At 71.8% G+C, this 53975-nt stretch carries 59 protein-coding genes (1 of these 59 only partly in view); 31 read left to right on the top strand and 28 right to left on the bottom strand.

The window, feature by feature from the left end; all coding sequences use genetic code 11:
- A protein-coding gene (locus FHP08_RS14850) for an O-acetylhomoserine aminocarboxypropyltransferase/cysteine synthase family protein (RefSeq protein ID WP_147705275.1) crosses the window boundary here: on the bottom strand, nucleotides 1–382 show its beginning. Its footprint begins 944 nt before the window's first position; the window shows 382 of its 1326 coding nt (coding positions 1–382); its start codon is at nucleotides 380–382; the stop codon falls past the left edge of the window.
- A gap of 16 nt (nucleotides 383–398) precedes the next feature.
- Entirely contained in the window at nucleotides 399–869 is a 471-nt protein-coding gene (locus FHP08_RS14845) for a CoA-binding protein (protein ID WP_147705274.1), read from the bottom strand.
- A gap of 74 nt (nucleotides 870–943) precedes the next feature.
- Between FHP08_RS14845 and FHP08_RS14840 the strand changes: the two genes are divergently transcribed.
- Nucleotides 944–1708: a PhaM family polyhydroxyalkanoate granule multifunctional regulatory protein gene (locus FHP08_RS14840; protein WP_147705273.1), complete on the top strand. Its 765-nt coding sequence runs from the start codon at nucleotides 944–946 to the stop codon at nucleotides 1706–1708.
- Nucleotides 1709–1712: 4 nt separating this feature from the next.
- Nucleotides 1713–2918, top strand: a complete 1206-nt coding sequence (locus tag FHP08_RS14835) for an FIST signal transduction protein (RefSeq protein WP_147705272.1) — start codon at nucleotides 1713–1715, stop codon at nucleotides 2916–2918.
- A 69-nt stretch (nucleotides 2919–2987) separates the two neighbouring features.
- Here the strand turns inward: FHP08_RS14835 and FHP08_RS14830 are convergent, their stop codons facing one another.
- The 3 genes from FHP08_RS14830 to FHP08_RS14820 all read right to left on the bottom strand — a co-directional run bounded on the left by FHP08_RS14830 (nucleotide 2988) and on the right by FHP08_RS14820 (nucleotide 5716).
- Entirely contained in the window at nucleotides 2988–4553 is a 1566-nt protein-coding gene (locus FHP08_RS14830) for a cryptochrome/photolyase family protein (protein ID WP_222707909.1), read from the bottom strand.
- A complete protein-coding gene (locus FHP08_RS18790; protein WP_323808905.1) occupies nucleotides 4537–4620 on the bottom strand; it encodes a DUF2256 domain-containing protein in 84 nt (27 codons plus the stop codon). The genes FHP08_RS14830 and FHP08_RS18790 overlap by 17 nt, the downstream gene beginning before the upstream one ends.
- Nucleotides 4621–4735: 115 nt before the next feature.
- Complete coding sequence (locus tag FHP08_RS14820; protein WP_225879154.1) at nucleotides 4736–5716, bottom strand: MerR family transcriptional regulator; 981 nt, start codon at nucleotides 5714–5716, stop codon at nucleotides 4736–4738.
- Nucleotides 5717–5926: 210 nt separating this feature from the next.
- Between FHP08_RS14820 and folE2 the strand changes: the two genes are divergently transcribed.
- The 14 genes from folE2 to FHP08_RS14750 all read left to right on the top strand — a co-directional run bounded on the left by folE2 (nucleotide 5927) and on the right by FHP08_RS14750 (nucleotide 18782).
- A complete protein-coding gene (gene folE2 / locus FHP08_RS14815; protein ID WP_147705270.1) occupies nucleotides 5927–6727 on the top strand; it encodes a GTP cyclohydrolase FolE2 in 801 nt (266 codons plus the stop codon).
- Nucleotides 6728–6737: 10 nt separating this feature from the next.
- Entirely contained in the window at nucleotides 6738–8054 is a 1317-nt protein-coding gene (locus FHP08_RS14810; protein ID WP_147705269.1) for an NAD(P)/FAD-dependent oxidoreductase, read from the top strand.
- The gene (locus FHP08_RS14805) at nucleotides 8054–8839 is read left to right on the top strand and encodes a DUF1365 domain-containing protein (RefSeq protein WP_147705268.1); all 786 of its coding nucleotides are present in this window, start codon (nucleotides 8054–8056) and stop codon (nucleotides 8837–8839) included. The genes FHP08_RS14810 and FHP08_RS14805 overlap by 1 nt, the downstream gene beginning before the upstream one ends.
- Entirely contained in the window at nucleotides 8836–10152 is a 1317-nt protein-coding gene (locus FHP08_RS14800; RefSeq protein WP_147705267.1) for an SAM-dependent methyltransferase, read from the top strand. The genes FHP08_RS14805 and FHP08_RS14800 overlap by 4 nt, the downstream gene beginning before the upstream one ends.
- Entirely contained in the window at nucleotides 10149–10766 is a 618-nt protein-coding gene (locus tag FHP08_RS14795; RefSeq protein WP_187272318.1) for a chalcone isomerase family protein, read from the top strand. Before FHP08_RS14800 ends, FHP08_RS14795 begins: the two co-directional genes overlap by 4 nt.
- Nucleotides 10763–12070 (top strand): MFS transporter, encoded by a 1308-nt coding sequence (locus FHP08_RS14790; protein ID WP_147705265.1) that lies wholly within the window; start codon nucleotides 10763–10765, stop codon nucleotides 12068–12070. Before FHP08_RS14795 ends, FHP08_RS14790 begins: the two co-directional genes overlap by 4 nt.
- The gene (locus FHP08_RS14785) at nucleotides 12067–12693 is read left to right on the top strand and encodes a DUF3833 domain-containing protein (RefSeq protein WP_147705264.1); all 627 of its coding nucleotides are present in this window, start codon (nucleotides 12067–12069) and stop codon (nucleotides 12691–12693) included. The genes FHP08_RS14790 and FHP08_RS14785 overlap by 4 nt, the downstream gene beginning before the upstream one ends.
- Before the next feature lie 4 nt (nucleotides 12694–12697).
- A complete protein-coding gene (locus FHP08_RS14780; protein ID WP_147705263.1) occupies nucleotides 12698–13537 on the top strand; it encodes an SDR family NAD(P)-dependent oxidoreductase in 840 nt (279 codons plus the stop codon).
- Entirely contained in the window at nucleotides 13537–13992 is a 456-nt protein-coding gene (locus FHP08_RS14775; RefSeq protein WP_147705262.1) for a nuclear transport factor 2 family protein, read from the top strand. The genes FHP08_RS14780 and FHP08_RS14775 overlap by 1 nt, the downstream gene beginning before the upstream one ends.
- A gap of 38 nt (nucleotides 13993–14030) precedes the next feature.
- The gene (locus FHP08_RS14770) at nucleotides 14031–14528 is read left to right on the top strand and encodes an adenylyltransferase/cytidyltransferase family protein (protein WP_147705261.1); all 498 of its coding nucleotides are present in this window, start codon (nucleotides 14031–14033) and stop codon (nucleotides 14526–14528) included.
- Between the two features lie 103 nt (nucleotides 14529–14631).
- Nucleotides 14632–14973 (top strand): YegP family protein, encoded by a 342-nt coding sequence (locus tag FHP08_RS14765; protein WP_147705260.1) that lies wholly within the window; start codon nucleotides 14632–14634, stop codon nucleotides 14971–14973.
- Nucleotides 14974–15161: 188 nt separating this feature from the next.
- Nucleotides 15162–16406 (top strand): thiamine pyrophosphate-dependent enzyme, encoded by a 1245-nt coding sequence (locus FHP08_RS14760; RefSeq protein ID WP_147705259.1) that lies wholly within the window; start codon nucleotides 15162–15164, stop codon nucleotides 16404–16406.
- A complete protein-coding gene (locus FHP08_RS14755; protein WP_407704038.1) occupies nucleotides 16403–17455 on the top strand; it encodes an alpha-ketoacid dehydrogenase subunit beta in 1053 nt (350 codons plus the stop codon). Before FHP08_RS14760 ends, FHP08_RS14755 begins: the two co-directional genes overlap by 4 nt.
- 1 nt (nucleotide 17456) lies before the next feature.
- A complete protein-coding gene (locus FHP08_RS14750; RefSeq protein ID WP_147705258.1) occupies nucleotides 17457–18782 on the top strand; it encodes a dihydrolipoamide acetyltransferase family protein in 1326 nt (441 codons plus the stop codon).
- A 20-nt stretch (nucleotides 18783–18802) separates the two neighbouring features.
- Here FHP08_RS14750 and FHP08_RS14745 read toward each other — a convergent pair whose 3' ends face one another.
- The 3 genes from FHP08_RS14745 to FHP08_RS14735 all read right to left on the bottom strand — a co-directional run bounded on the left by FHP08_RS14745 (nucleotide 18803) and on the right by FHP08_RS14735 (nucleotide 20862).
- Nucleotides 18803–19009, bottom strand: coding sequence for a dodecin (locus FHP08_RS14745; protein ID WP_147705257.1), 207 nt, complete (start codon nucleotides 19007–19009; stop codon nucleotides 18803–18805).
- Nucleotides 19010–19230: 221 nt separating this feature from the next.
- Entirely contained in the window at nucleotides 19231–19974 is a 744-nt protein-coding gene (locus FHP08_RS14740) for an SPOR domain-containing protein (RefSeq protein ID WP_147705256.1), read from the bottom strand.
- Nucleotides 19975–19983: 9 nt separating this feature from the next.
- Complete coding sequence (locus FHP08_RS14735; protein WP_147705255.1) at nucleotides 19984–20862, bottom strand: biotin--[acetyl-CoA-carboxylase] ligase; 879 nt, start codon at nucleotides 20860–20862, stop codon at nucleotides 19984–19986.
- A gap of 28 nt (nucleotides 20863–20890) precedes the next feature.
- Here FHP08_RS14735 and FHP08_RS14730 point away from each other — a divergent pair, with 28 nt between their 5' ends.
- The 11 genes from FHP08_RS14730 (at nucleotide 20891) to FHP08_RS14680 (ending at nucleotide 28994) form a co-directional block, all read left to right on the top strand.
- Nucleotides 20891–22003 (top strand): VanZ family protein, encoded by a 1113-nt coding sequence (locus FHP08_RS14730; protein WP_187272317.1) that lies wholly within the window; start codon nucleotides 20891–20893, stop codon nucleotides 22001–22003.
- On the top strand, nucleotides 22000–22314 hold the full coding sequence (locus FHP08_RS14725; RefSeq protein WP_147705253.1) for a (2Fe-2S) ferredoxin domain-containing protein: 315 nt from the start codon (nucleotides 22000–22002) through the stop codon (nucleotides 22312–22314). The genes FHP08_RS14730 and FHP08_RS14725 overlap by 4 nt, the downstream gene beginning before the upstream one ends.
- 25 nt (nucleotides 22315–22339) lie before the next feature.
- Complete coding sequence (locus tag FHP08_RS14720; RefSeq protein WP_147705404.1) at nucleotides 22340–23002, top strand: alpha/beta hydrolase; 663 nt, start codon at nucleotides 22340–22342, stop codon at nucleotides 23000–23002.
- Nucleotides 22974–23495: a hypothetical protein gene (locus FHP08_RS14715; RefSeq protein ID WP_147705252.1), complete on the top strand. Its 522-nt coding sequence runs from the start codon at nucleotides 22974–22976 to the stop codon at nucleotides 23493–23495. Before FHP08_RS14720 ends, FHP08_RS14715 begins: the two co-directional genes overlap by 29 nt.
- A gap of 231 nt (nucleotides 23496–23726) precedes the next feature.
- Nucleotides 23727–24929: a D-alanyl-D-alanine carboxypeptidase family protein gene (locus FHP08_RS14710; RefSeq protein WP_147705251.1), complete on the top strand. Its 1203-nt coding sequence runs from the start codon at nucleotides 23727–23729 to the stop codon at nucleotides 24927–24929.
- Nucleotides 24926–25774 (top strand): D-amino acid aminotransferase, encoded by an 849-nt coding sequence (locus tag FHP08_RS14705; RefSeq protein WP_147705250.1) that lies wholly within the window; start codon nucleotides 24926–24928, stop codon nucleotides 25772–25774. Before FHP08_RS14710 ends, FHP08_RS14705 begins: the two co-directional genes overlap by 4 nt.
- Before the next feature lie 5 nt (nucleotides 25775–25779).
- Nucleotides 25780–26076, top strand: a complete 297-nt coding sequence (locus FHP08_RS14700; RefSeq protein WP_147705249.1) for a YbeD family protein — start codon at nucleotides 25780–25782, stop codon at nucleotides 26074–26076.
- 56 nt (nucleotides 26077–26132) lie between these two features.
- Nucleotides 26133–26714 carry a lipoyl(octanoyl) transferase LipB gene (lipB, locus tag FHP08_RS14695; RefSeq protein ID WP_407704040.1) on the top strand — a complete coding sequence of 194 codons (582 nt, stop codon included), beginning with the start codon at nucleotides 26133–26135 and terminating at the stop codon, nucleotides 26712–26714.
- Nucleotides 26711–27697, top strand: coding sequence for a lipoyl synthase (gene lipA, locus FHP08_RS14690; RefSeq protein ID WP_147705247.1), 987 nt, complete (start codon nucleotides 26711–26713; stop codon nucleotides 27695–27697). The genes lipB and lipA overlap by 4 nt, the downstream gene beginning before the upstream one ends.
- A 309-nt stretch (nucleotides 27698–28006) precedes the next feature.
- Nucleotides 28007–28456 (top strand): DUF6644 family protein, encoded by a 450-nt coding sequence (locus FHP08_RS14685; RefSeq protein WP_147705246.1) that lies wholly within the window; start codon nucleotides 28007–28009, stop codon nucleotides 28454–28456.
- Nucleotides 28457–28505: 49 nt separating this feature from the next.
- Nucleotides 28506–28994, top strand: coding sequence for a DUF6152 family protein (locus FHP08_RS14680; RefSeq protein WP_225879153.1), 489 nt, complete (start codon nucleotides 28506–28508; stop codon nucleotides 28992–28994).
- Nucleotides 28995–29191: 197 nt separating this feature from the next.
- On the opposite strand, the gene FHP08_RS14675 is transcribed toward FHP08_RS14680, so the two are convergent.
- The 11 genes from FHP08_RS14675 to FHP08_RS14625 all read right to left on the bottom strand — a co-directional run bounded on the left by FHP08_RS14675 (nucleotide 29192) and on the right by FHP08_RS14625 (nucleotide 39781).
- Entirely contained in the window at nucleotides 29192–29905 is a 714-nt protein-coding gene (locus FHP08_RS14675) for an ABC transporter ATP-binding protein (protein WP_147705245.1), read from the bottom strand.
- Nucleotides 29902–30642 (bottom strand): ABC transporter ATP-binding protein, encoded by a 741-nt coding sequence (locus tag FHP08_RS14670; protein WP_147705244.1) that lies wholly within the window; start codon nucleotides 30640–30642, stop codon nucleotides 29902–29904. The genes FHP08_RS14675 and FHP08_RS14670 overlap by 4 nt, the downstream gene beginning before the upstream one ends.
- Nucleotides 30639–31577 (bottom strand): branched-chain amino acid ABC transporter permease, encoded by a 939-nt coding sequence (locus FHP08_RS14665; RefSeq protein ID WP_147705243.1) that lies wholly within the window; start codon nucleotides 31575–31577, stop codon nucleotides 30639–30641. The genes FHP08_RS14670 and FHP08_RS14665 overlap by 4 nt, the downstream gene beginning before the upstream one ends.
- Nucleotides 31578–31590: 13 nt before the next feature.
- Entirely contained in the window at nucleotides 31591–32445 is an 855-nt protein-coding gene (locus FHP08_RS14660; protein ID WP_147705242.1) for a branched-chain amino acid ABC transporter permease, read from the bottom strand.
- A 143-nt stretch (nucleotides 32446–32588) separates the two neighbouring features.
- Nucleotides 32589–33809 carry an ABC transporter substrate-binding protein gene (locus FHP08_RS14655; protein WP_147705241.1) on the bottom strand — a complete coding sequence of 407 codons (1221 nt, stop codon included), beginning with the start codon at nucleotides 33807–33809 and terminating at the stop codon, nucleotides 32589–32591.
- Between the two features lie 275 nt (nucleotides 33810–34084).
- Nucleotides 34085–36034, bottom strand: a complete 1950-nt coding sequence (locus tag FHP08_RS14650; protein WP_225879162.1) for a M48 family metalloprotease — start codon at nucleotides 36032–36034, stop codon at nucleotides 34085–34087.
- Between the two features lie 56 nt (nucleotides 36035–36090).
- Nucleotides 36091–36681 (bottom strand): LemA family protein, encoded by a 591-nt coding sequence (locus FHP08_RS14645; RefSeq protein WP_147705239.1) that lies wholly within the window; start codon nucleotides 36679–36681, stop codon nucleotides 36091–36093.
- A gap of 225 nt (nucleotides 36682–36906) precedes the next feature.
- Nucleotides 36907–37527 carry a BON domain-containing protein gene (locus FHP08_RS14640; RefSeq protein ID WP_225879152.1) on the bottom strand — a complete coding sequence of 207 codons (621 nt, stop codon included), beginning with the start codon at nucleotides 37525–37527 and terminating at the stop codon, nucleotides 36907–36909.
- Nucleotides 37528–37559: 32 nt separating this feature from the next.
- Complete coding sequence (locus FHP08_RS14635; protein WP_147705237.1) at nucleotides 37560–38147, bottom strand: phosphoheptose isomerase; 588 nt, start codon at nucleotides 38145–38147, stop codon at nucleotides 37560–37562.
- Between the two features lie 32 nt (nucleotides 38148–38179).
- Nucleotides 38180–38530 (bottom strand): YraN family protein, encoded by a 351-nt coding sequence (locus FHP08_RS14630; protein ID WP_225879151.1) that lies wholly within the window; start codon nucleotides 38528–38530, stop codon nucleotides 38180–38182.
- 72 nt (nucleotides 38531–38602) lie between these two features.
- The gene (locus FHP08_RS14625) at nucleotides 38603–39781 is read right to left on the bottom strand and encodes a penicillin-binding protein activator (RefSeq protein ID WP_147705235.1); all 1179 of its coding nucleotides are present in this window, start codon (nucleotides 39779–39781) and stop codon (nucleotides 38603–38605) included.
- Nucleotides 39782–39793: 12 nt separating this feature from the next.
- On the opposite strand from FHP08_RS14625, the gene rsmI reads away from it, so the two are divergent.
- Nucleotides 39794–40708, top strand: coding sequence for a 16S rRNA (cytidine(1402)-2'-O)-methyltransferase (rsmI, locus tag FHP08_RS14620; protein ID WP_147705234.1), 915 nt, complete (start codon nucleotides 39794–39796; stop codon nucleotides 40706–40708).
- Nucleotide 40709: 1 nt separating this feature from the next.
- Here rsmI and FHP08_RS18785 read toward each other — a convergent pair whose 3' ends face one another.
- The 7 genes from FHP08_RS18785 to FHP08_RS14585 are packed head-to-tail and all read right to left on the bottom strand — an operon-like array spanning nucleotide 40710 to nucleotide 48154.
- The gene (locus FHP08_RS18785) at nucleotides 40710–41702 is read right to left on the bottom strand and encodes a septal ring lytic transglycosylase RlpA family protein (protein WP_147705233.1); all 993 of its coding nucleotides are present in this window, start codon (nucleotides 41700–41702) and stop codon (nucleotides 40710–40712) included.
- Nucleotides 41699–42541, bottom strand: coding sequence for a helical backbone metal receptor (locus FHP08_RS14610; protein ID WP_147705232.1), 843 nt, complete (start codon nucleotides 42539–42541; stop codon nucleotides 41699–41701). Before FHP08_RS14610 ends, FHP08_RS18785 begins: the two co-directional genes overlap by 4 nt.
- A gap of 12 nt (nucleotides 42542–42553) precedes the next feature.
- Nucleotides 42554–43363, bottom strand: a complete 810-nt coding sequence (locus FHP08_RS14605; protein WP_147705231.1) for an SDR family oxidoreductase — start codon at nucleotides 43361–43363, stop codon at nucleotides 42554–42556.
- A gap of 4 nt (nucleotides 43364–43367) precedes the next feature.
- Nucleotides 43368–44009: a thiol:disulfide interchange protein DsbA/DsbL gene (locus FHP08_RS14600; RefSeq protein WP_147705230.1), complete on the bottom strand. Its 642-nt coding sequence runs from the start codon at nucleotides 44007–44009 to the stop codon at nucleotides 43368–43370.
- Between the two features lie 37 nt (nucleotides 44010–44046).
- Nucleotides 44047–44622 carry an SPOR domain-containing protein gene (locus tag FHP08_RS14595; RefSeq protein ID WP_147705229.1) on the bottom strand — a complete coding sequence of 192 codons (576 nt, stop codon included), beginning with the start codon at nucleotides 44620–44622 and terminating at the stop codon, nucleotides 44047–44049.
- Nucleotides 44622–46436: an arginine--tRNA ligase gene (gene argS / locus FHP08_RS14590; RefSeq protein ID WP_147705228.1), complete on the bottom strand. Its 1815-nt coding sequence runs from the start codon at nucleotides 46434–46436 to the stop codon at nucleotides 44622–44624. The genes FHP08_RS14595 and argS overlap by 1 nt, the downstream gene beginning before the upstream one ends.
- Nucleotides 46437–46471: 35 nt before the next feature.
- Entirely contained in the window at nucleotides 46472–48154 is a 1683-nt protein-coding gene (locus FHP08_RS14585) for an acyl-CoA synthetase (protein WP_147705227.1), read from the bottom strand.
- Between the two features lie 100 nt (nucleotides 48155–48254).
- Here FHP08_RS14585 and trxA point away from each other — a divergent pair, with 100 nt between their 5' ends.
- The 3 genes from trxA to FHP08_RS14570 are packed head-to-tail and all read left to right on the top strand — an operon-like array spanning nucleotide 48255 to nucleotide 50735.
- Nucleotides 48255–48623 (top strand): thioredoxin, encoded by a 369-nt coding sequence (gene trxA, locus FHP08_RS14580; protein ID WP_147705226.1) that lies wholly within the window; start codon nucleotides 48255–48257, stop codon nucleotides 48621–48623.
- Nucleotides 48620–49003 carry a DUF6394 family protein gene (locus tag FHP08_RS14575; protein WP_147705225.1) on the top strand — a complete coding sequence of 128 codons (384 nt, stop codon included), beginning with the start codon at nucleotides 48620–48622 and terminating at the stop codon, nucleotides 49001–49003. The genes trxA and FHP08_RS14575 overlap by 4 nt, the downstream gene beginning before the upstream one ends.
- Nucleotides 49004–49016: 13 nt before the next feature.
- Entirely contained in the window at nucleotides 49017–50735 is a 1719-nt protein-coding gene (locus FHP08_RS14570) for a potassium channel protein (protein WP_147705224.1), read from the top strand.
- Nucleotides 50736–50742: 7 nt separating this feature from the next.
- On the opposite strand, the gene metC is transcribed toward FHP08_RS14570, so the two are convergent.
- Both metC and FHP08_RS14560 read right to left on the bottom strand, forming a co-directional pair.
- Nucleotides 50743–51996: a cystathionine beta-lyase gene (metC, locus tag FHP08_RS14565; RefSeq protein WP_147705223.1), complete on the bottom strand. Its 1254-nt coding sequence runs from the start codon at nucleotides 51994–51996 to the stop codon at nucleotides 50743–50745.
- Nucleotides 51997–52049: 53 nt separating this feature from the next.
- Nucleotides 52050–53975, bottom strand: a complete 1926-nt coding sequence (locus FHP08_RS14560; RefSeq protein WP_187272315.1) for a sensor histidine kinase — start codon at nucleotides 53973–53975, stop codon at nucleotides 52050–52052.

The raw sequence follows: 53975 nt of genomic DNA, 5'->3' as shown, positions 1-53975 counted from the left end.
TGCCGAAGCGCGCGAAGGTGACCGCGAACTGCGACCAGGTGCCGCCGTACAGGGTGTTGGCCGCCACGATGTGGTCGCCCTGCGCGCACAGCGTGAGCATCGCGACCATCTCGGCCGCCATGCCGCTGGCCGCGGCGATCGCGGCGCGCCCGCCCTCGAGCGCCGCCACCCGCTCCTCGAGCACGGCCACCGTGGGATTGGACAGCCGCGAGTACACGTTGCCGAAGGTCTGCAGGTTGAACAGGCTGGCCGCGTGCTCGGCCGAGTCGAACACGAAGGAGGTGGTCTGGTAGATCGGCGCGGCGCGCGCCCCGGTGGCCGGGTCCGGGATCTGGCCCGCGTGCAGGCACAGGGTCTCGATGCCGAATTCGCGGTCGCTCATGATGGTTTCCTCGCGTTCAGTAGGCGAGCCAGCGCGGGCGCCTGGCCGAGATGACCTTCGTGTTCACGCCGGCCCAGTTCAGGCCGCCGAACAGGCGCGCGTGCTCGATCTTCACGCAGCGGTCCATCACCGAGTCGAGACCCGCCTCGCGGGCGAGCCGGTCGGCCTCGAGGTTGAGCACGCCGAGCTGTTGCCAGAGCGTCTTCGCGCCGATCTCGATCGCCTGTCGCGCGATCGGCAGCACGTCCTCGGTGCGGCGGAACACGTCGACCATGTCGACCTTCTCCGGGATGTCGCCGAGCGACGCGTAGCAGCGCTCGCCGAGGATCTCCGGATACTTCGGGTTCACCGGAATGATCCGGTAGCCGTGCTCCTGCATGTACCTGGCGGCAAAGTAGCTGGGCCGGTACCAGTCGGCCGACAGGCCCACCACTGCGATGGTCCGGTTGGTCGCCAGGATTCGGCGAAGGGTCTCGATGTCGGACATGGCGATGCGCTCCGGTTCTGCGTGCTATTTTACGGACGACACCTCGCCGTCACGGTCTGACAGGAATCGAAGCAATGACCACGCCTTTCGGAATCGGTGACCTCTCGGCGATGGGACTGCCCGGCGGCAACCCCTTGCAGGGCGCCGGCATCCTCGAGACGATGGATCTGGTCCGGAAGGCCTGGGCCGCGTTCTCGCTGCCGCCGAACATGGCGCCCACCATGGATCCCGACGAGGTCGCGCGCCGCGTGTCCGAGCTGAAGGCCGTCGAGCAGTGGCTGACGATGAACCTGGGCATGCTGCGCGGGACGATCCAGGCGCTCGAGATCCAGCAGGGCACGCTGGCCGCGCTGCGCGCCTTCGGCGTGGCCGGTGCGGCCGGGGCGGCGGCGGCAGGCTCGTCCGCAGCGAGCGACACGGCGAGCGCGAGCGGCGCAGAGGCCGCGGCACGCGAATCCGCCGCCGCTCGCGAGACCTTGCCTGGCGAGTCGAAGGCGGACTCGGCCGAAGAGGCCCCGGCGGCCGATGCGCCATCCGCTCCCGATGCGCTGAACCCCGTTGCCTGGTGGGACACGCTGCAGAAGCAGTTCGGCGAGATCGCCGCCGCCGCGCTTGCCGGGGTGCCGGCGGCCATCGATGCGGCGACCGGCGCCGGCCACCCGGCAGCCGGCGCGGCAGGTGCCGCGGCCGAGGCGCCCGAGGCCGGGGGCGCGGCCGGCACCGCGAGCAAGGCAAGGAAGGCCAGGTCCGGCGGCACGCGTGCGGCTGGCGGCCGGGCTCGGACAGGCAAGTCCGCCGCGCCGAAGCGCGGCTCGGGCCGGGGCCGCACGCAGGGCTGACGCCATGCCGCGCTTTCGCCACGCCCATGCCTCGCACCCCGACTGGCGCGTGGCGGTCGACCTCGTGCAGGCGCAACTCGATGCGCAAGCCGCGCAGCCGGCTTTCGCCAGGAACGGCACGCTCGGCATCGTCTACGCCGCCGGCGCGCTCGGCGAGCGCCTCGACGCGATCCGCGACGCGCTCGCGCACCGGCAGCCCGGCGTGCGCTGGGTGGGCGCGGCGGTCGAGGGCGTCTGCGCCGCCGACGCCGAGTACGTCGACGCGCCCGCGCTGGCGCTGATGATCTGTGCCTTGCCCGAGCGCGCGTTCCACGTCTTCTCCGGGCGCGCGCCGCTGCCGGGGGACGAGCGCGCGGCCGACGCGATCGAGTCGGCGCTGGTCCATGCCGACCCCGCCACGCCCGACCTGGCCGAGCTGCTGGTCGATCTGTCGCTGCGCACGCGCACCGGGCGGCTCTTCGGCGGGGTGGTGGGCGGCGAGCCCGACGAGGACGATGGCCAGGCCGACCAGCTGGCCGGTGAAACGATCTCCGGCGGCGTCTCCGGGGTCGCCTTCGGCCCGGGTGTCGGCCTGCGCTCCCGCGTGACCCAGGGCTGCTCGCCGCTGGCCGGCGAGCACGTGGTCTCTTCCTGCGAATCCCACTACATCCAGTCGCTCGACGGACGTCCCGCGCTCGACGTGATGCTCGACGACCTCGACGTGCCGGCCGAGGCCCGCGCCTCGCGCGACGGCGACGAGATCCTGCGGGCGCTGCCCGCCGAGCGGCTGGCGCGCGGGCTGATGATCGGCTTCGCGCCCGCCGACGCGCCGCGCGGCTTCGGCTTCGGCGACTACCTGGTCCGCAACGTGGTGGGCATCGACCCCGAGAACCGCCTGCTCGCGGTCGCCGCCCGTCCCCAGGAAGGCGATCGCGCCGTGTTCTGCACCCGCGACCGCGCCGCCGCCCGCGCCGACCTGATCCGGATCTGCACCGAGCTGCGGGACGAGCTGGAGACCGAGTCGCTCAGGGTGCTCGGCGCGCACTACGTGAGCTGCGTGGGGCGCGGCGCCCACCTGTTCGGCGGGGCCGGCGCCGAGTTGCAGATCATTGCGCACAACCTGGGCGAGATCCCGCTGGTGGGCTTCTTCGCCAACGGCGAGATCGCCGGCGACCGGCTGTACGGCTACACCGGCGTGCTCACCCTCTTCGTCGAGCCGCGGGAGGCCTGACCCGCCGCCGAAGCGCAGCGGACCGCGCAGGCGAAGCGCAACGGACCGCGGCGGCGCCGCAAGGCCGGCTCAGAGCGCCTCGATCCGGGCCAGCATCGACTCGCCCAGCTCGCGTATCCGCGCGCGCTCCGCGTCGTCCATCCGCGCGGCCGAAGCGGCCATCAACGCGGTGCGCGGATTGGCCGCGAGTTCCGGCCGGTTGGCGTCGAGGAAGCACCAGTACAGCACGGTGAACGGACATGCCCGGGAGCCGCTGCGCTCTCGCGGGCGGTAGCGGCAGCCGGCGCAGTAGTCGCTCATCCGGTCGATGTAGGCGCCACCGGCCGCGTAGGGCTTCGAGGTGAAGCGGCCGCCGTTCGCGTGCAGGGCCATGCCCGCCACGTTGGGCAACTCGACCCACTCCACCGCGTCGACGTAGACCGCGAGGAACCAGTCGGACACCGCTCGCGGCGCGAGCCCCGCCAGCAGCGCGAAGTTGCCGATCACCATCAGGCGCTGGATGTGATGCGCGTACCCCCGGCGCAGGGTCTGACCGATGCAGGCGCGCAGGCAGGCCATCCCGGTGTCGCCGGTCCAGAACCAGCCGGGCAGCGGCCTGTCGTGGCGATGATGATTGGCCTCGGCCAGGCCGGGCATGTCCAGCCAGTAGACGCCGCGGACGAACTCGCGCCAGCCGAGCACCTGGCGCACGAAGCCCTCCACCGAAGCAAGCGGGGCCGCGCCTTCGCGCCAGGCGCGCACTGCGGCATCGATCGCCTCGCGCGGGTCCAGCAGCTTCAGGTTGAGGCTCGAGGACAGCAGCGAATGCCAGCCGAAGGGCATGTCGGTCCACATCGCGTCCTGCCATCGGCCGAAGGACGCGAGCCGGGTCGCAACGAAGTGATCGAGGGCCGCACGCGCCTGCGCCCGCGTGACCGGCCAGCCGAAGTCCTCGAGCGAGCCGGGATGATCGGGGAAGCGGCGCTCGACGAGCGCCAGCACCTCCAGGGTGGTCGGGTCGGGCGCGAAGCGCGGCGGTCGCGGTGTCTCGCCGGGCCCGCCGGCCGGGAAGCCGCTCCGGTTGTCGGCGTCGAAGTTCCAGCGCCCGCCCTCGGGATTGCCTGCCTCGTCGACCAGCACGCGATGCGCGATGCGCATGCGCCGGTAGAAGAACTCCATCCTGAGCGTCTTCTGGCGCGCCGCCCACTCGGCGAAGCGTTCGCGCGAGCAGAGGAAGTGCGGATCGGCGAAGCGGACCGAACGCAGGCCGAGCCGCTCGCACAGCGCCATGACCGCGCGCTCCAGCCGCCACTCGCCCGGCTCGACCCAGTGCAGCTCGGCCGGGCGCCAGCGCGCGATGGCCGCCTCGAGCCGCTCGACCAGGCCGTCCGGGCCCGCGGCGTGGCGCGGGTCGTCCAGCGCCACGTAGTCGACCGGAATGCCGCGACCGGCGAGCGATGCCGCGTGATGGCGCATGGCCGCGAGGAAGAGCGCGATCCGGGCGCGATGGCTCCACACCGCGCGGGCCTCGCCGGGCGCCTCGATCATCAGCACCCGGTCGCGGGACGGATCGATCCCCGCCAGCGCCGGCGACGAATCGTGGAGCTGGTCCCCCAGGATCAGGACCAGCCTGCGCAGCTCAGCTTCGGCGGGCACGACGACAGGCGTCCGAGCAGTAGCGAACTTCGTCCCAGCAGCGCGCCCAACGCCTGCGCCAGGTCATCGGCCGACCGCAGGCCGCGCAGTCCTTGGCCGGCAGCAAGGCCTTGCGGCCGCGCCGCTGGCGCTCGGAGCGGAGCTCGCCCATGCTCGCCTGCCCGGTGGCCGGTGGCCCGCCTTCAGCGAAGCCCCGGGACGGCGGCCTTGCCCTGCCCGCGCTCGTTGCGCCAGCGCGCCAGCTCGCCCGGGATGTCGTCGAGCTCGCGCAACACGCGCACGCCTTCGGGCGGGCGGCGCTGCAGGACGGCGCAGCGGCCGCCGGCCCAGATCTCGGTCTGCGCCGGCAGGCCGGCGCGCAGCTCGCGCAGCCCGTCCAGGACCTGGTTGGGGCTCAGGACCGGCGAGAACGACAGCGCGACGATGTCCGCCCGCTGCGACTGCGCCGCGCGCACGATGTCGATCAGCGGCGTCTGCACGCCCAGCGACCAGCAGCGGCACCCGTCGAGCGCCAGCAGGGCCTCGGCCATCAGCAGCCCAAGGCCGTGGGCCTCGCTCGGGAATGTGGTGAGCAGGACGCGCGGCCCGCCGTTCGCCGGCGGGATGTTCGCGATCGCGTTGCGCAGCACCACCTGCATCGACTCGGTGTACAGGTGCTCCTCGTAGACCTCGATCTCGCCGCGCGCCCAGCTGGCGCCGATCAGTTCGTTCAAGGGCGCCGCCCGCTCCATCACGAAGCGCCCGATCCCCAGCCGCAACGCCGCCTGGGACAGTGCGCCGCGCAGCGCCTCGACGTCGTGGGCCCGGACGAGATCGATGAAGCGATGCAGCTCCTCGTCGGGCAGCTCGTCGGCGCTGGCCGGCCGCGCCGCGGCGGCGGCCTGGCTGGCGAGCGCCTGCAGCGCGTCGATCGGCTGGCGAACGACCCGCCCCGGGCGATGGCCCGCGTCGAGCAGCCGCCGCAGCACCCGTAGCTTCTCCACGTCCTGCTGCGAATACGCGCGCTCGCCCTGGTCGTCGCGCCGCGGCAGGGGGAAGCCGTATCGGCGTTCCCAGACCCGCAGCGTGTCCTTCGACAGTCCGGTGTCGCGTTCGACCGCGGCGATGCTCAGGGTCAGCGACCCGCTCATGGACGGCAGGCCGTCGTCTTCCTTGTTTGTCATGGACAAATCATTGACCTGGGGAGAATTTCAACCTAGTATAGCCTCATGTCCATGATTTGCCCAGGACATTCCATCGATTCGCCCAGTTTGGAAATTTAATAGTCATTTCGTGACTGATTAGTTCATTTCGATGTACGATCTAGCCCTCCCCGCCCCGCGCGGTGTCGCGAACCCGGTGGCCCACCCGAATCCCGAACGGAGTCCGAGTCGATGAACGCTCCCGAGAAGCTTCTCCTGCCCGACATTCAGTCCACCGCCGACGCCCGGCAGCTCGCGATCCAGCGGGTCGGCGTGCGCGGCATCGTCTTCCCGGTGACGATCGCCGGCGCGGGTGGCGCCCAGGCCTCGGTCGCACGGGTCGACATGTACGTCGGCCTGCCGGCCGACCAGAAGGGCACCCACATGTCCCGCTTTCTCGAGGTGCTGCATGTCCAGGACGAACCGCTCTCCTACGCCGCGCTCGACCGCCTGATGGTCGCGATGCTGGACCGGCTCGAGGCCGACAGCGGCTGGATCGAGATGCGCCTGCCCTACTTCGTGAAGAAGGCCGCGCCGGTTTCCGGCGTCGAGAGCCTGATGGACTACGAGCTCACGCTGCGCATCGAGGCGCGCGACGGGCTGCGCCGGCAGACGCTGAAGGTCCTGGTGCCGGTCACCAGCCTGTGCCCCTGTTCGAAGGAGATCTCGGCCTACGGCGCGCACAACCAGCGCTCGCACGTCACCATCGCGGCCCGGCTGTCGGCCGGGCTGCCGGTGGAGTCGCTGATCGAGGTCGCCGAGCAAGCGGCGTCCTGCGAGCTGTGGGGGCTGCTCAAGCGCCCGGACGAGAAGTACGTGACCGAACGCGCCTACGAGAATCCGAAGTTCGTCGAGGACCTGGTGCGCGACATCGCGCTTGCGCTCGACCGGATTCCCGCAGTCGAGGCCTACACGGTCGAGTCGGAGAACTTCGAGTCGATCCACAACCACTCGGCCTACGCGCTGATCGAGCGCGAACGGCCGGCGGCCTGAGGTCACATCGATGCGCATCGCGATCATCGGCTCCGGCATCTCCGGATTGTCGGCCGCCTGGCGGCTCGCCCCGGATCACCAGGTCACTCTCTTCGAAGCCGACTCGCGCGCGGGCGGCCACACCAATTCGGTGGACGTGACGCTCGACGGCACCACCCACCCGGTGGATACCGGTTTCCTCGTCTACAACGAGCGGACCTATCCGAATCTGATCGCGCTCTTCGCCGAACTGGGCATCGCCACGGCGAAGTCCGACATGTCCTTCTCGGTGTCGGTGGGCCCGCACCGACTCGAGTGGTGCGGCTCGAACCTGGCCAGCCTCTTCTCGCAGCCCGCCAACGCCCTCAAGCCGGCCTTCTGGCGGATGCTGGCCGACATCCTGCGCTTCAACCGGCAGGCCACCGCGCTCGCCCTGCGTGGCGAGGCGGCCACCGCCGAGCTGTCCGAGCCGCTGTCCGGCTTCCTGGCGCGCGAGCGCTACGGCGCGGCCTTCCGCGATCACTACCTGCTGCCCATGGCCGCGGCGATCTGGTCCTGCCCGATGAAGCAGATGCTCGAGTTCCCGCTCGGCAGCTTCGTGCGCTTCTTCCACAACCACGGGCTGCTGCAGGTCGACGACCGCCCCCAGTGGTTCACCGTGACCGGCGGGGCCCGACGCTACGTCGACAGGATCCTCGCGGCCCTGCCCGACGTGCGGCTCGCCACGCCGGTGCGCGGCGTCTCGCGCCACGGCACGGGCGCCGCGGGCCCGGTCCAGGTCGTCACCGACGCGGGCATCGAGCGATTCGACCAGGTGGTGCTGGCCTGCCACAGCAGCCAGACCCTCGCGCTGCTCGCCGATGCCGACGACGACGAGCGCCGCATCCTGAGCGCCATTCCGTACCACCCCAACCGCGCCTGGCTGCACACCGACGCGAGCCTGATGCCGCGCCGGCGCAGCGCCTGGGCTGCCTGGAACTACCTGAGCAACGGCGACACGGCCTCCCCCGAGGTCTCGGTCACCTACTGGCTGAACCGCCTGCAGCCGCTGCCCTTCCGAACGCCGGTGTTCGTGAGCCTGAACCCCCTTTCGGAGCCGGCGCCGGACAAGGTGATCGCCCGCTTCGACTACGAGCACCCGATCTTCGACGCGGGCGCGGTGACCGCGCAACGGGCGCTGGCCGCCGTGCAGGGCCGCCGCCGGACCTGGTTCGCCGGCGCCTGGACCGGCTACGGTTTCCACGAGGACGGCCTGAAGTCGGGCCTCGCCGTGGCCGCGGCGATCGCCGCGCTACCGGCGGCCTCCGGCGCTGCACCGCTTGCTCCCGCGCTGGCCGAGGCGGCGTGATGCCGGCACCGGGCGAACGGTTCGAACGCTGGCGGCTCGCCTTCGGCGAAGTCCGCCACACCCGGCTGAGGCCGGTTCGTCACGCGTTCCGCTACCCGGCCTTCTTCGTGCGGGCGCCGCTGTCCGAGCTCGAGGCGCCGCGCGGAAGCTGGCTGTTCGGCGCGAACCGCCCGGCGCTGCTGTCGATGCATGCCACCGACCATGGCGACGGCCGGCCGGTGGGCGTCTGGCTGCGCGCGATGCTCAGGCATTCCGGCGTGCGCGCAGACGGCGAGATCTGGCTGCACGCCTTTCCGCGCGTGCTGGGCTATGCGTTCAAACCGGTGAGCTTCTGGTTCTGCCATCGCGCCGACGGCGCGCTGGTCGCGATCGTGGTCGAGGTCAACAACACCTTCGGCGAACGCCACTGCTACCTGCTGGCCGACCCGGCCGGCGCGCCGCTGAAGTCGGGCGCCGAGTTGCGGGCGGCCAAGGTCTTCCACGTGTCGCCCTTCTGCTCGGTGGAAGGGGGCTACCGCTTCCGATTCGTGACGAACGCCGAGCGCGCCCTCGCCCGCATCGACCACGACGACGCCCAAGGCCCCCTGTTGCTGACCAGCCTGAGCGGGCGCTTCGCGCCGCTTGCCGGCCGCTCGCTCGCGCGGGCCCTGCTTGGCCACCCGCTCTTCACTTTCGGCGTGATCGCCCGCATCCACTGGCACGCACTGCGGCTGTGGCTGCGCCGCGTGCCCTTCCATCGCAAGCCCGAGCCCCCGCGCCCCATCGTGACCCGAGGAACGCCATGACCCGAACCGCGCAACGGATCGCCATCGATCGCACCGATCCCGTCTTCGGACCGGCCGCGCCTGGCGCGCAGCCCGCCTCCGTCGACCGCTTCCCGCCCGATGCGCCGCGCGCGGCGCGGCTGGTGCTCGCGATGCTCGGCCGGCTCTCGCGGGGCGAGCTCACGATGCGCCTGCCCGACGGCAGCGTGCGGCGCTTCGGCACGGGCGCGCCGCGCGCCGCAATCCGGCTCGAGAACTGGCGCGTGTTCGAGGTCGCGCTCGCGCGCGGCGACGTGGGCTTCGCGGAAGCCTGGATCGACGGCGGCTGGCACACCGACGACCTGGCCAGCCTGCTGTCGCTGCTGGTCGCCAACCGCGACGCGCTCGAGCGCGCCGTCTACGGCAGCTGGCTGGGCCGCATCGCGGGCCACCTGCGGCACATGCTGAACCGCAACTCGCGCGCCGGCTCGCGCCGCAACATCCACGCGCACTACGATCTCGGCAACGGCTTCTACCGGCTCTGGCTCGACCGGAGCATGACCTACTCCAGCGCGATCTTCGACGCGGCCCCGGCGATGGGCGGCAAGGGGAGCGGCGGCGCGGCGATCGGCGGCGCGGAAGACCCGCTGCTGCGGGCGCAGCACGCGAAGTACGACCGCATCCTCGACCGCCTCGGGCTCGCGCCGGGCGCGTCCGTGCTGGAAATCGGCTGCGGCTGGGGCGGCTTTGCCGAGCGCGCGCTCGCGCGCGGGCTGCGGCCGACCGGCCTCACGATCTCCAGCGAGCAGCACGCCTGGGCGCGCGAGCGGCTGGCCGGGGCGGGCGGCGATGCGCGCGCCGACATCCTGCTGCGCGACTACCGCGACGAGCGCGGCCGCTACGACGGCATCGCCTCGATCGAGATGTTCGAGGCGGTCGGCGAGGCGTACTGGCCCGCCTACTTCGAAACGCTGAAGCGCTGCCTGAAGCCCGGCGGACGCGCGGTCGTGCAGACGATCACCATCGACGACGCGCTCTTCGATCGCTACCGCCGCGGCACGGACTTCATCCAGCAGTACGTGTTCCCCGGCGGCATGCTGCCCTCGCCGTCGCGCTTCCGCGCGCTGGCGCGCGAGCACGGCCTGGAAGTGACCGACGCCTTCGCCTTCGGGCCGGACTACGCCCGCACGCTGCGGATCTGGCGCGAGCGTTTCATGGCTCGCCTGCCCGAGGTCCGCGCGCAAGGCTTCGACGAGCGCTTCGTGCGCACCTGGGAGTTCTACCTCGCCTATTGCGAGGCGGCCTTCGCGCACGGCAACACCGACGTGGTCCAGTTCACGATGGAGGCCCGGTGATCGCGGGCCGCAGGCGCGCGACGGCGGGCGGCGCGATCGCGCTGGCCGCGCTGGCGCTGGCCGCAACGACGCCGGCCGGCGCCGGCGCGCGCGCCGCGGCAAGCGCGGATGCGCCTTCCACGACGACGGATGCGCTGCCCGCCTCGGTGCGCGCCGCGCTCGGCACCCCGCTGCTCGCGGGCTCCGGAAGCCTGCGCTGGTTCGGTTTCCGGATCTACGACGCCACGCTGTGGACCGGCCCCGAGGGGGCGGATCCACTCGACCCCGCGCGCCGGCCCTTCGCGCTGGAACTCCGCTACGCGCGTTCGCTGTCGGGCACGGCGATCGCCGAGCGCAGCGCCGAAGAGATCGCGCGGCTGGGCCTGGGCGATGCCGAGGCGAGGCAGGCCTGGCATCGACGGATGCAGCAGCTCTTCCCCGATGTGTCCGACGGCGACCGCATCCTCGGCCTGCACCGGCCCGGCCAGGCCGTCCGCTTCTACCTGAATGGCAGCCCGCTGGGCGAGGTTGCCGACCCTGGCTTCGGGCCGGCCTTCTTCGCGATCTGGTTCGACGCGCGCACCGTGGCGCCCGAGCTTCGCCAGGCCTTGCTCGGGCCGGCGGCTTCGCGATGAGCGCGGTCGGGAGCCAGGCGCCGCGGCTGCCGGGGCTGGCCGCCTACGGCGCGCTGCGCATGCCGCTCGCGCTGCTCGAGCTGCCGCTGTTCGTGCTGCTGCCCGCCTTCTACAGCCAGCAGTTCGGCATGGAGCTCGCCCTGATCGGCGCCATCCTGTTCGGCACCCGACTGGTCGACGCGCTGGCCGACCCGCTGATCGGCGCCGCGATCGACCGCTCGCGCCACCCGGCCGGCGGCTGGGGCTACCGGCACTGGCTGTGGGCCGCCTTGCCCGCGCTGGCCGTCGGCTTCTGGGCGATGTTCTCGCCGCCGGTCGACGGCGGCCTGCTCGCGGTCTGGCTCGCGCTGGCCTCGGTGCTGACCTACCTCGCCTACTCGGTCGCGTCGATCGCCTACCAGGCCTGGGGCGCTGAGCTGGGCCGCACCGAGCGCGACCGCGCCCGGGTCACGGGGATCCGCGAGGCCTTCGGCCTGGTCGGCGTGGTCGCCGCGTCGACCCTGCTCGCGCCCGAGAACGCGCCGATGCTGGTGGCCGGCTTCGTGGTGCTGTCCGCGCTGGCGGCGCTCGCGCTGAACTGGGCGCCCGGCGGCAGGCTGGCCGGCGCAAGCGACGCCGCCCCCCGGCCGTCGACGCCGTCGCTGCGCGGCACCTGGGCATCGGTCGCCGGCAACCGCGCCTTCCGCTGGTTGCTTGCCGCCTTCATGCTGAACGGCGTGGCCACCGCGATCCCCGCGACCCTGGTGCTGTTCTTCGTCCGCGACGTGCTGCACGCGGAGACCCAGGTGCCGCTCTTCCTGGCCAGCTACTTCCTGGCCGGCGCGCTGGGCATGCCGCTGTGGATCGCGCTGGCCGGCCGGATCGGCCTGCGCAACGCCTGGCTGCTCGGCATGGCCTTCGCGGTGCTCGCCTTCGTCTGGGCGCTCGGCCTGGAGCGCGGCGACGTGTGGCCCTTCTGGGTGGTCTGCGTGCTGACCGGCCTGGCGCTGGGCGCCGACCTGGCGATGCCGCCCGCGCTGCTGGCCGCGGTGATCGCCGGCCATGGCGACTCGGGCCGGCGCGAGGGCGCCTATTTCGGGCTCTGGAACCTGGCGACCAAGTTCAACCTGGCGCTCGCCGCCGGCCTCGGCCTGCCGCTGCTCGCGCTGTTCGGCTACGTGCCCGGCGCGAGCGGCGAAGCGCCGCTGTCGCTGACGCTGGCCTACGCGGCGCTGCCCAGCGCGCTGAAACTCGCCGCCGGGGCGCTGCTGCTGACCGCGCCGCTGCCGGAGCGCGAGCGCGAGCGCATCGGAGTGCAGTCATGAAACCGATCGATCACACCGTCCCACCGTCGCGCCGCCGGCTGCTCGGTCTCGCCGCCGGCGCGGCCACGCTGGCCGCCGCGGGCCCGCTCGCCGGCTGCGCAGCGATCGAACCCTCGGCCTATGCGAACGAGAAGCCGGCGCTCGACCTGAAGCGCTACTTCGACGGCACGGTCGACGCCTGGGGCGTCTTCCAGGACCGCTCGGGCCGGATCGTGCGCCGCTTCGTCGTGGCGATCCGCTGCAGCTGGCAGGGCGACGTCGGCACGCTGGACGAGGACTTCGTCTACTCGGACGGCAGCACCCAGAAGCGGATCTGGACCCTGCGCAAGGCGGGCGAGGCCGCCCCCGGTGGCGGCGTCACGCCGGCAGGCGGCACCGACGCCGGCGTCGTGCGCTGGACCGGCACCGCGGCCGACGTGGTCGGCGAGGCGCGCGGCGAGGTCTCCGGCAACGCCTTCAACTGGCGCTACACGATGGCGCTCGAGGTCGACGGCCGCACCTGGCACGTCGACTTCGACGACTGGATGTATCTGGTCGACGAGCGCACGATGATCAACCGCGCGGTGATGAGCAAGTTCGGCGTGCGCCTCGGCGAAGTGCTGCTGTCCTTCCGCAAGCGCTGAGTCGATGTCGCCGATACCCGCCTTCGCGCCTGCAGACGGCCGCGCCCCCCGGCGCGCCGGATGGCCGCGGCCGCTGAATCCGCGGCTGCGCGATTGGCGCGGCCTGCGGGTGTGGATCGTCGGCGCCTCGAGCGGCATCGGCGAGGCGCTCGCCCGCGAGCTCGGCCATCGCGGCGCGCGACTCGCGCTGTCGGCGCGACGCGAGCCGCCGCTGCGCGCGCTGGCCGACGCTGCGCCCGCGGGCAGCCTCGTGCTGCCCCTCGACGTGACCGACGCCGCCGCGGTGCAGACGGCGACGGGGCGCATCGAGGCCGAGTGGGGCGGCGTCGATCTCGTGGTCTGGCTGGCCGGCACCTACGCGCCGATGCGCGCGCAGCAGTTCGACCTGGCGCGCGCCCGCGCGATGCTCGATGCGAACCTGCACGGCGTGCTGAACGGTCTGGCCGCGCTGCTGCCGATGTGCGAGCGCAGGACCTGCGGCGGCCTGGCGCTGGTGTCGAGCGTGGCCGGCTATCGCGGCTTGCCCAAGTCCCTGGCCTACGGCCCCGGCAAGGCAGCCGTCATCAACCTCGCCGAGACCTTGTGGCTCGATCTCTCCCCCGAGGGCATCGGCGTGTGGCTGGTCAGCCCCGGTTTCGTCGACACGCCGCTGACCGCCGCCAACGATTTCGCGATGCCGGGCCTGATGCAGCCGGCCGACGCCGCGCGTGCGATGATCGATGGCTTCGCGCAGGGCCGCTTCGAGATCCACTTCCCGAAGCGCTTCACGCTGTGGCTGCAGCTGTTGCGCCTGCTGCCCGACCGACTGTACTTCGCGGCCGTGCGCCGCGTCACCGGACTCTGATGCCCACCGAACCCCGACCCCCATCGCGCGAGGAATCGCTTCGCCGGGTTGTGGCCTTCTTCGAGTCGATCCGCCCGGAGGACGCGCAGCGGATGGACACGCTCTACGCCGACGACGCCTGGTTCAAGGATCCGTTCAACGAGGTGCGCGGCCCGCAGGCGATCGGCCGGATCTTCGCGGCGATGTTCGAGCAGCTGCACGATCCGGCCTTCGTGGTGCGCGACGCCGTCGCGCAGGGCGACCAGGCCTTCCTGACCTGGGAGCTCCGCTTCCGGTTCCGGCGCTTCGACAGCCGCACCCCGCAGACGATCCGCGGCGCGACCCACCTTCGCTTCGCCGCCGACGGCCGCATCGCGATGCACCGCGACTACTGGGACGCCGCCGAGGAGCTCTACGAGAAGCTGCCCGCGCTCGGCGCGCTGATGCGCTGGCTGCGGCGCCGGGCGTCGCACTAGAATCGACGGCTGCACCGACCCCGCCCGCCGCCCCCGCCATGTCCTCCGCGCCCGCCGCCCCTTTCGAACGCAAGATCGTCGCCCCCGGGCAGCTGGCCGAGGCGGTCGTCTCGCTGCCTCGCCCGGTGGTGTTCACCAACGGCGTCTTCGACATCCTGCATCGCGGCCACGCGACCTACCTGGCCGAGGCGCGCGCGCTGGGCGCCTCGCTGGTGGTGGCGCTCAACGGCGACGACTCGGTGCGCCGCCTGGGAAAGGGCGACGACCGCCCGGTGAATCCGCTGGCCGACCGGCTGGCGCTGGTCGCGGCGCTGGAGTCGGTGTCGCTGGTCAGCTGGTTCGACGAGGACACGCCGCTGTCGCTGATCCTCGCGGTGCGCCCCGACGTGCTGGTCAAGGGCGGCGACTGGCCGGTCGATCGCATCGTGGGCGCCAGCGAAGTGCAGGGCTGGGGCGGCAGCGTGCACTCGATCCCGTTCCGCTTCCAGCGATCCACCACCTCGCTGCTCGGGAAGATCCGCGCTTCGGGCGGCTGACGCGGCCGGACTCGACGCGCCTCATTGGCTAAGCGGCGCGGCTTTGCTACGCTGCCCGCGGTGGCATCGCAGTCCCCCGCACGTTTCCCGACAGGAGAGCGAGATGGCAGGCAAGTTCGTGATCAGCAAGACGAGCAACGGAAAGTTCCACTTCGTGCTGAAGGCCGGCAACGGCGAAGTGATCCTGCAGAGCCAGATGTACGCGGCGCTGGACGACGCGAAGAACGGCGTCGAGTCGGTGCGCAGCAACGCGGCCGACGCCACGCGCTTCCAGAAGGCGATGTCGAAGAAGAACGAACCCTACTTCTCGTTGACCGCCACCAACGGCCAGGTGGTGGGCATGAGCGAGATGTATTCGTCCGAAGCGGCGCGCGACAACGGCATCGAGTCGGTGCGCAAGAACGCGCCCGACGCCAAGGTCGAGGACAAGTCGGCAGAGACCTGACTCGCTGAAGGGGCTGCGGTGGGGATTCCACCGCGCCCGCCGCGCAAGCGGTATGCTTGCGCCAAGCTGTCGAGACGGCCACGTATGCCGCGCTCGCGGCCTTGTCCGGACGGCGCCGGCTATCCGCTGGCGGCCGGTCGGTGCGTATCGAACTGGCCTCCGACACGATCGGAAGCGGAGCGACGCCGATGCCCCAGCACGACCCCAGGCCGTTGCGCCTGCACGTTCCCGAGCCCTCCGGGCGACCGGGGCGCCCCACCGATTTCAGCTACCTGCACCTGGCGCCCGCGGGCGCCGCGCCGCAGCCGCCGATCCAGGTTCGGGCGGCCGACACTGCCGATCTTGCCGCCTCGCTGGTGCGCGTGCTCGACGACGAGGGCCGCGCGGTGGGGCCGTGGGCGCCGCAACTGGACCCCGGGAAGCTGCGCGCCGGGCTGCGGGCGATGCTCGCCACGCGGATCTTCGATGCGCGGATGCTGATCGCGCAGCGCCAGAAGAAGCTGTCGTTCTACATGCAATGCCTGGGCGAGGAGGCGATCGCGGTCGCACACTCGATGGCGCTGCGCGAAGGCGACATGTGCTTTCCCAGCTACCGTCAGCAGGGCCTGCTGATCGCCCGCGGCGTGCCGCTGGTCGAGCTGATCTGCCAGCTGCTGTCGAACGAGGCCGATCCACTGAAGGGCCGCCAGCTGCCGGTGATGTACTCGCGCAAGCAGAGCGGCTTCTTCTCGATCTCGGGCAACCTCGCCACGCAGTTCATCCAGGCGGTGGGCTGGGCGATGGCGTCGGCGATCAAGGGCGACACGAAGATCGCATCGGGCTGGATCGGCGACGGCTCGACCGCCGAGCCCGACTTCCACAACGCGCTCACTTTCGCCCACGTCTATCGCGCGCCGGTGATCCTGAACGTGGTCAACAACCAGTGGGCGATCTCCACCTTCCAGGCGATCGCCGGCGGCGAGCGCGCCACCTTCGCGTCGCGCGGGGTGGGCGCGGGCATCGCGTCGCTTCGGGTCGACGGCAACGACTTCCTCGCGGTGTTCGCCGCGTCGCAATGGGCCGCCGAGCGCGCGCGCCACAATCTCGGCCCCACGCTGATCGAGTGGGTCACCTATCGGGCCGGCGCGCACTCGACTTCCGACGACCCGTCGAAGTACCGCCCCGCCGACGACTGGCAGCGCTTTCCGCTGGGCGACCCGGTCGCACGCCTCGAGCGCCACCTCGAGGCGATCGGCGAATGGTCGGCGCAGCAGGGCGAGCAACTGCGCAGCGACATCGAGGCCGAAGTGATCGCGGCGCAGAAAGCGGCCGAGCGCCACGGCACGCTGCTCGACGGCCGCGTGCCTTCGGCCGACACGATCTTCGAGGATGTCTATGCGCAGATGCCGGCGCACCTGCGCCGGCAGCGCGAACAGCTGAGGAGCGGAGCATGACGACACCGGAGGCGGCCGCTCCGGTCGCAGGCGCCCGGACGCGGATGACCATGATCCAGGCGCTGCGCTCGGCGATGGACCTGATGCTCGAGCGCGACAGCCGCGTGATCGTCTTCGGCGAGGACGTCGGCTACTTCGGCGGCGTGTTCCGTGTCACCGAGGGTCTGCAGGCGAAACACGGCCGCACGCGCGTGTTCGATGCGCCGATCTCCGAGGGCGGCATCGTCGGCAGCGCGATCGGCATGGCGGCCTACGGCCTGCGGCCGGTGGTCGAGATCCAGTTCGCCGACTACTTCTATCCTGCATACGACCAGATCGTCTCGGAGGCCGCGCGCCTGCGGCACCGCTCGGCCGGCGACTTCACCGCGCCGATCACGATCCGCATGCCCTGCGGCGGCGGCATCTACGGGGGGCAGACCCACAGCCAGAGCCCCGAAGTGCTGTTCACGCACGTCTGCGGGCTGCGCACCGTAATGCCGTCGAACCCGTACGACGCCAAGGGCCTGCTGATCTCGGCGATCGAGTGCGAGGACCCGGTGATCTTCCTCGAGCCCAAGCGGCTGTACAACGGCCCGTTCGACGGCCATCACGACCGGCCGCTCGTGCCGTGGTCGAAGCACCCGCGTGGCGAAGTGCCCGAGGGCTACTACACGGTGCCGCTCGAATCGGCTGCAGTGCAGCGGATCGGCAGCGATCTGACCGTGCTTGCCTACGGCACGATGGTCTACGTCGCCGAAGCGGCCGCCGCCGAGACCGGCATCGACGCCGAGATCGTCGACCTGCGCAGCCTGTGGCCGCTCGACCTCGACACGATCGTGGAGTCGGTGAAGAAGACCGGCCGCTGCGTGGTCGTGCACGAGGCGACGCGCACCAGCGGCTTCGGCGCCGAGCTGACGGCGCTGGTGCAGGAGCACTGCTTCTTCCACCTCGAGGCGCCGATCGAGCGGGTAACCGGCTGGGACACACCGTATCCGCACGCGCAGGAATGGGCGTACTTCCCGGGACCGGGGCGGGTGGGCGCGGCGATGCGGCGCGCGATGGAGGCCTGAGATGGGCCTGCACACGATCAAGGTGCCGGACATCGGCGAGGGCATTGCCGAGGTCGAATTGGTCGAGTGGCTGGTCGCGGTCGGCGACACGGTCGCCGAAGACCAGTCGCTGGCGGTGGTGATGACCGACAAGGCGAGCGTGGAGATTCCGTCGCCGGCGGCGGGCACGGTGACGAAGCTTTCCGGAGAGGTCGGACAGATGCTCGCGGTCGGCGCCGAGCTCGTCGGAATCGAGGCGGACGAGGGGCAGGCCATCGCCGCCGCGGAGGAACCGCCGGTGGCGGCGATCGCGGAGCCGCCGATCATGGCGATCGCGGAGCCGCCGGTGACGGCGGTCGCGCAACCGCCGGTGCGCCACCGCGGCGAGAAGCCGCTCGCCTCGCCATCGGTGCGCCGGCAAGCGCGCGAGCACGGGGTCGATCTGTGGCAGGTGCACGGCAGCGGACCGGGCGGGCGCATCCGTCACGAGGACGTCGAGGTGTTCGCCGCGCGCTCGGCGTCGAAGCGTCCGGTCGCAGCGCCGGTGGGACGGCCGCAGCCGGCCGTGGCCGCGAGCGGCGCTGCATCGGTGACCGCGCCGGCTCCCGCGCAGGCGTCGGCGCGCGCCGACGCGAGCTACGCCGAGCGCAACGACGAACAGGCGATCCCGGTCATCGGCCTGCGCCGCCGGATCGCCGAAGCGATGCAGGAGGCCAAGCGGCGGATCCCCCACTTCAGCTACGTCGAGGAGGTCGACGTCACCGAGCTGGAGGCGCTGCGCGGGCAGCTCAACGCCAGGCACGGCGCCGGGCGCGGCCGGCTGACCTTGCTGCCCTTCGTGCTGCGCGCGGTCGTGCTGGCGGTTCGCGAGTTCCCGCAGATCAACGCGCGCTACGACGACGATGCCGGCGTGGTCACCCGCCACGGCGCAGTGCACGTCGGCATCGCGACGCAGACCGATGCCGGCCTGGTCGTGCCGGTGCTGCGCCACGCCGAGGCGCTCGACCTGTGGGCGACGGCGGCGGAAATCGCGCGGCTCTCGCAGTCGGCGCGCGGCGGCAAGGCGCTTCGCGAGGAACTGTCGGGATCGACGATCACGGTCACCAGCCTGGGCGCGCTGGGCGGCATCGCGTCGACGCCGGTCATCAACCGGCCCGAGGTGGCGATCGTCGGCGTCAACCGCATCGTCGAGCGGCCGGTGATCCGCGGCGGCGCGGTAGTGGCGCGCAAGATGATGAACCTGTCGTCGTCGTTCGACCATCGGGTGGTCGACGGCATGCACGCGGCCGAATTCGTGCAGGCCTTGCGCGGCTACCTCGAGTGCCCGGCGACGATGTTCGTCGATTGACGCGCGCCTGGCCGCGCGCCCTACTCCAGCGTGAAACCGACGTCGATCGTCACTTGCCAGTGCGCGACCTTGCCCTCGACGACGTGACCGCGCGTCTCGACGACGCGGAACCACTGGATGCCGCGCACCGTTTCGTGTGCCTTGGCAAGCGCGTTGCGGATCGCGTCGTCGCTGCCCGACCTCGACGAGCCGGTAAGCTCGATATGCTTGTAGACGTGGTCCGTCATGACCAACCTCCCTGAATCCGGCCGTGCGGATAAGACGAAGCCTGGAGCGCCCCTGAGGCCGGTCACGCGTCGGCCGCCACGATCCATCTGCGTCGATGCGCGGCGGCCGGAGCTCGAGGACACGACCATTCCCCTTGCGCGGCGCCCCGAAGGCCGAGTCTGACACGGATTCCGCTCATCCGGCGCCTGCACGACGCTGCGCCGGCGGCCCGGCCAACGCACTACTGCGCCGGCCGATCCTGACGATCGCAGGCGCGCGATTCCGCGGCGAAGGGCGCCGCGGCCGATGCGCCGCGCGCCGCGGTGGCCGCATCGCTCCAGCGTGCGGTCAATCGCCATCCTCCCGCCCCGAGCGGGCGCGGCGCGATGCGCACTTCGTAGCCCAGCGCCGACACGCGCGCGGACACGGCCCGCGCGCCCTCCTCGCGGCTGAACACGCCCACCGAAACACCGAGGCGCAGCGGCCCTTCCTGCATCAGGAACACGTCGTCGATGCCGGCCTGCCGCAACGCGGCCACCTGCCGCTGGGCGTCGGCGAGCGAAGCCGCGGGCGGCAGGTGGACCAGGAAGCTGCTCGGCGCCTCGCCCCGCTGCATCTCGACCCGCGCGCCCGAGTCGACCAGCGCATTGCGCAGCGCCCGCGCGCGCTCGTCGCCGGCGATCGCGAACTCGCGGCAGGAGGGCTCGACTGCGACGGCCCGCGACTGCAGCGGCGAAGTTGGCGACTGCGCCGGCGATGTCGGCGACTGGGCCGGCGATGTCGGCGTCGACGCGGGCACCGAGGTCGACGAGGCCGGCGGCAAGCTCCCCGAGAAGGGTCCGCCGAGACGATCGATGGGCACGACCCTCAGCAGCGCCGGGTTGGCCTCGGCAGGCGGCGCCGGGTTCCGGCCGCCGAACCAGCCTTGCCACCAGCCGAACATCGCCAGGTTCGCGACCAGCAGGAGCCCGAGCACCCAGCGCATCGTCGGGACCTATCGAGCCGGCGTCGGGGACCCGGCCAGCGCTTGCCGATCGGCCACCGCGCGCACCGACACCTCGCCGGCGCGCACCGACTTCAGGCCAGCCGCGGTGTCCAGCAGCAGGGCGCCGTCCGCGTCGATGCCCCGCGCGATGCCGGTGGCCCCGGCGCGGCCGTCGACGAGCGCGGCCACCTGCCGTCCGCGCAGCGCGTCGAAGCGATGCCAGTCGTCGGCGAAGGGCGCCAGCCCTTCGCGAAAGAACAGCGCGGCGGCGTCGAGCACCCTGGCGGCCACCCGTCCGATCACGCGCTCGACGGAGACGGGCAAGGACTCGCCGTCGAAGAGCCCGCCGGCCGGCTGACCGATCGCGCCGTCTTCGTCGCGCGGCGCGAGCAGGTTCAGGCCGATGCCGACGACGTAGCGCTCGAGCTGCGCGCCGCCGACGGGCGCGCGTCGACTCTCGAGCAGGATGCCGCCGATCTTGCGACCCGCGCGTTGCAGGTCGTTGGGCCACTTGAGGCCGATGCCGCGATCGAGGCCCCGGTCGCTCGTGGTCTCCTCGAGCAGCGCCGCCAGCGCGGCCGCGACCGCCACGCCGGCGGCGATCGACAGCCCGACGGCCGGCCTGCCGCCATGGGCCAGGCGCTCGAGCGCGAGCGAGAAGGCGGCCGAACGCCCCGGCTCCATGACCCAGCCGCGCCCCTGCCGACCTCGGCCCGCGCTCTGCCTGGCGGCGGCCAGCAGACGCGGGGAGGCGGGACCGGCGCCGAACGGGGCGTCCATCAGCACGCGGTTGGTCGACCCGGTTTCGGCAACCGCCTCCACCTGGACGCCCGTGGCGCCGACGCCCTCCATTGCCGCGCGGATGCTGTCGATATCGATTGCAGGCATGTCCGTTGAATCATATCCTGCCCGATCGATGACCCGAACCGCCGTCCCGTCAGCCTCCGCCGGCCCACACCTCACTGCCTGGCTGGTGGCCTGGGTCGCGGCGATCGTCTACGCCACCCTCTATCCCTGGACCGGCTGGCGCGCGCCCACCGTCACCCCCTGGGCCTTCCTGTTCGAAGGCTGGCCACGCTACTGGACCTGGCTCGACCTCGGCCTGAACGTCGCCGGCTACGTCCCGCTCGGATTCCTCGCCGCGCTGCGCTTCGCGCGGGGCCGGCCGGGCATCGGCGCGGCGCTGGCAGCCAGCGCTTTGGCCGCCCTGCTGTCGCTGGGGCTGGAGACCCTGCAGGCGCTGCTGCCCGCGCGAATCGCGACGGTCTCAGACCTGGTCGCCAACACCGCGGGGGGCGGCGCCGGCGCGGTGCTCGCCGCCGTGATGGGCCCGACGCCGTTGCAGCGGCTCGCCGGCGCTGCGGCGCGCCACCTGCCCCTGGCGCCGGCGGCGGGCCCGGGCGCGCTGCTCTTGCTGCTCTGGCTGGTCGTCCAGTGGAAGCCGCAGTCGATCGCGTTCGCCAGCGGCGAGCTCGGCAGCGTGCTCGAAACGGTCGCCCCGGGCGCCGCCCGCCGGCTGGCCGAAGTCGCCCTGGCGCCGTCGCACGGCCCGCTGCTCGAGGCGATCGCGGTCGCCGCCACCGTGTTCGGGGTGGGCCTGCTCGCCCGCGACACGCTGCGGCCGGCATCCGGCTGGGCGGTCGCCCTGCCGATCCTGCTCGCTGCCGCGGCCAAGTCGGCAGCGAGCGCCACCCTGCTCGGCGCACGGCACGCGCTTGCCTGGCTCAACGCAGGCACCCAGGGCGGCCTGATCGCCGGCGCGCTGGCCCTGGCGCTCGCGGCCTGGTGGCCTGCCCGGGTGCGCGGGCTCGCGGCGGCGGCAGCGCTGGCGCTTGCGACCACGCTGCACAACCTGGCCCCGCCGAACGTCTATTTCCAGGCCACGCTGGCGGCCTGGCACCAGGGCGAGCTCGCGAACCTGAACGGCTTGCTGCGCGCGCTGGCCCTCATCTGGCCCTTCGCCGCGATCGTCTGGTGCCTGGCGCGGCTGCGGCCGCGCGGGCCCCGACCTATAATCGACAGACCATGAGCAGCTACTACGCCCACCACGTCTTCTTCTGCCTCAACCGCCGCGAAGAGGGGCGCACCTGTTGCGCCCGCCACGACGCCGAGCGCCTGCAGGCCTACGCCAAGAGCCGGATCAAGTCCCTGGGCCTGGCCGGCCAGGGCAAGGTGCGGATCAACCGCGCCGGCTGCCTCGACCGCTGCGAGGAAGGCCCGGTGATCGTCGTGTACCCCGAGGGCATCTGGTACACCTACGTCGACGAGTCCGACATCGACGAGATCATCGACTCGCACCTCGTCGGCGGCAAGCCGGTCGACCGACTCCGCCTTCCCTGAGCGGCCGGGCGCGCCCATGCTCAGGATGACCGCGGGCACGCGGCTGCTCACGATCCCTGGCCCCTCCGGTCGCATCGACGTGGCGATCGACCTGCCCGCGGGGCGCGCCACCGGCGTGGCGGTGATCGCGCATCCGCATCCGCTCTTCGGGGGCACCCGCGACAACAAGGTCGTGCAGACGCTCGCCCGCGCGCTGCTCGCCACCGGCCACGCCTGCTGGCGGCCGAATTTCCGCGGCGTGGGCGAGTCCGAGGGGACCTACGACGAAGGCCGCGCCGAGACCGAGGACCTGCTGGCGGTGGTCGCGGCCGCCCGGTCGCACGAGTCCGCCGATCCGCAGGCCGCCGCGGCGCTGGTGCTGGCCGGCTTCTCCTTCGGCAGCTTCGTGCAGACCCGGGTGGCGAGCCGGCTTCGCGAGCAGGGCGCCCCCGCCCGCAGGCTGGTGCTGGTGGGCACCGCGGCCTCGCGCTTCGCGGTCGAGCCGGTGCCGCCCGACACGCTGGTCATCCACGGCGAGCTCGACGACACGGTGCCACTGCAGTCGGTCTTCGACTGGGCGCGCCCGCAGGACCTGCCGGTCGTCGTGATTCCCGGCGCCGATCACTTCTTCCACCGTCGGCTGCCGCTGATCAAGCGGCTGGTCGTCGGCGCCCTGGGCCATGGATCCGAAGCCGCCCCCGCCGACTGAAGCGCAGCGGCTGGTCTACGCGCGCACCCCCGCCGGCGAGGCCGAGGTCGGCGCCCGGCAGCTGCCGCTGAGCGCGAGCGCGCGCCGGCTGCTGGTGCTGATCGACGGTCGCCGCGCGGTCGCCCTGCTGTCGAACTTCGTGCGCGCCGGCGAGCTCGACGCACTCGCAGGCGAACTGCTGTCGCACGGCCTGATCGAGGCGATCGGGATCGCCGATCTGCCCGACGAGGTCGGCCGGATGGCCAGGCTGCTCGCCGAGCAGACGGCGCTGCAGGCCGCCAAGCGCAGGCTGCAGCGCCTGTTCGAGGCCGAGCTCGGCGCGGCCGGCCACGTCTGGGACGCCCGGGTCGCCGACAGCGTGAACCTCGAGGTCCTGCGCCGCGTGCTGCGCGAGGGCGTCGACGTCGTCTTCTACCGCAGCGGCGAGGCCGCGGCCCGGCGCATCGTGGCCGCGGTGCGTCCGGTCTTCGACCAGATCCGCAGCGCTCGCTGAGCCCGGCGCCGGGGGCGGTCGGGGGACGGGGCGTCCTATAATCGGGACTCACTCCTCGGGCCGCCCGACAGCCTCCTCGGCCGGCGGCCAGTCGCCTGCGTCCCGGCCCGCCCCGAGAGGCGCGCCACGCATGACCCGAACCCCCAGAGGCTTTGTTCGATGCAGCTTGTCCCCAGACCGACCTCCCCCACCCCCCACCCGTCCCGCCCCTCGCTCGCCACCGGGCGCGCCATGCGAACGATCGCCGCGGCCCGCGCCCGCACCGGACGCGCGCTGCGCGCCGCGCTGCTCGCCACCGTCGCGCTCGTCGCGATGGCGGCCACCCCGGCGGCCGTCGCCCAGCAAGTGCCGGTTCCCACGATCGCGGCCAGGTCCTGGCTGCTGCTCGACGTGACCAGCGGCCAGGTGATCGCCGCGCACGAACCCGACATCAAGATCGAGCCGGCCTCGCTCACCAAGCTGATGACCGCGCACCTGGCCTTCAACGCGCTCGAGGAAAAGCGGCTCACCCTCGATGCCCGTCCGCCGGTGTCGACCGCGGCCTGGAAGGCGATCGGCTCGCGGATGTTCGTGGACCCGGCCAAGCCGGCCACGGTCGAGGAGCTGCTCAACGGGCTGATCGTGCAGTCGGGCAACGACGCGTCGATCATCCTCGCCGAGGCGGTGGCCGGCACCGAACAGGCCTTCGCGGAGCTGATGAACCGCGAAGCGCAGCGGCTGGGCATGAAGAACACCCAGTTCCGCAACGCCACCGGCCTGCCCGATCCGCAGCACTACACGACCGCGCGCGACCTCGCGCTGCTGGCCACCCAGGTGGTGACCGCGCATCCCGAGTACTACCCGATGTACTCCAAGAAGGAGTACGTCTACAACAACATCCGGCAGTCGAACCGAAACCGCCTGCTGTTCGTCGACCCCAGCGTCGACGGTCTGAAGACAGGGCACACCGAGGCGGCCGGCTACTGCCTGATCGCCACCGCCAAGCGCGAACAGCCGGGCGCCAGCTTCCAGCGCCGGCTGCTGTCGGTCGTCCTGGGCGCCAGCTCCGAGTCGGTGCGCGCGATCGAGTCGCAGAAACTGCTGAACTGGGGCTTCCAGAACTTCGACGCGGTGCGCGTGCAGGCCAAGGGCCAGCCGACCGGCGACTACCAGGTCTGGAAGGGCGCCGACGAATCGGTCGCGGGCGGCGTGGACGCCGACCTGGTGGTCACCGTGCCGCGCGGCCAGGCCGACAAGGTGGTCGGCGAAGTCGAGCGGGTGCAACCGCTGGTGGCGCCGATCAGCGCCGGCGAGCGGATCGGCACGCTGCGCGTGAGGCTCGACGGCAAGGTGATCGCCGAGCGGCCGCTGGTGGCGCTGAAGGGGGTCGATCAGGCCGGCTGGTTCGGCCGCGCCTGGGACAGTGTCCTGATGATGTTCGCAAGGTCGAAATGAGCGCGAAGCAGATCGTCTACCTGAACGGCGACTTCCTCCCCATCGAGGAAGCCCGGGTCCCGGTGCTCGACCGGGGCTTCATCTTCGGCGACGGCGTCTACGAGGTCGTGCCGGTCTATGGCGGACGCCCGTTCCGCTGGGCCCAGCACCTGGCGCGGCTCGAGCGCAGTCTCGCCAAGGTCGGCATCGCCAACCCGCTGGACACCGCCGGCTGGACCACCCTGGTCGACATGCTGGTCGCCCGCCACCCCTGGCCCGACCAGTTCGTCTACATGCAGGTCACCCGGGGCGTGGCCCGGCGCGACCACGCCTTCCCGAAAGGCGTCGCGCCGACCGTGTTCGCGATGACCAGCGAGTTCCCGCCGGTGGCCCCGGCCCTGCTGGCCTCGGGGGTGTCGGCGATCAGCCTGCCCGACGAGCGCTGGCTGCACTGCGACATCAAGTCGACCTCGCTGCTCGGCAACGTGATGGCGCGCCAGAAGGCGGTCGAGGCAGGGGCGGCCGAGTGCGTCATGTTCCGCGACGGCTTCCTGACCGAGGGCTCGGCAAGCAACATCTGGGTCGTGCGCAAGGGCACCGTGTTCGGTCCGCCCCGGGACAACCTGGTGCTCGAGGGCATCCGCTACGGCCTGATGGCCGAGCTCTGCGAGCGCGCCGGCCTGCCGATGGAGCTGCGCAGGATCGTCCACGCCGAGGTGCTGGCGGCCGACGAGCTGCTGCTCACCTCGGCAACGAAGGAAGTGCTCGCTATCACCGAACTCGACGGAAAGCCCGTGGGTAGCGGAAAACCGGGCCCGATCTGGAACCGGCTGCACGAGGCCTATCAGCAGGCCAGGACGGCCTGACGCCCATGCCCACCGATGCCGAGATGAAGGCCGCCTTCGACCGGATCGAGCAGCTGCTCGAATTCCCGGTCGACTTCCCGATCAAGGTCATGGGGCGGCGGGTCGACGAGTTCGCCCAGCAGATCGCCGAGCTGGTCTGCGAGCACGTGCCCGGCTTCGACCCGGCCGGCATGGAGTTGCGCGCCTCGGCGCAGGGCAACTGGCTGAGCCTCACCGTCACGGCGCGGCTCGAGTCGCGGACCCAGCTCGAGGAGCTGTACCGGGCGCTCGGCGCGCACCCGCTGGTGCGCATGGTGATTTGAGCAGACCGCTCGTGAGGCCGCTGACGCGGCTCGCCTACCACGACGCGCTTGCGCGCATGCGCGCGTTCACCGCCGGCCGCGATGCCGGCACGCCCGACGAGATCTGGCTGGTCGAGCATCCGCCGGTCTTCACGCTGGGCCTGGCCACCCGCCCCGAGCACCTGCTGGCCACCGGCGACATCCCGGTGGTGCAGACCGAGCGCGGCGGCCAGGTCACCTACCACGGGCCCGGCCAGGCGCTCGCCTACACGCTGGTCGACCTGCGCCGCCACGGCCTGATGGTGCGCGAGTTCGTGCGCCTGATCGAGCAGGCGGTCATCGAGGTGCTCGCGGACCTCGGCTTGACCGCGGTCAGGCGAGAAGGCGCGCCGGGTGTGTACCTATCCGCGCCCGACCGCGGGGCGGGGGCTAAAATCGCATCGATCGGAATCAAGGTCTCGCGCGGCTGCACCTACCACGGCGTGGCGCTCAACGTGGCCATGGATCTCGAGCCCTTCTCCCGGATCGACCCCTGCGGCTATCCGGGCCTGGCGGTGACCGACCTGCGCAGCCAGCTCGGCCCCGCCACCCTCGCCATGGAAACCGTGGCCACCCTGCTCGGCGAGAAGCTCGCCGACCTGATCGAAGGCAAAGCATGAACGCGCCCCTGCCCCCCTCGCCCGACAACGCCGCCCCGGGCTACGACCCGACGGCCAAGCAGAAATCCGCGGCCAAGACCTCCCGCATCCCGATCAAGGTCGTTCCGGCCGGGGAAATCCTCAAGAAGCCCGACTGGATCCGCGTGAAGGCGGGCTCCAGCTCCACCCGCTTCAACGAGATCAAGCAGATCCTGCGCGAGCACAAGCTGCACACGGTCTGCGAGGAAGCCTCGTGTCCGAACATCGGCGAGTGCTTCGGCAAGGGCACCGCCACCTTCATGATCATGGGCGACAAGTGCACCCGGCGCTGCCCGTTCTGCGACGTGGGCCACGGCCGCCCGGATCCGCTCGACGCGAGCGAGCCCGAGAACCTCGCGAAGACGATCGCCGCGCTGCGCCTGTCCTACGTGGTCGTCACCAGCGTCGACCGCGACGACCTGCGTGACGGCGGCGCCCAGCACTTCGTCGACTGCATCCGCAAGGTGCGCGAGCTCTCGCCGGCCACGAAGATCGAGGTGCTGGTGCCCGACTTCCGCGGCCGCATGGACCGCGCGCTGGCCATCCTGGAGGCCGCGCCGCCCGACGTGATGAACCACAACCTCGAAACCGTGCCGCGCCTGTACAGGGAGGCGCGGCCCGGCTCGGACTACGCGCACTCGCTGAAGCTGCTGCAGGAATTCAAGCGGCGCGTGCCCGGCGTGCCGACCAAGTCCGGCCTGATGGTCGGCCTGGGCGAGACCGACGACGAGATCCTCGCGGTCATGCAGGACATGCGAGCTCACGAGATCGACATGCTGACCATCGGGCAGTACCTGGCGCCGTCGACCGCGCACCTCCCGGTGCGCCGCTACGTGCACCCCGACGTGTTCCGGATGTTCGAGGAGAAGGCGTACGAGATGGGGTTCACGCATGCGGCGGTGGGAGCGCTGGTGCGGTCGAGCTATCACGCGGACCAGCAGGCGCACGCGGCAGGCGTGGCCTGAGGTCTCGGCGGGGCGGGCGGCCAGGCGGCCCGTTGCCTTCGCCCGGGCCGGGGCGGTTCCCGTCCGGATCCGAGCAGTGCGGCGGCCCCGCTGCGCGGGGCTTCCCTCGCCCACCTCGAAATCTCGCACCCGCCTCGTAAGGGGCTTCGCCCCTACGAGCGGGTCCCGCGAGATTTCTTTCGGTGGCGCTCGGCTTGCACAATGCCCGGATCCGGACGGGAACCGCCCCGGCCCTGGAGGTCGTGGACGGCGGGTCGCTGGCGCTCCCGCCCTCTCTGCCTCGCCGCCATCCGCTAGTAAGGACTCGCCGTGAACGCTCCGCTCGCCGCGCTGCAGACGCACCCCTGGGCCTTTCCGGCGCTGGAGGCGATCCACATCGCGGGTATCGCGGTGATGCTGGGCAACCTGGTGCTGTTCGAGCTGCGCCTGTTCGGGCTCGGGGCGGCCTTGCCGATCCGCGCACTTGCCCGGCTGGCGCTGCCGCTGGCGGTCGCGGGCTTCGTCGCGATCGTGGCCAGCGGCCTGCTGATGTTCGCGAGCCAGACGGGGGAATTGCTGACGAATCCCGCTTTCCGGCTGAAGATGCTGCTTCTGGTCGTCGCCGGCTGCAACGCGGTCTGGTTCCATGCCCGCGGCTCGCTGGGCCGGGCGGAGTCCCCCGAGACGGGGCCCGATCCGCTGGGCCGGCTGCTCGGCGCCTTGTCGCTGGCCCTGTGGCTGGGCGTGCTGGCCTGCGGCCGGGCGATCGCCTACGTCTAGACGTCTGGATGCGATGGTCGGCCCACCATCGAGCCTGAAGGAGAGAAGCGTGCATCGACGCAATGCCCTGAGCCTCATCGGCTCGACGATCGCGGCGGCACTGGCCGGCGCCGTCCCCGGCACCTCGCTGGCCCACCACGGCTGGTCGAGCTTCGATCCCAACCGTCCGCTCTACCTGAGGGGCCGGGTCAAGGCGGTGCGCTGGCGCAATCCGCACGCCGAGGTCGACGTCGAACCCACCCCCGGCCTGGCGCTGCCCGCCGGCCTGGCCGATCGCGAACTGCCGGCCCAGGTGTCGCAGTTCGACGGGAAGGGCCTCCTGGCCCGCACGCAACTCGTGCCCCGCACCGATGTGACCTGGACCGTGGAACTCGCCCCCCTCACCCGCATGCAGGCCTGGAGCGTGGCGCCGCTGAAGGAAGGCGAAACGGTCGAGATCGTCGGCTACACCCTGGCCGACCAGAGCGAGCCGGTGCTGCGCGCCGAGTGGCTGTTCAAGGAAGGCAAGGTCTACGGCCTGCGCTCGTCGCCTGCCTGATCGCGTCCGCCGCGGTGGCGAACGCGTCGTCGCTGCCGCAATGGCGCCAGTTGCGAGCGCGGCAACGTTGGCCGAGGCCTGAGCAAACGGCGGCTCCGCGTCGCAAGCCACGATGTCCAGCGGGGAGCGCCTTGCTCCGGAGCCAGGCATCGTGCAAGCCGAGCGCCACCGAAAGGAATTTCGTGCGCCCCGCTCGCTCAGGCCACGCCGAGATAGGCCTGGCGGATGTAGTCGTCCTTCGACAGCTCGGCGCTCGTCCCCTCGCGCCCCACGTGCCCGTGCTCGAGCACGTAGACCCGGTCCGCGATCCGCATCGCCGACTGCGCGTCCTGCTCGGCCATCAGGATCGCGGTGCCGGTCTCGCGGATCTTGCGGATGCCGTCGAAGATCTCCATCTTCAGCTTGTGCGCAATGCCCACCGAGGGCTCGTCGAGCAGGAGCAGCGAGGGCTTGCCCATCAGCGCGCGGCCGATCGCCACCATCTGTTGCTGGCCGCCCGACAGCGTGCTGACGATCTGCCCGGCGCGCTCGCGCAGGATCGGGAACAGCGCGTAGACGAACTCCAGGTCGCGCTCGACCTCGGCGCGGTCGCGCCTCAGGTAGGCGCCGAGCATCAGGTTCTTCAGCACGCTCAGCTCGGGGAAGAGGCGCCGCCCCTCCGGACAGTGGCAGATGCCCTTGCCGACCACCTCGTGCGCGGGGAAACCCTGCAGCGAAACCCCGCGCAGCGCGAGCGTGCCCTGCGAGGGCTGCATCCGCGACACGGCCTTCAGAAGCGTGGACTTGCCGGCGCCGTTGGGTCCGAGCACCGCGACGATCTCGCCCTCGCCCACGGTGAGCGACACGTTCTCGAGCGCGATCGCCTTGCCGTACCAGACCGACAGGCCGGCGACTTCGAGCAGGGCCTTCATGCAGCCTCCGTGTCCGGCGCGTTGCCGCCGATGTATGCCTCGATGACGCGCGGATGCGCCACGATCCTATCGGGCACGTCGTCGGCGATCATCTCGCCGAAGTCCAGTGCGATCACCCGCTCGACCAGCTTCATGAACTCATGCAGCTTGTGCTCGATCAGCAGCACGGTGAGCCCGGTCTCGGCGTGGATCCTCGTGATCAGCGCGGACAGGTCGGCGATCTCGCCGGCGCCCAGCCCGGCGAAAGGCTCGTCGAGCAGCAGGAGCTTCGGTCCGGTGGCCAGCGCCCGCGCGATCTCGAGCCGGCGCTGGTCGCCGTAGGACATCACCTCGACCGCCATGTCCTCCTTGCCGGCCAGGCCCACCTGCGCGATCAGCTCACGCGCCCGGGCCTCGCGACCCTGCGGCGGCGAGGGCTGAGCCAGGCTGCCCACCTTGACGTTCTCCAGCACGCTCATGCCGACGAAGGGGCGGCACAGCTGGAAGGTGCGCGAGATGCCCAGCCGCACGATCCGGTGCGGCGCCAGGCCGCGGATCTCGCGTCCCATGAAGCTCACCCGGCCCTCGTCGGGCGGGATGAAGCCGGTCAGCAGGTTGTACAGCGTGGTCTTGCCTGCGCCGTTGGGACCCAGGATGCCGACGATCTCGCCCGGGCGCACGGTGAAGCTCACGTCGCTGACCGCGGTGAGACCGCCGAAGCGCTTGGTCAGGTGTTCGACCTCGAGGATGTTGCTCACGTCGACGACCTCCCGAAGCGGGCCTTGAATCGTTCCCACAGCGGCGCGATGAAGCCCTGCGGCAGGAAGAAGAGGATCAGGATCAGCACCACGCTGTAGATCATCAGCCGCCACTCGCCGAAATCGCGCAGCAGCTCGGTGAGAAGCACCAGCAGGATCGCGCCGCCCACCGGCCCGTAGATCGAGGCCATGCCGCCCACGTAGACCATGGTGATCACCGTGATCGAGGTCACCACCTCGAACAGCGCCGGGCTGACCTGCAACTGGTAGTGCGCGTACATCGCGCCGCCGGCGCCGGCGACCGCGCCGCTGATCACCAGCGAGGCGATCTTGTAGTAGGTGATGTTCAGGCCGGCCGCCTGGCAGGTCGCCTCGTCGCCGCGGATCGCGCGCAGGATGAGCCCCCAGTTCGAGCGCGCCAGCGCGATCAGCACCGCGGTGACGCCCACCAGCACCGCCAGAGCGAAGTAGTAGAAGCCCAGCTGCGATTCGATCAGCGGCTCGACGCCGTTGATGCCTTCCTCGCCTCCCGTGTACTCCCAGAAGATCAGCATCAGGCGCTGCATGATGACCGCAGCCGAGAGCATGGCCAGCGCGAAGTACGGGCCCTTCAGGCGCAGGGTCGGGAAGCCCATGATCAGGGCGAACAGCGAGGAGACGATCATCGCGGCCGGGATGCTCCACCAGCCGTCGAAGCCCCACACCGTGTTCAGGAAGCCCGCGGTGTACGCCCCGGCGCCGATGAACAGCGAGTGGCCGAAGTTCTCCCGCCCGGTGAGCCCCGACATGAAGTCCCAGCTGACCGCCCAGATCGCGTAGATCACCGCGACGGTCAGCACCCCGGTCAGATAGGCATTGCGGAACAGCAGCGGCAGCGCAGCCATCAGCGCCACGAACAGCAGCGCGCCGCCGAGATCGATCTTGCGTGTGAACATGATCTCCGGTCTCCTAGAAAGCGGCGCGCTTGCCGAAGATGCCGGCAGGCCGGAAGACCAGCATCAGCAGGGTGGCGAGCACCGAGATGATCTCGGTCCAGCTCGTGGAGATCAGGTAGGCTACGATCGTTTCCGCGTAGCCGAGCATCAGCGCGGCGAGGATGCTGCCCGGGATCGAGCCCAGCCCGCCCACGACCACGATCGCGAAGGCCTTCACGATCGGCAGAAGCCACATCGTGGGCTGCACCGTCAGGAAGGGGCCGGCAAGGATGCCGGCCGCCGCGGCGAGGCCCGCGGACAGCGCCATGACCAGCGCGAAGATCCGGTCCGAGGGGATGCCCATGTACTGCGCGGCTTCCGGGTCCTGCGAGATCGCGAGGATCGCCGAGCCGAGCCGCGTGCGCTGGATGAACAGCCACAGCGCGCCGATCAGCACGACGCCCGCGCCCAGCGTCAGCAGCCGTTGGCCGGCCACGTCGACGCCGGCGATCGTGAACTTGGTCGAGACCAGCGCCGGCACATTGCGGTACTCGGAGCCGAACGACAGGAACAGCGCCTGCTCGACGGCCAGCGCGACCGCCAGCGTGATCATCAGCACCGCCAGCAGCGACTGCGTGCGCATCGGCCGCACGAACACGCGCTCCATCAGCACGCCGAACACGGCGACGAAGGCGATCGAGAGCAGCGCCGCGGGCACCAGCGGCAAGTCGATCGAGGTGAAGAAGTACGCCCCGTACGCGCCCAGCGCGTAGAACGAGCCGTGCGCCAGGTTGAGGATGCGCGCCACGCCGAAGATCAGCGTGAAGCCGACCGCGAGCATGGCGTAGATGGCGCTGGAGACGGCGCCTTGTATCAGGATTTCAACCAAGGAGACCCCCGGAGGTGGGTGGATCGCGAGTGTCCCGGCCGGCGCGCCGCGTACGGGCACGCCGGCATCGGGTGAGCCGGCATGGGGACAGCGCGGCGGGACGCCCCCCGGGGCGCCCCGCACCGGGCCCTGTCAGGCGTGGATCACTTCTTGAGCCACGGGGGCATGATCGGCTCGGCGGTGCGAATCGCCTTCGGGAAGATCACTTCGCGGCCGCAGTCCTGGCGCCATTGCGCGAACAGCAGGTTCGGATGCTTGCCGCCGGCCTTCACGTCGTGCATCTCGTCGAACTCGATGAGGCCGGCCACGCCGACGTAGCTGGTCTTCTCGAGCTGGGGGATCACCTTCTCCGGATCGGTCGTGCCGGCCTTCTTGACGGCCTCGGCATACAGGTAGACCGAGTCGTTGGCGAAGAAGCCGGTGTACACCGAGCTGCGCTTGGTGCGCTTGTGGAACTCGTCGAAGAAGGCCTCGGTGCGCGGCGTGATCGGGGCGCGCACCGCGAAGTTGGCGGCGAACTCGGAGACCGACTTGCCGCCGATCCGCTCGCAGAAGTCGCCGTCCATGCTCTTCACGTCGATGCCGCCGTAGGGCATGGGCATCTGCGAGTCGTGCCACTGCTTGGCGAAGACGTCGCTCGATGCGTGCGACAGGATGACCACCATGAACTCGGCGCCCGAGTCGCGCACCTTGGAGAACAGCGGCGAGAAGTCCGAGGTCTGCGTGTCGAACAGCTCGGTGAAGCGAACGTCGGCACCGCCCTCGCTGGCGCTCTTCTTCAGGATGGGCACCAGGTCCTGCACCCACTTCGCGTTCTCGCCGACGATGGCGACCTTCTTGCGGCCGAGCTCGCCGACCACGAAGTCGGTGATGAAGCCGCTCACCTGCCGCGCCTGGTGGCCGGCGTGGATCGGCCCGACCCGGAAGATGTACTTGTACTCGTCGTAGTCCTTCTTGACCCGCTGGGTGATCGCCGGCGAGGCCGCGCCCACGCCCAGGTAGATGGTCTTCGCGCGGGCGATGTGCGGCAACTGCGCCAGCGTGACGCCGCTGGTGTAGCCGCCGATCATGACGTCGACCTTCTCTTCCGCGGTCAGCTTCTTGATCGCGTTGATGCCGGCCTCGGGTTTCTCGGTCTCGTCGGCCACCACCATCTCGAGCTTGCGACCGAGCACGCCGCCCTTGGCGTTGATGTCTTCGATCGCCATCTGGATCGCTTCCTGGGTGTCGCGGCCGACCTGGAGCTGGACCGCGGTGGGCACCCCGATCCGGATCGGCTTGTCCTGCGCCTGCGCGGGCGCCTGGGCGAGGAGGCCGGAACATGCTGCAGCAACGGCTGCGGCCATCAGCGAACGACGTTTCATCGAGATGTCTCCTGTTGTGTGGGCCCGGGACGGGCTCGGTTTTCTCCGCAGGCGACCGGTGGGCCGCGACTGCCTTGTTCGAGGCTAGCGCCGTCGCTCCTCGAGCGTCAAGGCAGGCGGATCCCCACAGCTTGCAAACGCATGCATCGCGCCGCCATTTCGGAATGCGGACGGCGTCGCAAGCCCGATCGTCGTTGCGATCGTTCGACAATGCCGATCGCCGGGCCGCCGCGATTCCCGGGCACGACCGCTCGAAAGAGCTGCCCGGAGACGCTTCAGCAGGCCTGGGGCGGCGCCGCGAGGCCCAGGCGCGGCACCGGACAGTCGATCGCCGCGGCGACCGCGCGCAGGAAGGCGTCGAAATCCGGATCGCCGGGCGTGCGCGCCATCCGCGCGAGCATCCTGAGCAGCATCGGCTTGTCCAGCGGCGGCAGCGTGACCAGCATGTCCAGCGCGTGGGCGAGCTCGACCGTGTCGATCTGGTCGGGGGTCGCAGCCGGCGCCGGCACGTCCAGCAACGCCGCGGTCTCCGCCAGCGTGTCGCGCGTGGTGCGGGCCGACGCCTCGCCGACCGCCGCCGCCATCGCGAACAGCGCGGCCAGCGCGCGGCTGTGCGCGGCGCGGCCGCGCGCCGCCCGGTGCGTGACCGCGCCGCGCGCGTGGCCGATCGTCTGCGGCAGCAGGCGGTGCCGGGCCAGCGTGTAGTGCACCCACTCGGCCGATTCGACGCGGCCGTCCTGCTCGATCGCGCGGCGACAGCGGTCGAGCATCTCGCGGCGATGCGCGCTGCTCCAGCGCCGGAAGCGCGCAAGCATCAGCTCGAGCACCGGCACGCGCAGCGAGGCGCCGGCCGGCGACAGCAGCCAGCGAAGCGCGGCGGCCACCCGCGGATCGCTCTCGACGTCGCCGCACTGCCCGGTTCGGCCGGCCACCAGCGCGCACAGCCATCGGCCGGCGTCCTCGCGGTTCAGCGCAGACGTGCGCATGCGCTCGATCAGCGCCGAGGCCGGGGTGGCCGACAGCGGCACGGCCGCGGGCCGGTCGTCGGCGGCGATCGCCATGGTCTCGGCCCAGCGCAGGACATCGGTGCGCAGGTCCTCGCCGCCGGGCCCGGCGGCCGCGCCGGCCCCCTGCCCCATCGCCCCGTCGGGAGCGGCAGGGCCGGCCGCCACCCGCGCCGGCACGCGCAGGTGCGACACCAGGCGCGCGCCGATCGACTCGGACGCGCGCGCCGGGCCGGCCGGGATCGTCACCTCCACCGCGGCGGCGCGATCGCGCAAGGGCGGCATCGGGCGGCCATAGAGACGGCGGATCCGCTCGGCCAGCGGCGGGTGGGAATCGAACCAGTCGCCGGCGCCGGTGGGCTGCACCAGCATGAAGTGGCTCACCAGCGCCTCGTAGTCGGCGGCGCGGTGCTCCGCTGCCGCGCCCGGGGTGGCCTGCTCCGCGGCGATGCGCCGCAGGGCGCTGCCCAGGCCGTCGCGATCGCGGGTCAGCTGCACCGCGACCGCGTCGGCCAGGAACTCGCGCTGCCTGCCGATGCCGGCCCGCAGCAGCTGCGCCGCCAGCACGCCCAGCATGCCGATCGCCGACACCATCGCGCCGGCGAAGGCGGCCGCGGGCGCGAGCAGCGACAAGGGTGAGTTGCCCTGGCGGCCGCGGTCGAGCGCGCTCTCGAGGAGGTGCCGTCCGGCCAGCCGCAGCGAATAGAGCCCGTACAGCGCCGACGTCAGTCGCACGTTGAGCGCGGCATCGCCGCCCAGGATGTGCGCGAACTCGTGCGCGACCACGCCCTGCAGCTGCGCGCGGTCGAGCCGCTCCAGCGCCCCGCGGGTGAGCATCACCGCGGCGATCGCAGGCCGCTCGCCGGCGGCCATCGCGTTGATCGTGGGATCGTCCAGCACGAACAGGCCGGGCACCGGCACGCCGGCGCTGACCGCCACTTCCTCGGCCACGTCGCGCAGGCGCCGGTGCATCGGGTTCGCGTCGTCGAGCGGCCGCGCGCCCAGGCGCGTCGCCAGCACCGCGCCGCTGTCGCCCAGCCGGTGGCGTTCCAGCCAGGCGCTGCCGCCGACGATGAGCAGGACCACGAAGGCATTCGTCGCAACGAAGTACGGGGGCGTGCGAGCGCCCGCGAACAGCAGGTGCCAGCCGGCCAGCGCCGCGAGGTTCACCGCGGCCACGATGCCGAGCACCGCGACGGCGAACAGCAGCACGAGGCGCACGGACAAGGCCCGCGCCCGATCCTGGTGGGCGAAGAAATCCATCTCGAAGGGCGGGCTCAGAGCGCGACCGGGACCGGTTCGCGCTGGGCAGGAGTGACCGGGCGCAGCATCCGCCTGCGCACGAAGCCGAACAGCGCCGCCACCAGCGACGCCGGGAAACTCTCGATGCCGGTGTTGTAGGCGGCTGCCTGATCGTTGTAGGCCTGCCGCGCGAAGGTGATCCGGTTCTCGGTGGTGGTCAGCGCCTCGGTGAGGCGCCTGACGGTCTCGTCGCCCTGAAGTTCGGGATAGGACTCCACCAGCGCGAGCAGTCGCGAGAGCGGGCCGGCGAGCATCGCCTCGGCGCGCTCGAGCGTCTCGATCGCGCGCGGGTCGGCGGGATGCGACCGAGCGCCGGCGCTGGCCTCGCCCACCTGCTGCCGCGCCGCGATGACCGCCTCCAGCGTGCGCCGCTCGTGGTCGAGGTAACCCCGCGTGGCCGCGACGAGATTGGGGATCAGGTCATGCCGCCGGCGCAGCTGCACGTCGATCTGCGAGAAGGCGTTCTCGCAGCGATTGCGCAGCAGCACGAAACGGTTGTAGGCCAGCACGCCCCAGACCAGCGGCAGCACCAGCAACACGACGAACAGGACCTGACCGCTGGACATTTATCGCATTCCCCTTGCCCCGGCGTGATGGGGCTCGGGAGAATTGTCCGTCGGCCGCGGCGCATGCGGCGAACCGCTCGTCGGGCATCCCGCGGCATCCGTCCGAAGCGTCCGCGGGCGCGGCGGAAATCAGGCGGAAAAAGGGCGCAAGACCGGACCGCGCGGTGGCTCGCGCGCGATTCCCGCAGTAGCTCGCGCGCGATTCCGATCGCCGCGCGCGACTCTTCAGTTCTTCTTCGGCGCGCCGTGTATCCGGGTGACCTCTTCCTCGGTGATCAGCTCGAAGACGGTGACCACGCGCTGCACCCCGGCGACCCGGGCCGCGACCTGCGCGGCGCGATCCGCCTCGCGACGGCTCACCAGGCCCATCAGGTAGACGGTGCCGGACTCGGTGACCACCTTGATGGTGTTCGCGTGCAGGTCCTGCGCATTGATCAGCGCGGTCTTGACCCGCGCGGTGATCGCGGTGTCGGCGGCGCTGGTGGTCATCGACGGACGGCCGAGCACCTGCAGCTCGTTGTGCACCGAACGCACGTTGTCGATCGCCGCGACGATCCGCTCGGCGTTGCGCTTGTCCTGCTCGGAGGCGACCTGTCCGGTCAGCAGCACCTTGCGGTTGAAGCTGGTCACGCCGATGCCGCCGGATTGCTCGATCACCGAGCCGATCTGGTTGCGGGCCTTCAGCTCGATGGCCTGGTCCTCGGCCTGCGCGCCCACGGTGCGGCGGTCGAGCGCGGCCATGGTGCCGACGGCCACGCCGGTTGCCGCGAGCGGAATGCAGCCCGACATCGCGAGCGTGGAAACGACGAGGGCGCCGGCAACGGCGATGCGTACGCGGGAGGTCATGCGGAGGCTCCTTTCGGTAGCGGCTGCGCGCGTCATTCGCCCATCAGCGAGAGGTCGATGCCGTCACACAGGCAGTGAACGATCAAGAGGTGGACTTCCTGGATCCGCGCGGTCCGCTCGTGCGGCACGCACAGGTGCACGTCGCCGTCGCCGAGCATCTCGCCGAGTTGCCCGCCGCCGCGGCCGGTCAGCGCGACGATGGCGAGCCCGCGCTCGCGCGCGGCCTGCGCGGCGGCCAGCACGCTCGGCGAATTGCCGCTGGTGGAGATCGCGACCAGGACATCGCCCTCGCGCCCGAGCCCGCGGACCTGCTTCGCGAACACCTGCTCGAAGGCGTAGTCGTTGGCGATGGCGGTGAGGATCGAGCTGTCGGTGGTCAGCGCGATGGCGGCCAGCTCGGGCCGCTCGCGCTCGAAGCGGCCGATCAGCTCGGCCGCCAGATGCTGGCTGTCGGCAGCCGAGCCGCCGTTGCCGCAAACCAGCAGCTTGCGGTCGGAAGCCAGCGCGGCGGTGATGAGCTCGACCGCCTCGGCGATGGGGCCGGCCAGGACCTCGGCCGCCTCGCGCTTCAGGCGTGCGCTGTCCTCGAAGTGGTCGCGAATCCGTCGCTGCAAGTCCATCGAGACGATTATACCGGCCGGCCCCGCGCCGCTCAGAACGCCCCGCGGATCCAGTCGATGCCGCCCGGCTGCACCGCGCAGACGTCGAAGCGGCAGGCAGGCCAGCGATCGCCGTAGGTCGACGAGAGCCAGCGCTGGGCTTCGCGCCGCAGCCGCTGCTGCTTGGCCCAGCCGACCGAGGCGGCGGCCCCTCCGTAGTCGGCCCGGGCGCGGGCCCTCACCTCGACGAAGACCAGCTCGTCGCGGTCACGCATGATCAGGTCGATCTCGCCGAGCTTGCTGGACACGTTGCGCGCCACCGGCAAGAGGCCCTGCCCGGCGAGGAACTCGAGCGCGCGCGCCTCGGCGGCATCGCCAGATCGCTGCGTGGGCGAGCGCTTCACAGACGCCGGTCCGCCTTGCGGTCGGGTGGCGCCTGGCCGGTCGGCCGGCGGTGGACGCGCCGGCGCCATGTTTCAGCGCGGCGCGGCCACGCCGAGCACGCCGTCGCGGTACTCGGCCAGCAGCGGCAGCCGGTCGACGCGCGCGTCGCGCGTGAGATCGAGCCGGAGCAGTCCGGTAACGCCGTCGAGATCGGCGCGAGTCTCGCCGGCCAGCAGCACCAGCCCGAGCCGCAAGGCGTCGATGCCCAGCGCGTAGAGCTTCTGCAATTCGACGTTGAGCTCGGCCGGCCGCGGATAGACCATCACCGCGGGGTGATCGGGCTGCACCTGCCAGGGCATGGCGGCGATGCGGACGCCGTCGAGCTCGGGCGAGCGGATGATCGGCATCCGCGAGTTCCGCTCGCCCGCCTCGGGCAGCGCGCCGGAGTTCAGCAGCGACGTGCCGTAGACGGTGACCCGATTGCCGGCGATGGCACGCAGGGCGGCGGCCGCGGCCCGCGGCAGCGCGGCGAAATAGACGTCGGCGTCGACCCCGCGCAGCAGGTCGCGGATCTCGGCAGCCGACGTGCTGGTGGTCTGCACCGCCTCGTAGTACTCGCCGCCCGACTGGTACCAGCGCTCGATGAAGGCGGTGACGCTGCGCTGCGAGACCGGCGTGCCGTCGTGCACGATGGCCGCGCGAGGGCGGCGCCCGGTCTGCACCGCCGACGCGTCGCGATAGGCGTAGGAGGCCACCTGAGCGGCCTCGTTCTCGATCCCCAGGCCGAACGTCGCCATGTTGGGCGGCGGCGGAACGCCGTCGGTCTGGTTGAGGGCGAGCACCGGCAGCGGCAGCGGACCGGTGGCCGCCAGCGCCGTGACCGCGTTGCGGGTGAGCGGCCCGATCGCCAGCCCGAACTCGCGGCCGGCCAGGGTTTCGCACAGCACCCTGAGCGACTCGCCGGACTCCTCGGTCTCGATCACCTCGATCGAGAACCCCGCGCCGTCGCGCGCATGGGCCGCCCGCACGCCATCGATCAGGGCCTGCGCGGCGCGCCCGTAGGCGCCGCTGGCAGGCGGCACGAGCAGGGCCACGCGCGGCGGCCCCGCGCCGATCCGCTCGCGATCGGGGGACGGCGTGCCATAGGCCGGGCCGATGCCGCTTGCGGGGTCCTGGGCCAGCGCGGAGAATGCGGTCGCCGCGGCCGCGGCGCCGACGGCCCGCGCGACGAGGCTCAGGCTGCGGCGACGCGAAACGAAGCGATTGGTCATTGCGATGCGGAAATGAGCGATATCAGGGATGCCGGCCACGTGGGGCGCGCCGGGGCGGAAGGCTTCGGGACATTATATGTAGTGGCTACCCCCATCGGTAACCTGTCCGACCTGTCCGAACGGATGATCCAGGCGCTGCGCGAGGCCGACTGGGTCGCTGCCGAAGACACGCGAACGACCCGGGTGCTGCTCGACCGGGCCGGATCGTCGGCGCGGACGCTCGCCGCGCACCGCCACAACGAGCGGGCGTCGGCGGAGCGGGTGATCGCCCTGCTGGCGCAAGGACAGCGCGTCGCGCTGGTGAGCGACGCGGGCACGCCTGCGGTCAGCGACCCGGGTTGCCGGATCGTGTCGGCGGCGCTGGACGCCGGCGCGCCGGTGGTGCCCATCCCGGGGCCTTCGGCCGCGATCGCGATGGTGTCGGCCAGCGGCCTGGTCGAGGGCCCCTTCCACTTCGAAGGCTTCCTGCCCTCGCGTCCCCGCGCGCGCGACGAGCGGCTCGCAACGCTCGCCCGGATGGCGTGGCCCTTCGTGCTCTTCGAGGCGCCGCACCGGATCGCCGCCACCCTGCCGGCGATCGCCGGGCAATGCGGCCCCGAGCGCCAGGTGGCGCTCGGGCGCGAGCTGACCAAGAAGTTCGAGGAGGTGCACCGCTGCCCGGCGGGCGAGGCGGCCGCGTGGCTGGCCGCCGACGCGAACCGGCAGCGCGGCGAATACGTGCTGGTGGTCGCCGGCGCCGGCGAGGCGGCCGAAGAGACTTCCGCCAGCCTGGATCCGCGCCGGCTGCTCGCGGCGTTGCTCGCAGAGCTGCCGCCCAGCCGGGCGGTCAAGGTCGCCACCAGTGCCACCGGCCTGCCGCACCGGGAGCTCTATCAGCTGGCGCTGGAGCTATCCGGTAAAGCGGGCTCGGACGACAGCGAGCACTGACTTACCGACGGGTTGCGAAAGGCTGCAGGTCGGTCGAAGCCCGGACCCGCTCGGCCGCCGCCTGCGCCGCCTCCCGGGTGGGCCAGGGGCCCGCCTGCAGCTTGTAGAGCCCGCCATCGGCCACCACGTCGATCGGCGCGCCCAACCCGCTCACCTGCCGGGACAGCCGCTGCAGCGCGGCGCCTGCGTTGTCGGCCGAACCGAATGCGCCAAGCTGCAGCCAGTAGCCGCGGTCCAACTGCGGGACCGGCGAGCCGGGCGTCGGCTCGACCTGCATGGCGAGCCGCTCGACCGGTGGCTCGACCGGTGGCTCGACGGGCGCCGGCACGGGAAGCGGCGCGGCCGCGACCGGTTGCGCCGGGGCCTCGCCGAACTCCGTGATCAGCTCGACCTCGACCTGAGCGCTGCCGGCCTCGATGTAACCGAGCTTGGCTGCCGCGGTGTACGAGAGATCGATCAGCCGGTCGTTCAGGAAGGGACCGCGATCGTTGACCCGCACCACCACGCTGCGCCCGTTGCGCAGGTTGGTGACCCGCGCATAGCTCGGGATCGGCAGCGTGGGATGCGCGGCGGTCATCGCGTACATGTCGTAGCGCTCGCCGCTGGAGGTGGGGTTGCCGTGGTAGCGCCGGCCGTACCAGGTCGCCACGCCGCGGGCCTTGTAGGGCTCCAGCCTGGCCATCGGGCGATACTCGCGGCCGAACACCACGTAGGGCCGCGCGGTGCGCGGCAGCAGCGGCTCCGGGCGCGGCACCGCGTCGGGAATCGCGGCCAGGTCGGGCGGCGGCTCGCAGCCGGGACCGTCGTCGAGGTAGTAGCCCCCGCCGCGCCGGGCGCAGTTCGCGGCGGGCCCGGCCGCGCCGCCCGGGCTGGCGTCCGGCCCGCCGCGCGAGGTGCCGGCCGGCCCGCGCGGGCCGGCGCAGGCGCCCAGCAGGAGGGTGGCCGCGAGCGCCGCCAGCAGGGCCGGGCGCCCGATGAATGGAAGTCGGTTCATGCTGATTCTCCCTGCGGTTCCGCGGAAGCCGGCCGGCCTGCGATCGCCGCGTCGAGCCGCTCCCTGAACGTCGCGAGGTAGTCCAGGCCTTCGATCGCGCGGCTGCCGTACCACGAGGTCATCTCGCCGTCGATCGTCAGGCAGGCGGGCGCTCGGCGCCCGCCGATCCGCGCATCGGCGGGCGCCGCGATGGCGCTCGCCAGCGCCGCGGCCAGCTCCCGCGCGTGCCGCTCGCCGAAGCGATAAGGCTCCGAAGACAGCAGCACCGCCGCGGCGCCGCTGTCTCGGATCCAGTCCAGGCCGACGACCGGATATCGCGCCTCGCCCGGCGGCGACAAGGCGACCATGCCGGCCTCGGCGAGCATGCGCGCGACGAAGGTATCGGGACCCACGGTCATCCAGGGGTCCTTCCAGATCAGGTAGACCACCGGCACCGGCGCGAAGCGCCGCGCGCGCAGGCCGGCCAGCGCGCTGGCGAAGCGGTCGGCCAGCAGCGCCGCCTGGGGCCGTCGGTCGAACAGCGCGCCGAAGCGGCCGATCAGCGCGAGATTGTCCTCGACGCCGATCGGGTGCGTGACCACCACCTGGGGCACGAAGCGCGAGAGCGCCTCGACCGTCGGCTTCTCGTTCTCGTCGACGTTCACCACCAGATGGCTGGGCGCGAGCGCGCGCACCCGCTCGATGTCGACGTCCTTGGTCCCGCCCACCTTGGGCACCTCGCGCAGCGCCTCGCGAGGATGAATGCAGAAGCCGGTGCGGCCGACCAGCGCATCGCGCAGGCCGAGGCTGCAGAGCAGCTCGGTGAGGCTGGGCACCAGCGAGACGATCCGGGCTTCCATCGCCGCCGCCCTTCAGTCCGCTGCGCCCACGCGCGCCTTGCGCGGCGCCCGGGCGAACAGCCGGTCGAAGACCGCGTTGGGCAATCCGCGCAGCAGCCCTGCCACGATGCGCATCTGCCAGGGGATCACGACGAAGCCGCGGCCCGCCTCGATCGCCCGCACCGCCTTGCGCGCGAACACGTCGGCGTCGGTCAGGAAGGGCATCGGGTAACGGTTGCCCGCCGTCATCGGCGTGCGGATGTAGCCGGGCGCGATCGTGATCGCGCGCAGGCCGCTGCCGCGCAGCTCGACCCGCAGGCTTTCCATGTAGGAGATCGCCGCCGCCTTCGACGCGCTGTAGGCGCTCGCCCCGGGCAGGCCGCGAATGCCGGCCACGCTGGCGATGCCGACCAGCGCGCCGCTGCCGCGTGCGCGCATCGGCGCGATGAAGGGCGCGAAGGTGTCGGGCAGCGCGATCAGGTTGGTCTGCACGATGCGCCGGAAGACCTCGGCATCGGCCGGCTCGCCGGTGAGGGTGCCCGCGCTGATGCCTGCATTGGCCACGACCACGTCGGGCGCACCGGCCTCGGCCATGAAGCGCGCCGCCGCATCGGCGAGCGCCCGGGAGTCGGTCACGTCCGCGGCCAGCGCGATGGCCGACGCGCGCCCGCCCGAGGCCTGCGCGACGGCCTCGGCCACCTCGGCCAGCGCCGACTCGCGGCGGCCCAGCAGGCCCAGGCGCACCGCCGGATGCCTGCGCGCGTACGCCACCGCGAGCGCCGCCCCGAGTCCGCTCGAGGCACCGGTCACGAAGACCGCGGGCGCGCTGCCGGCGGCGCTCATCGCATCACTTGCGCGCCTTGCGCTCGAGCTCGATCAGGTAGTCGAGGACCGCGAGCGCGGCGCCGTTGGAGCCCGCCATGCTCGGCGCAGTGTAGTACTTGCCGTTGACCGCCATGGCCGGCACGCCGTCGACCCCGTAGGCGTCGACGATCTGAGCGGCGCGGCGCATCTTCGTGCGCACCGAGAAGGACTTGTAGGTGTCGCGGAACTGGTTGCCGTCGATGCCGTGCTTGCCCAGCATGGCCACCATCTTGTCGACCGTGTCGAGCCGATCGCGATCCACGTGGATGGCGCGGAAGATCGCATCGTTGACCTCGGCGGCCTTGCCCATCGACTCGAGCGTGAAGAAGAGCTGCTGGTGGTTGCGGTCGCCGAAGGGCACGTGGATCTTGCGGAAGACCACGTCGTCGGGCAGCTTCGCCGTCCACTGCTTGAGCAGCGGCTCGAGCGTGTTGCAGTGGGGGCAGCCGTACCAGAAGAACTCGATCACCTCGATCTTTCCGGCCGGCACGTCGGTGGGCTGGGCCGGGCGCACCGGGCGGAAGTCCTTGCCCTCGCGGGGCGCCTGCGCAAGAGCGCCGAGCGGCAGCGCGGCCAGCGCCGCGCCGGTGGCGAGCATCATCGAGCGTCGGGTGTCATCGATCATCGCATTCTTCCTGTGTTGAGGATCCTGGCGCCGCGGTTCAGCGCTGGCGGATCACCGAGGCCTCGATCCCGCCGTCGATCAGGCGGGCGCGGGCACGGGCCGCATCCTCTTGTTTCGCGAACGGGCCGATCCTGACACGGTACATCGGCTGGCCATTGACATCGGCCGGCACGACCCGCGCCTCGAAGCCGAGCAGCGCCAACCTGGCCTTCATGCCCTCGGCGTCGTCGGACGAGCGGAAAGCGCCTGCCTGCAGCAGGAAACCCTCGGCCACCGGGGCCGGCTGCTGCGCGGCCGGCGCGCCGGGAGCGACCGGCGCGCCGGCCGCGGGTGCCTGGGGCGCGGGCTGGGGCGGCTGGGCGACCGCAGGCGCCGCGCCATCGCCTTCCCGCGTGCGCGCGCCGAGCGGGGCATTCGGGTCGGGCAGGGCCTCGCCGTTGCGCGGCGCGGTCACGCTCTCGGGCGCCCGGTGCGCCTTCTTGACGAAGGGCACCGGGGCGCGCGTCACGAACAGCGCCACCACCACCGCGATCCCAAGGCCCAGCACCAGCCCCGCGAGAAAGCCGAACAGCGTTCCGCCAAGCTGGCCACGCTGCCTTCGGGTCTTCGCCATCACATCCTCTCGGGGGCCGACACGCCGATCAGCGCCAGCCCGTTGCGCAGCACCTGACGCGCAGCCAGCACCAGGGCCAGCCGCGCGTTCCTGAGCGCCTCGTCGTCGACGAGGAACCTCTCGGCATTATAGTAAGAGTGAACTTCGGCCGCTAAATCCTTGAGATAGAACGCAATTGCGTGCGGCGCGAGTTCGTCGACCGCTTCGGCAACCCGCTCCGGGAACTCGGCCAGCCGGGCGATCAGCGCGAACTCCCGCGGCGCGGCCAGCGGCGACAGGTCGATTCGTCCGTCCGCGGCCGACGCCGCCAGCGCGTCCGCATCGCCGCCCCATTGCGCCAGCACCGAGCACAGCCGGGCGTGCGCGTACTGCACGTAGTAGACCGGGTTCTCGTCGCTGCGCGACAGGGCGAGGTCCACGTCGAACACGAACTCGCTGTCGGCCTTGCGCGAGATCAGGAAGAAGCGGACCGCGTCGCGGCCGCGCTGCTCGTCGCTGCCGGTGGCCTGCCCGGCCTCGTCGCGCTGTTCGCCGCTCCAGGTGATCAGGTCGCGCAGGGTCACGTAGGAGCCGGCCCGCTTGGAGATCTTGACCTCCTCGCCGCCGCGCATCACGGTGACCATCTTGTGCAGCACGTAGTCCGGATAGCCCGCCGGAATGCCCACGCCCAGCGCCTGCAGGCCGGCGCGCACCCGTGCGATCGTGCCGTGGTGGTCCGAGCCCTGGATGTTGATCGCGCGCTGGAAGCCGCGCTCCCACTTGGTGACGTGATAGGCGACGTCGGGGACGAAATAGGTGTAGCCGCCCTCGGACTTGCGCATCACGCGGTCCTTGTCGTCGCCGTAGCCGGTGGTGCGCAGCCACAGCGCGCCGCCGTCCTCGTAGGTCTTGCCGGCGGCGACCAGGGTGTCGACCGCCTGCTGCACGCGGCCGTCGGCGTACAGCGAGGACTCCAGGTAGTAGTTGTCGAAGCGCACGCCGAAGGCGCGCAGGTCCAGGTCCTGCTCGCGCCGCAGGCAGGCGACCGCGAAGCGACGGATCGCCTCCAGGTCCTCCGGGTCGCCGGCGCCGGTCACCTCGGGCACCCGCTCGGCCGACACCGTGGCCCGCGCCAGGTAGTCGTTCGCGATGTCGACGATGTAGTCGCCGCGATAGCCGTCGGCCGGGAAGGACGGGTCCTCGGGCGTCAGTCCGCGCGCGCGCGCCTGCACCGAGCGCGCCAGGTTGTCGATCTGCGCGCCGGCATCGTTGTAGTAGAACTCGCGGGTCACCGTCCAGCCGTCGGCCTCGAGCAGCGCCGACAGCGCATCGCCCAGCGCGCCCTGCCGGCCGTGGCCCACGTGCAGCGGCCCGGTCGGGTTGGCCGACACGAACTCCACGATCACCGGGCGGCCTGCGCCGCGCGTGCCGCGACCGAAAGCGCCGCCATCGGCCAGCACCTGCGGCACCGCGGCGCGCTTGGCGTCGTCGCGCAGGCGGATGTTGATGAAGCCGGGTCCGGCGATCTCCAGCGCCTCGATCATCGCGGCCTGCGTGTGCGGCGGCGCGATCGCGCCGTCGTCGGTCGAACAGTCGCGGTCCAGCTCGCGGACCCGCTCGACCAGCTGCTCGGCGATCTTGCGCGGCGGGGCCTTCAGCGGCTTCGCCAGCTGCATCGCCAGGTTGCAGGCGAGGTCGCCGTGGGCAGCCTGCTTGGGCCGCTCCAGGGTGACCTCGGCGGCGACCTGGGCCTGTTCGACGCCGGCCCGCGCGGCCAGCTCGCTCGCGGCCTGCGCGAAGAGCGCGGCCAGGCGTGATTTCTGTTCCTTCAGCATGGGGCGCGATTGTACTTGGCCGCGCCCGTCGGGGTTCAGCCGATGGCGCCGGCCGAACCGACCTTCGCCCGCAGCAGATGCTTCTGGATCTTTCCGGTCGAGGTCTTGGGCACCTCGCCGAAGCGCACTTCGCGCGGACACTTGAAGCCGGCCAGGTGCTTGCGGCAGTGGGCCAGCAGCTCGTCGGCCAGCGCCCGCTCGGCCTCGGGCGTGGCCGGCACCCGGTCGGCCTTCAGTTCCACGAAGGCCAGCGGCGTCTCGCCCCACTTCGGGTCGGGCCGGGCCACCACCGCCGCCGCGAGCACCGCCGGATGCTTGTACAGCGCGTCCTCGACCTCGATCGAGCTGATGTTCTCGCCGCCCGAGATGATGATGTCCTTGGCGCGGTCCTTCAGCTTCACGTAGCCGTCGGCGTGCAGCACGCCCAGGTCGCCGGTGTGGAACCAGCCGCCGCGGAAGGCCTCGGCGCTCGCCTTCGGGTTCTTCAGGTAGCCCTTCATCACGATGTTGCCGCGGAACACCACCTCGCCCATCGTCTCGCCGTCGCGCGGCGCCTCGGTCATCGTTTCCGGATCGACGACGGTGAGCCCCTGCTGCACCTGGTAGCGCACGCCCTGCCGGCCGTTCTGCTCGACCCGGCCCGCCAGGTCGAGCGACTCCCAGGCTTCCTGCTTCACGCAGACCGACGCCGGGCCGTAGACCTCGGTGAGCCCGTACACGTGGGTGACCTCCCAGCCCATGCGCTCCATGCCCTCGATCATCGCGGCCGGCGGCGCCGCGCCCGCGACCATCGCCTTGACCGCCCAGTCGATGCCCGCCTTGAGCTCGGCCGGCGCGTTGATCAGCGTGCCGTGCACGATCGGCGCCCCGCAGTAGTGGGTGACCCGGTGCTCGCGGATCAGGCCCAGGATCAGCGCCGCGTCGATGCGGCGCAGGCACACGTTGGTGCCGGCCACCGCCGGCAGCGTCCACGGAAAGCACCAGCCGTTGCAGTGGAACATCGGCAGCGTCCACAGGTAGACGGGGTGGCGCGGCAGCGCCCACGACAGCACGTTGCCCACCGCGTTCAGGTAGGCGCCGCGATGGTGGACGACCACGCCCTTCGGGTCGCCGGTGGTGCCCGAGGTGTAGTTCAGGCCGATCGCGTCCCATTCGTCGGCGGGCAGCGCATACGCGTGCGCCGGATCGCCGGCGGCGATCCAGTCCTCGAACTCGATCTCGCCGATCCGCTCGCCCGGCCCCTCGTAGACCGGGTCGTCGACATCGACCACGAAGGGCGCCGCCACGCCCTGCTCCGCGTTGATCGCCAGCGCGGCCTTCGCCACCGGCGAGAACTCGCGGTCCACGATCAGCACTTTCGCGCCCGAGTGGCGCAGCTGGAAAGCCACGGTGGCCGCGTCGAGCCGGGTGTTGATCGTGTTCAGGACCGCCCCGGTCATCGGCACGCCGAAGTGCGCGTCGATCATCGCCGGGATGTTCGGCAGGATCGCCGAAACCGTGTCGCCGTCGCCGATGTCGCGCGCGGCCAGCACCGAGGCCAGCTGCCGGGCGCGCCGGTACATCTCGCCCCAGCTGCGCCGGATCGGGCCGTGGATCACCGCGCAACGCTCGGGGAACACGTCGGCCGCCCATTCCACGAAGCTGATCGGGGTCAGCGGCACGTGGTTGGCCGGATTGCGGTCGAGGTCCTGGCGATACGGGTTCGGATGGGTGGGCATCGGGGTCTCCTACGGCTTTTTTTGCCTGGCTGCCGGATAATTGTAGGTCCACGCGCCTGCACTGCCGGACTGCGCGCCGCCCACACCACCGGAGCCCCTCATGCCCGCCGAAGCCCTGACCGCCGAGAACTTCGACAGCACCATCACCGGCAACGACATCGTCGTCATCGATTTCTGGGCGCCCTGGTGCGGCCCGTGCAGGGGCTTCGCGCCGGTGTTCGAGGAAGTCGCCGACGAGAACCCCGACGCCAGGTTCGTCAAGGTCAACACCGACGAAGAGCAGGCGCTCGCCGGGCACTTCGGCATCCGTTCGATCCCCACGCTGATGATCTTCCGCGAGCAGGTGATCGTGTTCCAGCAGCCTGGCGCCCTGCCCAAGGGCGCGCTGGCCGACATCCTGCGGCAAGTCCGCGAGCTCGACATGGCCGAGGTCAAGCGCGGCGCCCGTCCCTACGGGGAGCAGGCATGAGCCTGGGCAAGGTCGTCTTCGGCTTCTCGATCCTGCTGGCGGCCACGCTGAACTTCGGCTTCGTCTACGGCGACATCGACAATCCGGCGCACCACCATGTCTCCGAGCTCTTCGCGGCGATCGTGGTGAACCTGATCGCCACGATCATGAAGTTCGGCGACCGCACCCAGGTCGGCGCGGTGCACCTGGCCACCAGCCTGGTCGCCGACCTGCAGCTGATCCTGGCGGCGCTGGCCTGGACCTGGGCGGTCCACGTGTCGGGAGACGGCCTCACCGGCGGCGCCACCGCCAGCGTGGTCTCGCTGGCTGCCGGTGCGCTGTTCGCCAACGTCGTGTCGGTCCTGTTGCTGATCGGCGAGACGCTCGCGCTGCGGCGCTGACGGAGCGCTGCCGATGGCCGAGCGAAGCCCCGAGGCTTCGGGCGAACGCTCCGGGCTGGCCGCCCGGAGCGTCCTGCTGATGGTCCTGCGGCGGCTTCGCACGCCGCTGATCGTGATCGTGCTGTCCTACGCGGTGTCGGTGTTCGGCCTCACGCTGATTCCTGGCGTGAACGCCGACGGCTCGCCGGCGCCGCCGCTGAGCTTCTTTCACGCCTTGTACTTCGTCAGCTACACCGCCACCACGATCGGCTTCGGCGAGCTGCCCGGCGCCTTCTCCGACGCGCAGCGGCTCTGGGCCATGGTCGTGATCCACCTGACGGTCATCTCCTGGACCTACGCGCTGCTGAACGCGCTGTCGCTGTTCCAGGACCAGGCCTTCCAGCGGGCCGTCGGCCAGATCCGCCTGGCCGGACAGGTGCGCCGGATGCGCGAGCCTTTCCACCTGATCTGCGGCGCCGGCGACACCGGCCAGCGCATGGCCCGCCTGCTCGACCGGCGCGACATGCGATTCGTGATCGTCGAGAAGGACGAGCGGCGCATCACCGAGCTCGAACTCGAGGACCTTCGGCTGGACCCGCCCGTCCTGCACGCGGACGCGGCGCTGCCCCAGGCGCTGCTCACCGCCGGCCTGCGGCATCCGCTGTGCCGCGGCGTGCTGGCGCTCACCCCCGACGACGAGTCGAACCTGGCCATCGCCACCACCGCGCGGCTGCTCAACCGCAGCGTGCCGGTAATCGCCGGCGCGCAGTCGCCCCGCACCGTGGCCAGCATGCGCGCCTTCGGCACCCATCACGTGATCAGCCCTTTCGACACCTTCGCCGAGCAACTGGTCCTCGCGATGCGCGAGCCCGGCTGCTACCGCCTGCTGAGCTGGCTCACCGCGCCGGTCGACGCCGAACTCGAGAAGGAGCATCAGCCGCCGCGGGGCCCCTGGGTGGTCTGCGGGCACGGCCGCTTCGGCCACGCGGTGGCCCGGCGGCTGATCGCCGAAGGCCTTCAGGTCACCGCGGTGGATCCTGCCCACGAGGACGGCGACGCCGATCCGGCCGAGGGCCTGCCCGCGCGGCTGCGCGGCGTGGGCACCGAGACCGAGGTGCTCGCCCGCGCCGGCATCGATGACGCGGTGGGCCTGGTGGCGGCCGCCGACAGCGACATCACCAACCTGGCGATCGCCGCGCTCGCCCGTGCGCGCAATCCGAAGATCTTCGTCGTTCTGCGCCAGAACGACGCTGCCAACCAGGTCCTGTTCGACGCCTTCCGCGCCGACATGGTCATGAAACCCAGCGAGATCATCGCCGACGAGTGCGTGGGCCTGCTCACCACGCCGCTGCTCGACCGTTTCCTGGCTGTCGTGCGCGGCAAGAACGACGCCTGGGCCGACGAGGCGATCCACCAGTTGCGCAAGCGTGTCGGCACCCGCTCGCCGCGGGCCTGGACGATCCGGCTCGACGAGACCGAGGCGCCGGCGGTGAGCGCGCGCCTCGCCTCCGGCGCCCGGCCGCCGACGCTGGGCGACCTGCTGCGCGACCCGCGCAACCGGCAGGACCGCCTGCCCGCCCAGACGCTGATGCTGCTGCGCGACGGCAGCGAGACCCTGCTGCCCAACGGCGACACCCCGCTGGCCCTCCGGGACCGCATCCTGTTCGCCGGCCGCGGCGAGGCGCGCCACCGGATGCGCAGCGCGCTGCGCGAAGCCACCCTGCTCGAATACCTGTGCACCGGCCGCGAGTAGCGCCCGTTCAGTCCTGCGGCGCTTCGCCGCGCGCGCGGCGCATGGCCTCGAACCCCCGTTGCAGGTCCGCGATCAGGTCGTCGGTGTCCTCGAGCCCGATGTGCACCCGCACCAGCGGCCCCCCCTGCCAGGCCCTGGCCGTGCGCAGGCTGCCGATCTTCGCCGGCATGATCAGGCTCTCGTAGCCGCCCCAGGAATAGCCGATCCCGAAGTGCCGCCGCCGCTCGCAAAGCGCCGCCAGGCCACGCGGCACCGCGCCGGCATCGGCGCCGAAGGCCCCGGGCCGCAGCTCGAAGGAGAACAGGCCGCTCGACCCGCCGAAATCGCGCTTCCAAAGCCCGTGCTGCGGATGGGTCTGCAGCGCCGGATGCAGCACCGACGCCACCTCGGGCCGCTCCGCAAGCCAGCGCGCCACCTTCAGCGCCGATGCCTCGTGCGCGCGCATCCGGACCTCGGCGGTGCGCAGGCCGCGCAGCACCAGCCAGGCGTCGTCGCCGCCCACGCACACGCCGAGCTGGCGCACCGCGGTCCAGAGCTTGGGCCAGAGTTCCTCGCGTATCACGACCGCGCCCATCAGCAGGTCGGAGTGGCCGCCCCAGTACTTGGTCAGCGGCAGGATGGACGCATCGACGCCCCAGTCGAAAGGGCGCGAAAAGACCGGCGACGCCCACGCGTTGTCGATCATCGTGAGCACACCGCGCGCGCGCGCCTCGGCGCAGATCGCCGGGACGTCCTGGATCTCGAAGGTGTAGCTGCCCGGGCTTTCGAGGTAGACGATCCGGGTCTCGGGCCGGATCAGCGCGGCGATGCCCGCGCCGATCGTCGGGTCGTAGTACTCGGTGCGCACGCCGTAGCGCGCGAGCATGCCGTCGCAGAAGGCACGGGTGGGCCCGTACACCGAGTCGGACACCAGCAGGTGGTCGCCCGGCGACAGGAAGGCGAGCAGCGCGGTCGAGATCGCCGACAGCCCCGAGGGCATCAGCGCTGCGCGGCAGGCGTGACCGGGCGCCTCCACCTCGGCCAGCGCATCGGCCAGGGCCAGCGTGCCCGGCGTGCCCGCGGTGGCGTAGGTGGTGGCGTGGCGCTCGCCCCGGCCGGTCGCCTGGCCTGCCGCATCGGCCTCGACCAAGGAGCCGAACAGCACGGTCGAGGCGCGCGAGACGGGAAGGTTGGCGGTGGCGATCCGCGTTTCGAAGCGGCGGCCGGCATCGACCACCCGGGTACGGGCGGCGGGTGCAGGGCTTTCGTCGTCGTGGCTCATGTGGGGTCGTGGCTCATGTGGGGTCGGGGTTCATCCGGGGTCGGGGCCGATCATCACGCGCCCTCCGGGGCCGCGAGCGTGAAGCGGAAGCTCGCGCCGCCGTCGGGCGCGCCGTCGGCCTCGAGCCGGCCGCCATGCCGCCGCACGATGCGCGCCACCGTGGCCAGGCCGATCCCGTTGCCGGGGAACTCGGTTCCGGAATGCAGGCGCTGGAAGCTGCCGAAGCTCGGATCGCGCCAGGGCGCCGGAAGGCCCACCCCGTTGTCGCGCACTTCGAACTCGGACACGCCATGCGGCAGCGCCCGTGCCGCGAAGCCTATCCGCGCCACCGCCCGGCGCGCCGAGAACTTCAGCGCGTTGTCGAACAGGTTGTCGAGCACGATGCCGAGCAACCTGCGATCGGCGCGCACCCAGTGACTGCCGGGCGCCTCGAAGGCCAACTCCCGCCCGGGGTAGCGGGCCTGCGCGCCGGCCATCGCCTCGCGCGCCAGGACCATCATGTCGAAGTCCGAACAGTCCAGCGGCTCGCGGGTGACCCGCGACAAGCGCAGGATGTCCTGGATCAGCTGGCCCATCTTCTGCGTGTTGGCCACCACGCGCCCGAGGTACTCGCACGCCTTGTCGTCGACCGAACCGACCTCGCCGTTGAGCAGCGCCTCGCTGAAGCCCTGGATCACGTGCAGCGGCGCGCGCAGGTCGTGCGACACCGCGTAGGAGAAGGCCTCGAGGTCGGCGTTGGCCTGCTCGATCAGCTCGCGGTTGCGCTCGAGCTCGGTGATGTCGGTGTCGACCCCGATCCACTGGTCGATTCGCCCGTCCGGGCCGGGGACAGGCGCCGCGTAGTACAGCGTGGTCCGCCAGCCGCCCTCGCGGGCACGGATCCGGCGCTTGCCCTGCATCGACCTCGCCCCCGCGCGCGCCTCGAAGAAGGACTTGCGCACGTCTTCGAGGTCGTCGGGGTGGACGGCTGCGAACCAGCCCAGGCCGAGCCAGTCCGGCGGGGCGCCGCCGACCATCGCATACCAGGCCCGGTTCAGGTAGGTGAGCCGGCCGTCGGTGTCCGCGCTCCACACCACCTGCGGCGCGAGCTCGGCCAGCGTGCGGTAACGCCGCTCGCTGGCCTCCAGCTGCTCGGTGCGCGCCGCCACCCGCCGCTCCAGAAGCTCGTTGGCCTGCCGCAGCGCCTCGACCGCCCGGTACTCGCCGGTCCGGTCCACCGGCGCCACCAGCCGCAGCTTGCGACCGTCGATCTCCACGGGGCGCCCGAAGGTGTACACCATGATCTCCTCGCCCGACCGGGTCCGATGACGCCACGGCCCGCCCTGCCGGATCGCGTCGGGATCGGCGAGCGCCGACTCCAGCGCGGGAATCTCGGCCGGATCGCGCAGGTCGCGAAGCGTCATGCCCTGCAGCTCCTCGCGCGACCAGCCGTATTTCTCGACCGCCGCCGGGTTCACGTCCACGATCCGCAGGCTGCCCGGCTCGTACAACCACAACGGCAGCGGGTGGGCCTCGAACAGCGCGCGGTAGCGTTGCTCGGACTCCAGCAGGCGCCGGTTGGATTTCGCGCGCTCGAGCGCATAACGCGTCACCCGGGCCAGCGTGCCCGCATCGAGCGCCTCGCGGTTCAGCGAGTCGTCGGCGCCGGCGTGAAGCGCAGCGATGTCGGCATCGTCGATCGCGGCTTGCGCCCCCGGGCCGGCCGGCACGTCGACCAGGACGACCAGCGGCAGCAGCGGGTGGCGCGCCCGCACCACTCGGACCAGGCCCAGCGCGAGCTCGGCGCCGCGGCACCCCACGAAGGCGACGTCGACGCCCGAGGCGTCATCACGGACCAGCGCCTCGCGCGCATCGACGCAGCGAACGAAATGCACCAGCTCGGCTCGCTCCGCGTAGGCGCGCCGGAGCGCGTCGCGGAAGGCAGCCGCCTGATCGAGGTCCTCGTCGACCAACAGCACGCGAAGCACGACTGGGTTCAA

Origin of the sequence: Zeimonas arvi (assembly GCF_008039575.1) — a bacterium.
Lineage (GTDB): Bacteria > Pseudomonadota > Gammaproteobacteria > Burkholderiales > Burkholderiaceae_E > Zeimonas > Zeimonas arvi.
This window is presented reverse-complemented; position numbering and strand designations above follow the sequence as displayed.

What these genes read in the sequence shown, in the direction of transcription:
- FHP08_RS14835 (WP_147705272.1), top strand. Translation starts at nt 1,713, where the DNA reads ATGCCGCGCTTTCGCCACGCCCATGCCTCGCACCCCGACTGGCGCGTG.
- trxA (WP_147705226.1), top strand. Translation starts at nt 48,255, where the DNA reads ATGCCCGCCGAAGCCCTGACCGCCGAGAACTTCGACAGCACCATCACC.
- FHP08_RS14820 (WP_225879154.1), bottom strand. Translation starts at nt 5,716, where the DNA reads ATGACAAACAAGGAAGACGACGGCCTGCCGTCCATGAGCGGGTCGCTG.
- FHP08_RS14810 (WP_147705269.1), top strand. Translation starts at nt 6,738, where the DNA reads ATGCGCATCGCGATCATCGGCTCCGGCATCTCCGGATTGTCGGCCGCC.
- FHP08_RS18785 (WP_147705233.1), bottom strand. Translation starts at nt 41,702, where the DNA reads ATGAACCGACTTCCATTCATCGGGCGCCCGGCCCTGCTGGCGGCGCTC.
- FHP08_RS14775 (WP_147705262.1), top strand. Translation starts at nt 13,537, where the DNA reads ATGCCCACCGAACCCCGACCCCCATCGCGCGAGGAATCGCTTCGCCGG.
- FHP08_RS14770 (WP_147705261.1), top strand. Translation starts at nt 14,031, where the DNA reads ATGTCCTCCGCGCCCGCCGCCCCTTTCGAACGCAAGATCGTCGCCCCC.
- FHP08_RS14675 (WP_147705245.1), bottom strand. Translation starts at nt 29,905, where the DNA reads ATGAAGGCCCTGCTCGAAGTCGCCGGCCTGTCGGTCTGGTACGGCAAG.
- FHP08_RS14805 (WP_147705268.1), top strand. Translation starts at nt 8,054, where the DNA reads ATGCCGGCACCGGGCGAACGGTTCGAACGCTGGCGGCTCGCCTTCGGC.
- folE2 (WP_147705270.1), top strand. Translation starts at nt 5,927, where the DNA reads ATGAACGCTCCCGAGAAGCTTCTCCTGCCCGACATTCAGTCCACCGCC.
- FHP08_RS14570 (WP_147705224.1), top strand. Translation starts at nt 49,017, where the DNA reads ATGGCCGAGCGAAGCCCCGAGGCTTCGGGCGAACGCTCCGGGCTGGCC.
- argS (WP_147705228.1), bottom strand. Translation starts at nt 46,436, where the DNA reads ATGCTGAAGGAACAGAAATCACGCCTGGCCGCGCTCTTCGCGCAGGCC.
- FHP08_RS14640 (WP_225879152.1), bottom strand. Translation starts at nt 37,527, where the DNA reads ATGACCTCCCGCGTACGCATCGCCGTTGCCGGCGCCCTCGTCGTTTCC.
- metC (WP_147705223.1), bottom strand. Translation starts at nt 51,996, where the DNA reads ATGAGCCACGACGACGAAAGCCCTGCACCCGCCGCCCGTACCCGGGTG.
- FHP08_RS14600 (WP_147705230.1), bottom strand. Translation starts at nt 44,009, where the DNA reads ATGATCGATGACACCCGACGCTCGATGATGCTCGCCACCGGCGCGGCG.
- FHP08_RS14645 (WP_147705239.1), bottom strand. Translation starts at nt 36,681, where the DNA reads ATGTCCAGCGGTCAGGTCCTGTTCGTCGTGTTGCTGGTGCTGCCGCTG.
- FHP08_RS14780 (WP_147705263.1), top strand. Translation starts at nt 12,698, where the DNA reads ATGTCGCCGATACCCGCCTTCGCGCCTGCAGACGGCCGCGCCCCCCGG.
- FHP08_RS14610 (WP_147705232.1), bottom strand. Translation starts at nt 42,541, where the DNA reads ATGGAAGCCCGGATCGTCTCGCTGGTGCCCAGCCTCACCGAGCTGCTC.
- FHP08_RS14710 (WP_147705251.1), top strand. Translation starts at nt 23,727, where the DNA reads ATGCGAACGATCGCCGCGGCCCGCGCCCGCACCGGACGCGCGCTGCGC.
- lipB (WP_407704040.1), top strand. Translation starts at nt 26,133, where the DNA reads ATGCGCGCGTTCACCGCCGGCCGCGATGCCGGCACGCCCGACGAGATC.
- FHP08_RS14625 (WP_147705235.1), bottom strand. Translation starts at nt 39,781, where the DNA reads ATGACCAATCGCTTCGTTTCGCGTCGCCGCAGCCTGAGCCTCGTCGCG.
- FHP08_RS14790 (WP_147705265.1), top strand. Translation starts at nt 10,763, where the DNA reads ATGAGCGCGGTCGGGAGCCAGGCGCCGCGGCTGCCGGGGCTGGCCGCC.
- FHP08_RS14700 (WP_147705249.1), top strand. Translation starts at nt 25,780, where the DNA reads ATGCCCACCGATGCCGAGATGAAGGCCGCCTTCGACCGGATCGAGCAG.
- FHP08_RS14665 (WP_147705243.1), bottom strand. Translation starts at nt 31,577, where the DNA reads ATGTTCACACGCAAGATCGATCTCGGCGGCGCGCTGCTGTTCGTGGCG.
- FHP08_RS14585 (WP_147705227.1), bottom strand. Translation starts at nt 48,154, where the DNA reads ATGCCCACCCATCCGAACCCGTATCGCCAGGACCTCGACCGCAATCCG.
- FHP08_RS14605 (WP_147705231.1), bottom strand. Translation starts at nt 43,363, where the DNA reads ATGAGCGCCGCCGGCAGCGCGCCCGCGGTCTTCGTGACCGGTGCCTCG.
- FHP08_RS14745 (WP_147705257.1), bottom strand. Translation starts at nt 19,009, where the DNA reads ATGACGGACCACGTCTACAAGCATATCGAGCTTACCGGCTCGTCGAGG.
- FHP08_RS14575 (WP_147705225.1), top strand. Translation starts at nt 48,620, where the DNA reads ATGAGCCTGGGCAAGGTCGTCTTCGGCTTCTCGATCCTGCTGGCGGCC.
- FHP08_RS14730 (WP_187272317.1), top strand. Translation starts at nt 20,891, where the DNA reads ATGACCCGAACCGCCGTCCCGTCAGCCTCCGCCGGCCCACACCTCACT.
- FHP08_RS14735 (WP_147705255.1), bottom strand. Translation starts at nt 20,862, where the DNA reads ATGCCTGCAATCGATATCGACAGCATCCGCGCGGCAATGGAGGGCGTC.
- FHP08_RS14655 (WP_147705241.1), bottom strand. Translation starts at nt 33,809, where the DNA reads ATGAAACGTCGTTCGCTGATGGCCGCAGCCGTTGCTGCAGCATGTTCC.
- FHP08_RS18790 (WP_323808905.1), bottom strand. Translation starts at nt 4,620, where the DNA reads ATGACCTGGCGCAGGCGTTGGGCGCGCTGCTGGGACGAAGTTCGCTAC.
- FHP08_RS14755 (WP_407704038.1), top strand. Translation starts at nt 16,403, where the DNA reads ATGACGACACCGGAGGCGGCCGCTCCGGTCGCAGGCGCCCGGACGCGG.
- FHP08_RS14740 (WP_147705256.1), bottom strand. Translation starts at nt 19,974, where the DNA reads ATGCGCTGGGTGCTCGGGCTCCTGCTGGTCGCGAACCTGGCGATGTTC.
- FHP08_RS14725 (WP_147705253.1), top strand. Translation starts at nt 22,000, where the DNA reads ATGAGCAGCTACTACGCCCACCACGTCTTCTTCTGCCTCAACCGCCGC.
- FHP08_RS14715 (WP_147705252.1), top strand. Translation starts at nt 22,974, where the DNA reads ATGGATCCGAAGCCGCCCCCGCCGACTGAAGCGCAGCGGCTGGTCTAC.
- FHP08_RS14760 (WP_147705259.1), top strand. Translation starts at nt 15,162, where the DNA reads ATGCCCCAGCACGACCCCAGGCCGTTGCGCCTGCACGTTCCCGAGCCC.
- rsmI (WP_147705234.1), top strand. Translation starts at nt 39,794, where the DNA reads ATGAGCGATATCAGGGATGCCGGCCACGTGGGGCGCGCCGGGGCGGAA.
- FHP08_RS14840 (WP_147705273.1), top strand. Translation starts at nt 944, where the DNA reads ATGACCACGCCTTTCGGAATCGGTGACCTCTCGGCGATGGGACTGCCC.
- lipA (WP_147705247.1), top strand. Translation starts at nt 26,711, where the DNA reads ATGAACGCGCCCCTGCCCCCCTCGCCCGACAACGCCGCCCCGGGCTAC.
- FHP08_RS14765 (WP_147705260.1), top strand. Translation starts at nt 14,632, where the DNA reads ATGGCAGGCAAGTTCGTGATCAGCAAGACGAGCAACGGAAAGTTCCAC.
- FHP08_RS14595 (WP_147705229.1), bottom strand. Translation starts at nt 44,622, where the DNA reads ATGGCGAAGACCCGAAGGCAGCGTGGCCAGCTTGGCGGAACGCTGTTC.
- FHP08_RS14785 (WP_147705264.1), top strand. Translation starts at nt 12,067, where the DNA reads ATGAAACCGATCGATCACACCGTCCCACCGTCGCGCCGCCGGCTGCTC.
- FHP08_RS14720 (WP_147705404.1), top strand. Translation starts at nt 22,340, where the DNA reads ATGACCGCGGGCACGCGGCTGCTCACGATCCCTGGCCCCTCCGGTCGC.
- FHP08_RS14845 (WP_147705274.1), bottom strand. Translation starts at nt 869, where the DNA reads ATGTCCGACATCGAGACCCTTCGCCGAATCCTGGCGACCAACCGGACC.
- FHP08_RS14705 (WP_147705250.1), top strand. Translation starts at nt 24,926, where the DNA reads ATGAGCGCGAAGCAGATCGTCTACCTGAACGGCGACTTCCTCCCCATC.
- FHP08_RS14750 (WP_147705258.1), top strand. Translation starts at nt 17,457, where the DNA reads ATGGGCCTGCACACGATCAAGGTGCCGGACATCGGCGAGGGCATTGCC.
- FHP08_RS14800 (WP_147705267.1), top strand. Translation starts at nt 8,836, where the DNA reads ATGACCCGAACCGCGCAACGGATCGCCATCGATCGCACCGATCCCGTC.
- FHP08_RS14635 (WP_147705237.1), bottom strand. Translation starts at nt 38,147, where the DNA reads ATGGACTTGCAGCGACGGATTCGCGACCACTTCGAGGACAGCGCACGC.